The organism is Micrococcus sp. CH7, from assembly GCF_001595485.1.
In the GTDB taxonomy this organism is placed as follows: domain Bacteria; phylum Actinomycetota; class Actinomycetes; order Actinomycetales; family Micrococcaceae; genus Micrococcus; species Micrococcus luteus.
In genome coordinates this window covers 110,437-165,094 of the sequence record NZ_LOSQ01000046.1, presented here as the reverse complement: position 1 = coordinate 165,094, position 54,658 = coordinate 110,437, and the positions used below count along the sequence as shown (strand labels likewise).

The 54,658-nt window shown below is 73.8% G+C and carries 41 protein-coding genes, 5 tRNA genes and 1 pseudogene (1 of these 47 cut by a window edge); 22 read left to right on the top strand and 25 right to left on the bottom strand.

Going from position 1 to position 54,658, the window contains the following annotated elements:
* Nucleotides 1-643 precede the first annotated feature (643 nt).
* From glgB to AUV08_RS11625, 9 genes are all read right to left on the bottom strand, one after another.
* Nucleotides 644-2,974: a 1,4-alpha-glucan branching protein GlgB gene (glgB, locus tag AUV08_RS11665; protein WP_061873265.1), complete on the bottom strand. Its 2,331-nt coding sequence runs from the start codon at nt 2,972-2,974 to the stop codon at nt 644-646.
* Between the two features lie 40 nt (nt 2,975-3,014).
* Entirely contained in the window at nt 3,015-5,114 is a 2,100-nt protein-coding gene (locus AUV08_RS11660; protein ID WP_061866980.1) for an alpha-1,4-glucan--maltose-1-phosphate maltosyltransferase, read from the bottom strand.
* A gap of 103 nt (nt 5,115-5,217) precedes the next feature.
* The gene (locus AUV08_RS11655; RefSeq protein ID WP_061866981.1) at nt 5,218-6,009 is read right to left on the bottom strand and encodes an ABC transporter ATP-binding protein; all 792 of its coding nucleotides are present in this window, start codon (nt 6,007-6,009) and stop codon (nt 5,218-5,220) included.
* Nucleotides 6,002-6,991, bottom strand: coding sequence for an ABC transporter permease (locus AUV08_RS11650; protein ID WP_036341456.1), 990 nt, complete (start codon nt 6,989-6,991; stop codon nt 6,002-6,004). Before AUV08_RS11650 ends, AUV08_RS11655 begins: the two co-directional genes overlap by 8 nt.
* A 130-nt stretch (nt 6,992-7,121) precedes the next feature.
* Nucleotides 7,122-8,132 carry an ABC transporter substrate-binding protein gene (locus AUV08_RS11645; protein ID WP_044658572.1) on the bottom strand — a complete coding sequence of 337 codons (1,011 nt, stop codon included), beginning with the start codon at nt 8,130-8,132 and terminating at the stop codon, nt 7,122-7,124.
* A 232-nt stretch (nt 8,133-8,364) separates the two neighbouring features.
* Nucleotides 8,365-9,354 carry a 23S rRNA (guanosine(2251)-2'-O)-methyltransferase RlmB gene (rlmB, locus tag AUV08_RS11640; RefSeq protein WP_036382443.1) on the bottom strand — a complete coding sequence of 330 codons (990 nt, stop codon included), beginning with the start codon at nt 9,352-9,354 and terminating at the stop codon, nt 8,365-8,367.
* A gap of 74 nt (nt 9,355-9,428) precedes the next feature.
* Nucleotides 9,429-10,886 (bottom strand): cysteine--tRNA ligase, encoded by a 1,458-nt coding sequence (gene cysS, locus AUV08_RS11635; RefSeq protein WP_041104726.1) that lies wholly within the window; start codon nt 10,884-10,886, stop codon nt 9,429-9,431.
* Nucleotides 10,887-10,959: 73 nt separating this feature from the next.
* Complete coding sequence (gene ispF, locus AUV08_RS11630) at nt 10,960-12,261, bottom strand: 2-C-methyl-D-erythritol 2,4-cyclodiphosphate synthase (RefSeq protein WP_061873264.1); 1,302 nt, start codon at nt 12,259-12,261, stop codon at nt 10,960-10,962.
* Nucleotides 12,262-12,385: 124 nt separating this feature from the next.
* On the bottom strand, nt 12,386-12,868 hold the full coding sequence (locus AUV08_RS11625; RefSeq protein ID WP_002858073.1) for a CarD family transcriptional regulator: 483 nt from the start codon (nt 12,866-12,868) through the stop codon (nt 12,386-12,388).
* A 201-nt stretch (nt 12,869-13,069) separates the two neighbouring features.
* On the opposite strand from AUV08_RS11625, the gene AUV08_RS11620 reads away from it, so the two are divergent.
* Entirely contained in the window at nt 13,070-13,621 is a 552-nt protein-coding gene (locus AUV08_RS11620; protein ID WP_036384688.1) for a hypothetical protein, read from the top strand.
* 91 nt (nt 13,622-13,712) lie between these two features.
* Here the strand turns inward: AUV08_RS11620 and AUV08_RS11615 are convergent, their stop codons facing one another.
* Both AUV08_RS11615 and AUV08_RS11610 read right to left on the bottom strand, forming a co-directional pair.
* On the bottom strand, nt 13,713-14,393 hold the full coding sequence (locus tag AUV08_RS11615) for a response regulator transcription factor (RefSeq protein ID WP_002858071.1): 681 nt from the start codon (nt 14,391-14,393) through the stop codon (nt 13,713-13,715).
* A complete protein-coding gene (locus AUV08_RS11610; RefSeq protein WP_061873263.1) occupies nt 14,390-15,619 on the bottom strand; it encodes a cell wall metabolism sensor histidine kinase WalK in 1,230 nt (409 codons plus the stop codon). The genes AUV08_RS11615 and AUV08_RS11610 overlap by 4 nt, the downstream gene beginning before the upstream one ends.
* 163 nt (nt 15,620-15,782) lie before the next feature.
* Here AUV08_RS11610 and phoU point away from each other — a divergent pair, with 163 nt between their 5' ends.
* Entirely contained in the window at nt 15,783-16,451 is a 669-nt protein-coding gene (gene phoU, locus AUV08_RS11605) for a phosphate signaling complex protein PhoU (RefSeq protein ID WP_036316039.1), read from the top strand.
* Between the two features lie 61 nt (nt 16,452-16,512).
* Here the strand turns inward: phoU and AUV08_RS11600 are convergent, their stop codons facing one another.
* Nucleotides 16,513-17,271, bottom strand: a complete 759-nt coding sequence (locus AUV08_RS11600; RefSeq protein ID WP_036384685.1) for a phosphoglyceromutase — start codon at nt 17,269-17,271, stop codon at nt 16,513-16,515.
* A 49-nt stretch (nt 17,272-17,320) separates the two neighbouring features.
* Between AUV08_RS11600 and AUV08_RS11595 the strand changes: the two genes are divergently transcribed.
* A complete protein-coding gene (locus AUV08_RS11595; RefSeq protein ID WP_060974309.1) occupies nt 17,321-18,163 on the top strand; it encodes a hypothetical protein in 843 nt (280 codons plus the stop codon).
* A 25-nt stretch (nt 18,164-18,188) separates the two neighbouring features.
* Here the strand turns inward: AUV08_RS11595 and AUV08_RS11590 are convergent, their stop codons facing one another.
* Nucleotides 18,189-18,485: a DUF2516 family protein gene (locus AUV08_RS11590; RefSeq protein WP_036384680.1), complete on the bottom strand. Its 297-nt coding sequence runs from the start codon at nt 18,483-18,485 to the stop codon at nt 18,189-18,191.
* A gap of 81 nt (nt 18,486-18,566) precedes the next feature.
* Between AUV08_RS11590 and tmk the strand changes: the two genes are divergently transcribed.
* Nucleotides 18,567-19,226, top strand: coding sequence for a dTMP kinase (tmk, locus tag AUV08_RS11585; RefSeq protein ID WP_036316043.1), 660 nt, complete (start codon nt 18,567-18,569; stop codon nt 19,224-19,226).
* Nucleotides 19,223-20,413, top strand: coding sequence for a DNA polymerase III subunit delta' (locus AUV08_RS11580; RefSeq protein ID WP_036384674.1), 1,191 nt, complete (start codon nt 19,223-19,225; stop codon nt 20,411-20,413). Before tmk ends, AUV08_RS11580 begins: the two co-directional genes overlap by 4 nt.
* A gap of 29 nt (nt 20,414-20,442) precedes the next feature.
* Here the strand turns inward: AUV08_RS11580 and AUV08_RS11575 are convergent, their stop codons facing one another.
* Nucleotides 20,443-21,177, bottom strand: a complete 735-nt coding sequence (locus tag AUV08_RS11575; RefSeq protein WP_061873262.1) for an HAD family hydrolase — start codon at nt 21,175-21,177, stop codon at nt 20,443-20,445.
* Between the two features lie 182 nt (nt 21,178-21,359).
* Between AUV08_RS11575 and AUV08_RS11570 the strand changes: the two genes are divergently transcribed.
* Nucleotides 21,360-21,433, top strand: a tRNA-Thr gene (locus tag AUV08_RS11570).
* Between the two features lie 74 nt (nt 21,434-21,507).
* On the opposite strand, the gene AUV08_RS11565 is transcribed toward AUV08_RS11570, so the two are convergent.
* Nucleotides 21,508-21,957, bottom strand: a complete 450-nt coding sequence (locus AUV08_RS11565; protein WP_002858061.1) for a hypothetical protein — start codon at nt 21,955-21,957, stop codon at nt 21,508-21,510.
* The gene (locus AUV08_RS11560; protein WP_081097720.1) at nt 21,954-23,015 is read right to left on the bottom strand and encodes an NAD(P)H-quinone oxidoreductase; all 1,062 of its coding nucleotides are present in this window, start codon (nt 23,013-23,015) and stop codon (nt 21,954-21,956) included. Before AUV08_RS11560 ends, AUV08_RS11565 begins: the two co-directional genes overlap by 4 nt.
* Before the next feature lie 137 nt (nt 23,016-23,152).
* Between AUV08_RS11560 and AUV08_RS11555 the strand changes: the two genes are divergently transcribed.
* From AUV08_RS11555 to AUV08_RS11545, 3 genes are all read left to right on the top strand, one after another.
* Nucleotides 23,153-23,240: transfer RNA gene (locus tag AUV08_RS11555), tRNA-Ser, on the top strand.
* A gap of 142 nt (nt 23,241-23,382) precedes the next feature.
* Entirely contained in the window at nt 23,383-25,647 is a 2,265-nt protein-coding gene (locus tag AUV08_RS11550; RefSeq protein ID WP_061867509.1) for a bifunctional UDP-sugar hydrolase/5'-nucleotidase, read from the top strand.
* Between the two features lie 27 nt (nt 25,648-25,674).
* Nucleotides 25,675-28,419: an ExeM/NucH family extracellular endonuclease gene (locus tag AUV08_RS11545; protein WP_197459310.1), complete on the top strand. Its 2,745-nt coding sequence runs from the start codon at nt 25,675-25,677 to the stop codon at nt 28,417-28,419.
* 84 nt (nt 28,420-28,503) lie between these two features.
* Here AUV08_RS11545 and AUV08_RS11540 read toward each other — a convergent pair whose 3' ends face one another.
* On the bottom strand, nt 28,504-30,459 hold the full coding sequence (locus AUV08_RS11540) for an FAD/NAD(P)-binding domain-containing protein (protein ID WP_061873261.1): 1,956 nt from the start codon (nt 30,457-30,459) through the stop codon (nt 28,504-28,506).
* Nucleotides 30,460-30,750: 291 nt separating this feature from the next.
* On the opposite strand from AUV08_RS11540, the gene AUV08_RS11535 reads away from it, so the two are divergent.
* Both AUV08_RS11535 and AUV08_RS11530 read left to right on the top strand, forming a co-directional pair.
* Nucleotides 30,751-31,629, top strand: coding sequence for a PRC and DUF2382 domain-containing protein (locus AUV08_RS11535; protein ID WP_061867511.1), 879 nt, complete (start codon nt 30,751-30,753; stop codon nt 31,627-31,629).
* A 196-nt stretch (nt 31,630-31,825) separates the two neighbouring features.
* Nucleotides 31,826-31,914 (top strand) — tRNA-Ser (locus tag AUV08_RS11530).
* 79 nt (nt 31,915-31,993) lie between these two features.
* Here the strand turns inward: AUV08_RS11530 and AUV08_RS11525 are convergent.
* Complete coding sequence (locus AUV08_RS11525; RefSeq protein ID WP_061867512.1) at nt 31,994-32,830, bottom strand: hypothetical protein; 837 nt, start codon at nt 32,828-32,830, stop codon at nt 31,994-31,996.
* Between the two features lie 196 nt (nt 32,831-33,026).
* Between AUV08_RS11525 and AUV08_RS11520 the strand changes: the two genes are divergently transcribed.
* Nucleotides 33,027-34,364, top strand: a complete 1,338-nt coding sequence (locus AUV08_RS11520) for a hypothetical protein (RefSeq protein WP_061873260.1) — start codon at nt 33,027-33,029, stop codon at nt 34,362-34,364.
* 30 nt (nt 34,365-34,394) lie between these two features.
* Here AUV08_RS11520 and AUV08_RS11890 read toward each other — a convergent pair.
* Nucleotides 34,395-35,510, bottom strand: a pseudogene (locus tag AUV08_RS11890) (MFS transporter); the annotation flags it as partial.
* A gap of 141 nt (nt 35,511-35,651) precedes the next feature.
* Between AUV08_RS11890 and AUV08_RS11500 the strand changes: the two are divergent.
* Nucleotides 35,652-37,127, top strand: coding sequence for a phosphomannomutase/phosphoglucomutase (locus AUV08_RS11500; RefSeq protein ID WP_061873256.1), 1,476 nt, complete (start codon nt 35,652-35,654; stop codon nt 37,125-37,127).
* A 10-nt stretch (nt 37,128-37,137) separates the two neighbouring features.
* Here the strand turns inward: AUV08_RS11500 and AUV08_RS11495 are convergent, their stop codons facing one another.
* Nucleotides 37,138-39,333: a RecQ family ATP-dependent DNA helicase gene (locus tag AUV08_RS11495; protein WP_061873255.1), complete on the bottom strand. Its 2,196-nt coding sequence runs from the start codon at nt 39,331-39,333 to the stop codon at nt 37,138-37,140.
* A gap of 71 nt (nt 39,334-39,404) precedes the next feature.
* Between AUV08_RS11495 and AUV08_RS11490 the strand changes: the two genes are divergently transcribed.
* Together AUV08_RS11490 and AUV08_RS11485 are read left to right on the top strand one after the other, a co-directional pair.
* On the top strand, nt 39,405-39,863 hold the full coding sequence (locus AUV08_RS11490; protein WP_002858036.1) for an Rrf2 family transcriptional regulator: 459 nt from the start codon (nt 39,405-39,407) through the stop codon (nt 39,861-39,863).
* A 94-nt stretch (nt 39,864-39,957) separates the two neighbouring features.
* Nucleotides 39,958-41,148 (top strand): globin domain-containing protein, encoded by a 1,191-nt coding sequence (locus AUV08_RS11485; protein ID WP_061867517.1) that lies wholly within the window; start codon nt 39,958-39,960, stop codon nt 41,146-41,148.
* Between the two features lie 68 nt (nt 41,149-41,216).
* Here AUV08_RS11485 and AUV08_RS11480 read toward each other — a convergent pair whose 3' ends face one another.
* On the bottom strand, nt 41,217-43,061 hold the full coding sequence (locus tag AUV08_RS11480) for a phosphoenolpyruvate carboxykinase (GTP) (protein WP_049147908.1): 1,845 nt from the start codon (nt 43,059-43,061) through the stop codon (nt 41,217-41,219).
* A 244-nt stretch (nt 43,062-43,305) separates the two neighbouring features.
* On the opposite strand from AUV08_RS11480, the gene AUV08_RS11475 reads away from it, so the two are divergent.
* A tRNA-Arg gene (locus AUV08_RS11475) sits at nt 43,306-43,379 on the top strand.
* A gap of 79 nt (nt 43,380-43,458) precedes the next feature.
* Here the strand turns inward: AUV08_RS11475 and AUV08_RS11470 are convergent.
* The 3 genes from AUV08_RS11470 to upp all read right to left on the bottom strand — a co-directional run bounded on the left by AUV08_RS11470 (nt 43,459) and on the right by upp (nt 45,924).
* Entirely contained in the window at nt 43,459-43,983 is a 525-nt protein-coding gene (locus tag AUV08_RS11470; protein ID WP_002854135.1) for a histidine phosphatase family protein, read from the bottom strand.
* A gap of 70 nt (nt 43,984-44,053) precedes the next feature.
* Complete coding sequence (locus tag AUV08_RS11465; protein WP_061867518.1) at nt 44,054-44,842, bottom strand: winged helix-turn-helix domain-containing protein; 789 nt, start codon at nt 44,840-44,842, stop codon at nt 44,054-44,056.
* 446 nt (nt 44,843-45,288) lie between these two features.
* Nucleotides 45,289-45,924: a uracil phosphoribosyltransferase gene (gene upp, locus AUV08_RS11460; protein WP_010079486.1), complete on the bottom strand. Its 636-nt coding sequence runs from the start codon at nt 45,922-45,924 to the stop codon at nt 45,289-45,291.
* An 83-nt stretch (nt 45,925-46,007) separates the two neighbouring features.
* Here upp and AUV08_RS11455 point away from each other — a divergent pair, with 83 nt between their 5' ends.
* Nucleotides 46,008-46,514, top strand: coding sequence for a nucleoside deaminase (locus AUV08_RS11455; protein ID WP_061867519.1), 507 nt, complete (start codon nt 46,008-46,010; stop codon nt 46,512-46,514).
* A 74-nt stretch (nt 46,515-46,588) separates the two neighbouring features.
* Nucleotides 46,589-46,679: transfer RNA gene (locus AUV08_RS11450), tRNA-Ser, on the top strand.
* A gap of 65 nt (nt 46,680-46,744) precedes the next feature.
* Here AUV08_RS11450 and AUV08_RS11445 read toward each other — a convergent pair.
* On the bottom strand, nt 46,745-47,833 hold the full coding sequence (locus AUV08_RS11445; protein ID WP_061867520.1) for an alpha/beta hydrolase: 1,089 nt from the start codon (nt 47,831-47,833) through the stop codon (nt 46,745-46,747).
* Nucleotides 47,834-47,938: 105 nt separating this feature from the next.
* Between AUV08_RS11445 and AUV08_RS11440 the strand changes: the two genes are divergently transcribed.
* The 4 genes from AUV08_RS11440 to AUV08_RS11425 all read left to right on the top strand — a co-directional run.
* The gene (locus tag AUV08_RS11440; protein WP_197459311.1) at nt 47,939-48,397 is read left to right on the top strand and encodes a 23S rRNA (pseudouridine(1915)-N(3))-methyltransferase RlmH; all 459 of its coding nucleotides are present in this window, start codon (nt 47,939-47,941) and stop codon (nt 48,395-48,397) included.
* Nucleotides 48,394-53,454: an ATP-dependent helicase gene (locus AUV08_RS11435; protein ID WP_061873254.1), complete on the top strand. Its 5,061-nt coding sequence runs from the start codon at nt 48,394-48,396 to the stop codon at nt 53,452-53,454. Before AUV08_RS11440 ends, AUV08_RS11435 begins: the two co-directional genes overlap by 4 nt.
* 137 nt (nt 53,455-53,591) lie before the next feature.
* Nucleotides 53,592-54,104, top strand: a complete 513-nt coding sequence (locus AUV08_RS11430; RefSeq protein WP_061867523.1) for a VOC family protein — start codon at nt 53,592-53,594, stop codon at nt 54,102-54,104.
* 14 nt (nt 54,105-54,118) lie between these two features.
* A protein-coding gene (locus AUV08_RS11425) for a DNA-formamidopyrimidine glycosylase family protein (protein ID WP_041102847.1) crosses the window boundary here: on the top strand, nt 54,119-54,658 show its 5' portion. 402 nt of this gene lie beyond the right edge of the window; the window shows 540 of its 942 coding nt (coding positions 1-540); it begins with the start codon at nt 54,119-54,121; its stop codon lies beyond the right edge, outside the window.

The following is a 54,658-nucleotide window of genomic DNA, read 5'->3' as shown; positions in this document are numbered from 1 at the left end:
TCAACCAATATGTGTTAAAACAATTGGCATCAACAAACTTGGCACACTATTGAGTTCTCAAACAACAGGCGCTTCCAGCTTCAGCGACCCACTCCGCGGGCCGTTTCGCTCTGGAGCAACTTCTCCATCCTAGACCATCCGATTCGACCGTGTCAACTCCGTGTCCGAAGCCTTCACCGTCCGTTCACGTGGCCGGGCTAGAAAACCTTACCACGCGATCCGACCATGTTAACTCCGCTCACCGCGGGGCCGGACACTCACCGGACCATCCACGTGGAAGGCCTCAAAAACCTTACCACACGATCCCCGGCTGTCAAACCAGATCATCGTCTTCAGGAATCCCGACCCGCATCACTGCCGGCCGCGCACCCGGTGAGCACCACCCGCCCTGGACCTGCCATTCTCGGCATGAATCCGCGGATTCTGTGTTCTTCACCCCGCCCCCCGGTCACCCGGTCGGCGTCTTGAGCACGAGATGGAAGTCTACACCCGAATCCCACCGAACACAAAAACAGGGGTGACACCCCGCGTCCGGGCACGGGTGGACGGTCGGCTTCCGCCTGTTCTCGCGGATTTCTTCGGCCTGGCCGGCCCCGTTCGACGCTTCCGCGCCGAGACCGCCGACCGTGACGTGCACCACGCCTCAGGGCGTGCCCGTCGTGTCCGGGTTCGGCTGCAGCCACAGGGTGGTCAGCGCCGGCACGTTCACCGTGACGTGGGCCGGCTGGCCCTGCCACTGGCCCTCATGGGCAGTGACCACCTCGGACTGGCCGGTCTGCTCCCGCCAGCCGTCACCGTGGAAGTCGGTCGCGTCGGTGTCCAGCACCACCGTCCACTCCCCCGCGGACGGCACCCCCGCGCGCAACCCCTGGCGCGGCGACCCCGAGAGGTTCGTGATGCACAGCAGCGGGGCACCGCCCGGCTCGGCGGCCGGGACCGCGGCGCCGTCGTCGTCGATCCGCGTCTCCGGCACCACCCGCGCAGCGGGCAGGCGGAGGAACACGAGCGTGTTGCCGTCGGCGTCGCCGCCGTCCACCCACGCGAATCCCTCCGGGCTGTGGTCCAGCGACCACAGCGCCGGCTTGCTGCGGTAGAGCGCGTTGAGCTCCCGGATCGTCAACTGGACCCCGCGGTGCGCCTCGTCCCACGAGACGGGCCAGTCCAGGCCCTCGCCCTCGGACCACTCGCTCGGCTGCGCGTACTCCCCGCCCATGAACAGCAGCTGCTTGCCGGGGTGGGCCCACATGTAGCCGTAGTAGGCACGCAGGGTGGCCAGCTGCTGCCGACGGTCGCCCGGGATGCGGCCCAGCAGGGAGCCCTTGCCGTGGACGACCTCGTCGTGGGACAGCGGCAGCACGTAGTTCTCCGAGTAGGCGTACACCATGGAGAACGTCCACTGCCCGTGGTGCCACCGGCGGTTGACCGGGTCCTGGGACAGGTAGGCCAGGGTGTCGTGCATCCAGCCCATGTTCCACTTCTTGCCGAAGCCGAGACCGCCCGCGTCCACGGGAGCGCTCACCCCGGAGAAGGCCGTGGACTCCTCCGCGATCATGTGGACGCCGGGGTGCAGGCGGTACACGGTCGCGTTGACCTCGCGCAGGAAGTCGATGGCCTCGAGGTTGTGGTTGCCGCCGTGCACGTTGGGCTCCCACTGCCCGTCCTCGCGCGAGTAGTCCAGGTAGAGCATCGAGGCGACGGCGTCCACGCGCAGCCCGTCGATGTGGAACTCGCCGAGCCAGTAGAGCGCGTTGGCCACGAGGAAGTTGCGGACCTCGGTGCGGCCGAAGTCGAACACGAGGGTGCCCCAGTCGGGATGTTCGCCCCGCCGCGGGTCCGGGTGCTCGTACAGGGCGGTCCCGTCGAAGCGCGCGAGCGCCCACTCGTCCTTGGGGAAGTGCGCGGGCACCCAGTCCACGATGACGCCGATCCCCGCCCGGTGGAGCGCATCCACCAGGTGCTTGAACTCGTCCGGGGAGCCGAACCGGGAGGTGGGGGCGTAGTAGCCGGTCACCTGGTAGCCCCAGGACCCGCCGAACGGATGCTCCGCGACCGGCAGGAACTCCACGTGCGTGAACCCCAGCCACTGCACGTACTCCACGAGCTGCTCGGCCAGCTCCCGGTAGTCGAGCCCGGGCCGCCACGAGCCCAGGTGCACCTCGTAGATGCTCAGCGGGCGCTCATGCGGGTCCGTGACGCGGCGGCGCTCCATCCAGACGCTGTCCCCGAAGTCGTAGTCGGACTCCAGCACCCGCGAGGCCGTGGCCGGCGGGACCTCCGTCCAGCGGGCCATCGGGTCCGCCTTCTGCCGCCAGAGCCCGTCCCGACCGAGGATCTCGAACTTGTAGCGGTCGCCGTGACCGACGCCGGGCGCCAGCAGCTCCCACACGCCGGAGGAGCCGAGGGACCGCATGGCGTGGGTCCGGCCGTCCCAGCCGTTGTGGTCGCCCACCACGCGCACCGCCCGCGCATTCGGCGCCCAGACCGCGAAGGCCGTGCCGACGGCCTCGTCGGCGGAGGTGCGGACCACGCGGGCGCCGAGCACCTCCCACAGCCGTTCGTGCCGGCCCTCCCCGATCAGGTGCAGGTCCAGCTCGCCGAGCGTGGGCAGGTGCCGGTACGCGTCGTCCTGCTCCTGGACGGGGCCGGTCGTGCCGTCCTCGGTCTCGTATGCCACCTCGACGCGGTAGTCGCCCGCGGCGGCCCCGGCCACACGGGGCGTCGGGGCCACGCCCGCGAACACGCCGTCGTGCTCGTGCGTCAGCTCCACGCGCTGCCCGTCGCCGGCGCGGACCACCGTGACCGTGCGCGCCAGCGGGCGCAGCACGCGGTAGGTGACCGCGGCGCCGTCGGGATGCGGGTGGGCGCCCAGCACGGTGTGCGGATCGTGGTGCCGGCCCTGCGCGACGGCGGCCAGCACCTCCGGGTCCACGGCGAGCGGGGCGACGGCGGGGCGGGGGGCGGCGGACGGGGTCATGGCGGTTCCTGTTCTGGGGACGGCGGGCGTCGGGAGCGGCTCAGCCGTTCCGGACGATCCGCAGGACGTGGGCGGGCTCGACGTTGGGGTCCAGGCGGACGTACGGGGTGCGGCCCCACTGCCAGCGCTGGCCGGTGAGCAGGTCCTCCACCTCGACGGCCCCGGACGCGTCGCGGTCCTCGGGGCGCAGACGCAGCGCCTCGAGGTCCAGGTCCAGGGTCGCCTCGACGACGTCGTGCGGGTTCGTGGTGACGACGACGATCAGGGTGTCCTCCGCGGGACCGGCGTCGGTGACCGCCTCGGCGTCCCGGTGCGCGCCCTCGGGCCGGGCCGAGCGCGTCTTCGAGAACACGAGCAGGTCCGGGTGCGTCGAGGAGTGCAGGGTCAGGTTCTGCAGGTCGCCCAGCGCCGGGTGCGCCGCGCGGATCTCATTGAGCCGGGTGAGGTACGGGGCGAGCGAGGCGCCCGCGGCCTCCGCGCCCTCCCAGTCCCGGGGACGGTACTCGTACTTCTCGTTGTCGATGTACTCCTCCGCGCCGGGCCGGGCCACGTGCTCGAACAGCTCGAACCCGGCGTAGACGCCCCACAGCGGGCTGGCCGTGGCCGCGACGACGGCGCGGATCCGGAACGCGCCCGGGCCGCCGTGCTGCAGGTACTCCGTGAGGATGTCCGGCGTGTTGACGAAGAGGTTGGGGCGGTAGAACGCCGGCGTCTCGTGCGAGATCTCCTGGAGGTACTCCGCGAGCTCCTCGGCGGTGTTCCGCCAGGTGAAGTACCCGTAGGACTGCTGGAACCCGACCCTGCCCAGGGCGTGCATCATCGCGGGACGGGTGAAGGCCTCGGCGAGGAACACGACGCGCGGCTCCTCGGCACGGACCTTCGCGATCAGCCACTCCCAGAACCACAGGGGCTTGGTGTGCGGGTTGTCCACGCGGAAGATGTGCACGCCGCGGGCCACCCAGCCCCGCACCACGTCCAGCACCGCCTGGGCGAGGCCGTCCGGGTCGTTGTCGAAGTTCAGCGGGTAGATGTCCTGGTACTTCTTCGGCGGGTTCTCCGCGTACGCGATGGTGCCGTCCACGCGGGTGGTGAACCACTCCGGGTGCGCGGTGACCCACGGGTGGTCCGGGGAGCACTGCAGGGCCAGGTCCAGGGCCACTTCGAGGCCCTCGTCCGCGGCCGCGGCCACGAACGCCTCGAAGTCCTCGACGGTGCCCAGGTCCGGGTGCACGGCGTCGTGCCCGCCCTCGGGCCCGCCGATCGCCCACGGCGAGCCCGGGTCCTGCGGCCCGGCAGTCAGCGTGTTGTTCGGACCCTTGCGGTGCGTGGTGCCGATCGGGTGGATCGGCGGCAGGTAGGCCACCTGGAAGCCCATCCGGGCGACCGCCGGGAGCCGGTCGGCCGCCGTCGCGAAGGTGCCGGAGGACCACGTGCCGGAGGCCTCGTCGAAGCGGGCGCCCTCGGAGCGGGGGAAGAACTCGTACCAGGCGCCGCGGCCGGCGAGCTCGCGCTGCACGTCCAGCGGGTAGAGCTCGGAGCTCGTGAGGTGCTCCCGCACGGGGCGGGCGTGGAGGACGGCGGACACCTCCGCCGACTCGGCGGAGGCCAGGCGCTGGGCCGGGATGAGCGACTCGTCCTCGAGGCCGCGAACGACCTCCTCGAACACGGCGCGGTCCTCGGCCGAGCGCTCCGCGTCCTCGGCGGCCCGGCGGAACAGGGCGGCGCCCTCGGCGAGCATCAGCTCCACGTCGACGCCGGCGGCGATCTTGACGGTGGCCGCGTGCTTCCACGTGCCCACCGGATCGTCCCAGCCCTCGACCACGAACTGGTGCAGGCCCGGCTCGGCGGGCCGCAGCGTGGCCACGACCTCGTCCAGGCCGGGCCGGCCCGGACGCATCTGCACGCGCTGCACCTCGGCGCCGGCCGGGTCGAACAGGCGGACGGTGGCGCGCACGGAGTCGTGGCCCTCGCGGAACACGGTCGCGCGGACGGGGATGTCCTCGCCGACCACGGCCTTCGCCGGGAACCGGCCGTCCAGCACCACGGGCTGCACGTCCGTCACCGGGATACGCCCCGTGACGGTCTGGAGGCGGACATCGGCTGCGGTGGCGCTCTGGGTGTCGGGCTTCACGGTGCTCACGCCACGACGCTACCCCGCGGCCGCGCCGGTGAGAACGGCCGGCCCGCCCGCCCGCCGTGGGGGGCGGAGGGGCGGGCCGGGGACGGGGCGCCGGACGGGACGCTCAGGACAGCATGGTCTTGTCGTCCACGACGGCGCCCTTGATCTTGCCGAACTCGGCCAGCAGGTCCGCCGGGGTGCGCCCGGCCTTCTCCTGCTCGTCCAGCTCGAGGATGATCCGGCCGTCGTGCATCATGATCAGCCGGTTGCCGACCTCGAGGGCCTGGGACATGTTGTGCGTGACCATCAGCGTGGTGAGCCGGTGCTCGGCCACCACCTGCCGGGTCAGGCGGGTCACCAGCTCCGCCCGGGACGGGTCCAGGGCGGCGGTGTGCTCGTCCAGCAGCAGGATCTTCGGTCCGGAGAACGTGGCCATGAGCAGGCTGAGCGCCTGACGCTGGCCACCGGAGAGCAGCCCGACCTTGGCGGTGAGGCGGTTCTCCAGGCCGAGTTCGAGCTTCGTGAGCTCGTCGCGGAACATCGCGCGCCGGGCGCGGGAGACGCCCCGCGAGAGCCCGCGGGCGTGCCCGCGTCGCCAGGCCAGGGCCATGTTCTCCTCGATCGTGAGGTTCGGTGCCGTGCCCGCCGTCGGGTCCTGGAACACCCGGCCGATCGAGGCCGCGCGGCGGTGGTCCGGCATGCGGGTGACGTCCTTGCCGCTTACGGCCACGGTGCCGGTGTCCGGGAGCAGCTTGCCGGCGATCGTGTTCAGGATCGTGGACTTGCCGGCGCCGTTGGAGCCGATCACGGTGACGAAGTCGCCCTCGGCCAGGTGCAGGTCGATGCCCTGCAGGGCGCGCCGCTCGTTGACGGTGTTCGGGAAGAAGGTCTTGGAGACCTGCGAGATCTCAAGCACGGGGGGCCTCCTCGGGGACGGATGCGGCGGGGGCGGCGCCGCCCGGCTCGCCGGTCAGGGGCATGCCGGCGGTGGCCGGTGCGGCGGCGGCCGGCCCCGGGGTCGCGGCCGTGCCCCGAGTGCGCAGGCTCAGGCGCTTGGCGAAGCCGAAGCGCGGCAGCAGCAGGGCCACGACGACGAGAGCCGCGGAGATCAGCTTCATGTCGTTCGGGCTCAGGCCCGCGTTGAGGGCGAACTGGATGATCAGGCGGTAGAGCACGGCGCCGACGATCACGGCGAGCGTCGCCCAGAAGACCGTGCGCTGGCCGAACACGGCCTGGCCCACGATCACGGACGCCAGGCCCACGAGGATGAGGCCGATGCCCATGGAGATGTCCGCGAAGCCCTGGTACATGGCCAGCAGGGAGCCGCCGAGGGCCACGAGGCCGTTGGAGATCATCAGGCCGAGGATCTTCATCCGGTCCGTGGAGACGCCGTACGAGCGGATCATCTCCTCGTTGTCACCGGTCGCCTGCAGGGCGAGGCCCAGGTCCGTGTGCAGGAACCAGTCGAGGATCAGCTTCACCACGAACACGCCGAGGAAGAGCACGAGGATCGAGCCCCAGTTCCGGGCCAGGCCCAGGTCGTCGAGCCACGTGAACAGGGTGTCCTGGCCGAGCAGGGGGATGTTGGCCTTGCCCATGATCCGCAGGTTGATCGAGTAGAGCGCGATCATCGTGAGGATGCCGGCGAGCAGGCCGTCGATCCGGCCCTTGGTGTGCAGCAGGCCGGTGACGAGGCCCGCGAGCGCGCCCGCCACGAACGCGGCGAGCATGGCCAGTGGCACCGGCGTGCCGCCCGTGATGAGCACGGCGGCCGTGGCGGCGCCGGTGGTGAACGAGCCGTCCACCGTGAGGTCGGGGAAGTCGAGGATGCGGAAGGTCAGGTACACGCCGAGCGCGACGACGGCGTAGATCAGACCCAGTTCCACTGCGGTCAGCATGGGGTGGGTGCCTTTCGGGCGGTGCGAGGGGGACGGACGACGGCGGGCGGGGTGGGCCGGCCGTCGACGTGCTCCGCGGCGGCCCGGACCCTGTGGTCCGGGCCGCCGCGGAGGCGGGTCAGGCGCGGGATCAGCCCTCGACGAGCTGGTCGGCCCTGTCCGTGAGCTCGGCGGGGATCTCGACGCCGTAGGCCTCGGCGGCCTTCGGGTTCAGCACGAGCTGCAGGTTGGCCGGGTCGGCGTAGCCCACGGGCAGCTCGGCCGGCTTCGCGCCGTCCTTGAGGATCTTCACGGCCATCTCGCCGGCCTGCTTGCCGTGCGCCTCGTAGTCGATGCCGTACGTGCCCAGGGCACCGCGCTCCACGGAGTCGATGTCCGCCGAGATGACGGGGATGCGCTGCTCCTCGCCGTAGCCCACCACGGTCTCCAGCGCCGAGACGACGGCGTTGTCCGTGGGCACGTAGATGCCGTCCACGCCGGACAGGGACTGCACGCCCTGCTGGACCTCGGACGAGTTGGTGATGGTGGCCTCCTTGACCTCGAGGCCCAGCTCCTTGCCGGCCTCCTTGGCCTGGTCCACCTGGACCTTGGAGTTGGCCTCGCCGGAGTTGTAGACGATGCCGACGGTCGTGGCGTCCGGCTTCACGTCCTTGAGCAGCTGCAGCTGCTCCTTGACCGGGTTGCGGTCCGAGACGCCGGTGACGTTGCCGCCCGGGGCCTCGTCCGAGGCCACGAGCTCAGCGCCCTTCGGATCGGTGACCGCCATGAACACGACCGGCTTGTCCTTCACGGCCGAGGCGGTGCCCTGCGCGGCGGGGGTCGCGATCGCGGCCACGAGGTCGACGTCCGCGTCGTTGGCGAAGGTGGAGGCGATGGAGGTGACGGTGGCCTGCTCGCCCTGGGCGTTCTGCTCCTCGAACGTCACGTCCAGGCCGGCGTCCTCGAACGCCTCCTTGAAGCCCTCGGCCGCGCCGTCGAGCGCCGGGTGGGAGACGAGCTGGTTGATGCCCACGGTGTAGGAGCCCTCGCCGCCGGCGGCGGAGGACGAGCCGGAGCCGCCGGAGCCGGAGTCGCCGCACGCCGTGAGCCCGAGGGCGACGACGGCGAGGGCGGCGGTGAGGGGGAGGGAGCGGTGCTTCATGAGACGGACCTCGTTCTGATGGTGCGGTGCGGGATGCGCTCGCCGACGGGGGCCCGTCGGACACAGTGCAGACACTGTGCGCGGTGACGCGCGTCACGGGCAAGACGTGGGCGTGTCCACGCGACATCCTGCCATGTGATGGGCATCACGGTGGACACTCTGCCCCGCTGGGCTTCGTGTGCGACCCCCGCGTCCCCGCCCGGCCGTCATCCCGGGCGGGACGCCGTGGAGGTCAGCGCCCGCCGGCGCGCTGCACCGAGATCTCGTACAGGGAGATGCCCACCGCCATCGAGGCGTTGAGGGACTCCATCGTCGAGTCGATCGGGATGGACACGATCTGCTGGCAGTGCTCCCGCACCATGCGGGACAGACCCTTGCCCTCGGCCCCCACCACGAGCACGAGCGGCTCCGTGGCCAGGGCGAGCCCGGGCAGGGAGACGTCCCCGCCGCCGTCGAGGCCCAGCACGAAGTAGCCGGCCTTGTGCAGGTCGACGAGGGTGGTGTTCAGGTTGCCGGCCTGGGCCACGGGCACCCGCGCGGCCGCGCCGGCCGAGGTGCGCCAGGCGGTGGCGGTCACGCCGACGGAGCGCCGCTCGGGCACGATCACGCCGTCCGCGTCGAACGCGGAGCCGGCCCGGATGATGGCGCCGAGGTTGCGGGGGTCGGTGATGCCGTCGAGCGCGATCAGCAGCGGCGGGGTCCGCAGGTGCCCCTTCTCGTGCTTCGCGAGCGCGTCGAGGGCCAGGGCCGTGGCGTCCGCGTACTCATAGGGCGGGATCTGCAGCACGATGCCCTGGTGCACGGCCTCGCCGGAGAGGCGGTCCAGCTCCGGCTTGGTGTTCTCCAGGACCGGCACGCCCTGTTCGAGGCAGAGGCGCAGGGCCTCCTTGACGCGGTCGTCCATCTCGATGCGCACGGCCACGTGCAGCGCCTTGGCCGGGATGCCCGCGCGCAGCGCCTCGAGCACGGGGTTGCGACCGGAGACCGTCTCGTCCGTGAGCTTCACGCGGCCGCGGACCTGGTCCTTCACGGGGCCGCGCTTGGCGGCCGAGCGCTCGGCCAGCTGCTTGGCGCGGTGCGCCTTGTGGTAGACCCGGTCCTCGGCCTTGGGGGTGGGTCCGCGGCCCTCGAGCGCCTTGCGGCCGTGGCCGCCGGTGCCCTTCATGGGGCCCTTCTTGCCCTTGGGCTTGCGGGATCCGCCGGAGCGGGGGGCGGTGGACATGGCGGGACTCCTGCGGGCCGGGGACGGGGGCGGCGGCACGCGGGGCGCCGCCGGATCGCCCTCCAGTCTAGGTGTCAGTCCGCCAGGCGCCATGTGGCGCCGTCGGCGCCGTCCTCCACCACGACGCCGGCCGCGGCCAGCGCATCGCGGATGCGGTCCGCGGTGGCCCAGTCCTTGTCCGCGCGGGCCTGTGCCCGCGCCTCGATCTGCGACCGGACGAGCGAGTCGAGGGCGTCCGACACCGGGCCGGCCGCGGCGTCGTCGCCCTCGGGCACGTCGTCCAGGCCCAGCACCGCGGTCATGGCCTCCACCTCGGCCAGGCGGGCGGCCGCGGCGTCGAGGTCCTGCCCGGCCAGCGCCGAGTTGCCGGCGCGCACGGCCTCGTGCAGGGCCGCGAGCGCCTGGGGCACGTTGAGGTCGTCCTCCATGGCGGTGCGGAAGGCGGCGGGCACGCGGTCCGCGAGCGCCCCGTCGGGGGCGGGCGGGACGGCGCCGGCGGCGCGGGCGCGGGCCGTGAAGCCCTCGATGCGCTCGACGGCGGCCTCGGCCTCGTCGAGGGCGCCGGGCCGGTAGTCGAGCTGGGAGCGGTAGTGGGCCTGCCCCAGGAAATAGCGCACCGCCGTCGGGCGGGCCATGCCGAGCATCTCCTCGGGGGAGATCGTGTTGCCCACGGACTTGGACATCTTCTCGCCGCCGTAGGTGACGAGCCCGTTGTGCAGCCAGAAGCGGGCGAAGCCGTCACCGGCGGCCGCCGACTGGGCCAGCTCGTTCTCGTGGTGCGGGAACCGCAGGTCCAGGCCGCCGCCGTGGATGTCGAACTCGGCGCCGAGGTACTTCGTGGACATGGCCGAGCACTCCAGGTGCCATCCGGGGCGGCCGGCGCCCCAGGGCGACTCCCACACGGCGGTGGCGGGCTCGCCGGGCTTGGCGCCCTTCCACAGGGCGAAGTCGCGGGGGTCGCGCTTGCCGCGCGGGTCGGCGTCGGGGGCGTCCTGCATGTCCTCGACGCGCTGGCGGGTGAGCTCGCCGTAGCGCTCCCAGGACCGGACGTCGAAGTAGACGTCGCCCGAGCCGTCCTGCGCGGGGTAGGCGTGGCCGCGCTCCATCAGGCGCTCGATGAGCGCGAACATCTCGGGCACGTGGCCGGTGGCGCGCGGCTCATAGGTGGGACGGCGGACGCCGAGGGCGAGGTAGGCGGCGTCGAACGCCTTCTCGAACCGGTAGGCCAGGGCCCACCACGGCTCGCGGGCCGGGTAGAGGTCCGAGGCCTCGAAGCCGGCCTCGTGGGAGGCGGCCGAGCGGTCGAGGATCTTGTCGTCGATGTCCGTCACGTTCCGCACCGAGGTGACGCGCAGCCCGGTGGCCTCGAGCCAGCGGATGAGGATGTCGAACACGATCGCGCTGCGCACGTGGCCCACGTGCGGCATGCCCTGCACCGTGGCCCCGCAGTAGTACACCGACGCCTCGCCGGGCACGAGGGGCTCGAAGTCCCGGATCTGCGCGGTGCGGGTGTCGTAGAAGCGCTGGGCCATGGGGGCGCGGTCCTTCCGGAGGGGCGGGGTCCTGACGGGGCTCTGCCAGCCTAGTCGGTGCGCCGACGCGGGCTCAGGCCGCGGGGACGACGAGCGCGGTCGCGATCCCCACCAGCCCCTCCCTGCGCCCGATGAAGCCCAGCCGGTCCGTCGTGGCGGCGGAGACGGACACGGGGGCCCCGCCGAGGGCGGCGGACAGGGCGGCCTCCATCTCCGCGCGGCGCGTGCCCACCTTGGGCCGGGGTGCGACCACCTGGACCGCCACGTTCCCGACGGCGACGCCCGCCTCCGTCAGCAGGCGCAGCACCTCGCGGAGCATGTCCGCGCCGGAGGCGTCCGCCATCTCGGGCCGGTCGACGCCGAACACGGCGCCGAGGTCGCCGAGGCCGGCGGCGGAGAGCAGGGCGTTGCACGCCGCGTGGGCGGCCACATCCCCGTCCGAGGTCGCGGCCACGCCCCGCTCGCCGGGCCAGTGGATGCCGCCGAGCCACAGGGGCCGGGGGGCGTCCTCGGGTGCCCACGCGTGCACGTCGGTGCCGATCCCCACGCGCGGCAGGGGGGCGGCCGCAGCGGCGGGGCGGGCGGGCTGGTCCATGGGGGCCTCCTCCTGGGGGGCGCGGCGGGCGAGTTCGAGGCGGGCGAGGTCGAGGTCGGCGGGGGCGGTGACCTTGAACGCGGCCGGGTCGCCGGGCACCACCACGACCTCGTGCCCCGCGGCCTCCATGACCATCGCGTCGTCGGTGAGCGCCGCGGCGTCGAGCGTGGGGTCCGCGCGCACGGCCTCGTGGGCCGCCAGCAGGGTGTCCAGGTCGAAGCCCTGCGGCGTCTGGATCGCGCGCAGTGCGGCGCGGGCCGGCGTGGCCGCGACGACGTCGACTCCGCCCCGGCCGGGGGTGACCTGCTTGACGGTGTCCGTCAGCGGCAGGCCCGGGACCGCGGCGACCGCGCCGGTCTCGAGCGCCGCCGTGACGGCCGCGAACACGCTCGACGGGGTCAGCGCGCGGGCCGCGTCGTGGACGAGGACGCGGCGGGGCGCCCCCGCCGGGGCGAGGTCGGCCAGAGCGCGGGAGGCCGCGGCGAGTCCGGCGCGGACCGAGTCCGCGCGCTCGGCGCCGCCGGGCACGCAGTGCACGGGCACGTCCAGGCGCGGGCCGGCGTCGACCTCGGCGGCCACGCGGCCGGCATCGGCCCCCGCCGGCGGGGTGAGCACCACGACGGCGTCCAGGTCGAGCCCGGCGGTGCGCGCGGCGGCGACGGACTCCAGGCAGTGGCGCAGGAGGGTGCGGCCGTCCGCGAGGGGGGCGAGGGCCTTGGGCAGCCCGGCGCCGAGGCGGGTGCCGGCGCCGGCTGCGGCGATCACGAGGGCGGTGGGCATGGCCTCATCCTAGGGAGCACGCCAGGGGTCCGTGGCCCGCCCCTGTGGCGACCGCGGCCGGGGACGAGACAGGGGAGGGGCCCGCGTCGTGGACGCGGGCCCCTCCCCTGCCGTGTGCTGCTCGTCAGCCCTCGAGCACCTTGTCCAGGCGGCCCTCGGCCTCCTCCTCGGTGACCTTCTTGGCCAGCGCCAGCTCGGACACGAGCACCTGGCGGGCCTTCGAGAGCATGCGCTTCTCGCCGGCGGACAGGCCGCGGTCCTGGTCGCGGCGCCACAGGTCGCGGACGACCTCGGCCACCTTGTTGACGTCGCCGCTGGCGAGCTTCTCCAGGTTGGCCTTGTAGCGGCGGGACCAGTTGGTCGGCTCCTCCACGTGCTCGGCGCGCAGGACCTCCATGACGTGCTCGAGCCCCTCCGCATCCACGACGTCACGCACGCCGACGAGGTCGACGTTCTCCGCAGGGACCTCGATGGTCAGGTCTCCCTGGGCCACCTTGAGCTTGAGGTACATCTTCTCCTCCCCCTTGATGGTGCGCATCTTGATCTCCTCGATCCGCGCAGCACCGTGGTGGGGGTAGACGACGGTCTCTCCGACCTCAAAAACCATGTTGTTGTGCCCCTTTCAGTCGTCTCATTCTATCATGCGGCCTCGTCGTGCCGCGCGTGCCGTCACATCTTCGGCCTCCGGATGTGATAGTGGACGACCCCGCACCACAGGCCTGCCGGCGTCCCGGGATGCGGTAGCCTGACCTGGCAGGGCCCCTGCCTCGGGGCTCCTGAGCACGTCATCGCACCTGAGGAGACCTCTGTGAAGAACGCATCCCGGCCCGCCCGGCGCCACCTCGCCGCAGGTGCGCTGGCCGCGGTCGCCCTGCTGGGCGCCACCGGCTGCTCCGCCGTGAGCCCGATCGCCACCGCCATCCAGTACTCCCCCTCGGACGGCATCAACGGCCAGGAGCAGGACTTCCTGAGCTACCGCAACCTCGCCCTCGTCGGCGACGGCGAGTCGGGCCCCGCCCGCCTGATCGGCACCGTGGAGAACACCTCCGGCCAGGATCAGACCTACACCTTCCAGGCCGAGGGCGGCGGCTCCGCGACCCTGAAGGTCCCCGCCGGCGAGAGCCGCAAGCTCGAGGACGAGGCGAACACAACCGTCCTGGAGCGCGAGGGCGTGTGGGTCGGCGAGAACCTGCCCGTGACCGTCTCCGGCAACGGCGGCACCGCCGACCTGGCCGTCCCGCTGCTGAGCGCCACCCAGGAGCAGTACCGTGACCTGCTCCCCGAGGGAGTCGAGCCCTCGGAGGAGGATCTCGTCGGGCACCTCCACGAGGAGACCCACCACTACGGCGAGGAGCACTGACCTCCGCCGGGCCTGCGCCCGGCACGCCACGGCCCCGGCCCCACCGTGAGGTGGAGCCGGGGCCGTCGTCGTCCCGGGCGGAGCGCCCCGGTCAGGCCTCGAACTTGTAGCCCAGGCCGCGCACCGTGACGAGGTAGCGGGGACTCGAGGGATCGGGCTCGATCTTGGAGCGCAGGCGCTTCACGTGCACGTCGAGGGTCTTGGTGTCCCCCACGTAGTCGGAGCCCCACACGCGGTCGATCAGCTGGCCGCGGGTGAGCACGCGCCCGGCGTTGCGCAGCAGCATCTCCAGCAGCTCGAACTCCTTGAGCGGCAGGGACACCTGCTCGCCGTCCACGGAGACGACGTGCCGCTCGACGTCCATCCGCACGGGGCCGGCGCTGATGGTCGCCGACATCGGCTCCTCCTGCTCCCCCTGACGGCGCAGCACGGCGCGGACGCGGGCCACCAGCTCACGCGAGGAGTACGGCTTGGTCACGTAGTCGTCCGCCCCGAGCTCGAGGCCGACGACCTTGTCGATCTCCGAGTCCTTCGCGGTCAACATGATCACGGGGACGTTGGAGCGCTGGCGCACCTGACGACACACCTCGGTGCCGGACATCCCCGGGAGCATCAGGTCCAGGAGGATCAGGTCCGCGCTGTCGCGCTCGAAGACGCTCAGCGCCTCGTTGCCGTCGGCGGCGACGGTGACCTCGAACCCCTCCTTCTCCAGGAGGTAGGACAGGGGGTCGCTGAACGACTCCTCGTCCTCCACGATCAGAATGCGGCTCATGCGCTCGTCTCCTTCCGGGTCGGGGGTGCGGCCGAGGCGGTCACCCGGTGACCGCGCCGCTCGGTGACGTGGGCGGCACCCGGCGCGCCGTCGACGGCGACACCGTCCCCCCACTCGGGCAGGCGGATGGTGAAGGTCGACCCGCGGCCCGGCTGGGACCAGAGGGTGACCTCCCCTCCGTGGTTGATGACGACGTGCTTGACGATGCTCAGCCCCAGGCCCGTGCCGCCCGTCTGACGCGACCGCGCCGCGTCCACGCGGTATAAGCGTTCGAAGACCCGCTCCTGCTCCTCCGGGCTGATGCCGATGCCCTGGTCCGTGACGGTGACCTGGGCGAGCCCGTCCACGGAGCTCAGGCCGATGCCCACCGTGGTGCCCTCCGGGGAGTAGCGCACCGCGTTGTCCACCAGGTTGCGCACCGCGGTCATCAGCTGGTCCTGGTCCCCGTGCACCACCGCGTCCACGCGGCCGCCCACGCGCAGCGCGATGCCGCGGTCCTCGGCGGTCAGGCGCAGGCGGTCCACGGCGTCGGCGACGACGGCGTTGAGGTCCACGGGCCCCCCGTCCTGGACCACGTCCTTGGCCTGCAGCCGGGAGAACTCGATGATGTCCTGCACGAGGGCCGAGAGCCGGCGGGACTCGACGCCCAGGCGTGCGGCGAAGCGACGCACCGCCTCCTCGTCCTCCGCGGCGTCGCCGATGGCCTCGGAGAGCAGGGAGATGGCGCCCACCGGCGTCTTGAGCTCGTGCGAGACGTTGACGACGAAGTCGTGGCGCATGGCCTCGGTGCGGGTCACGTCCGTGCGGTCGTCGGCGAGGATCAGGATGTACTCCTCGTCCAGCGGGGCCACGCGCAGCTCGACGACGAGGCTCGACTGCCCGAGGGGTCCTCGGGGCAGCTCCATGCGGCGCTCGACGATGACGCCGTCGGTCCGCACGGTCCGCGTGAGCTCGCGCAGCTGGTCCTGGACGAGCGAGTGCCCCCGCACGAGGCCCAGGGCGTAGGCCGCGGGGTTCGCGCGCACCACGCCGTCGACGTCGTCCACCACCGCGTACGCGCGGCCGACCACGGAGAGGACCTCGGCGGCGCCCGGGGCGAGGGTGGGCTCGCCGACCGTCAGGTCCACCGTCCGCGAGCGCTCGGACGCCCGGAAGGCCAGCATGGAGGCCACTCCGGTGAACAGTCCGACCGCTCCGCACAGCAGGCCGATGATGACGGGATCCACGGCACCAGACTAGCCTCTGGCGGCCCGGAGACGGGCTGCCCCGGCCCCGCCAGACGCCGGACGATCGGCGTTCATGGGCCGTTCATCTTGCCCTGCCAGGGTGGACCGTTGCCCCGGGGAGTCGGGGTCGGCGGCGCACGGGCGTCGCCGGGGAGAGGAGACCATGCGCGAGCTCTACCGAGCCGACCTCGAACGGCTGGGCCGCGACCTGACCGAGATCGCCCGCCTCGTGCACCGCGCCATGATGGACGCGCAGGCCGCCCTCGAGGCGGCCGACGTGCACGGCGCCGAACGGGTCATCTCGGAGGACGCGCGGATCGACCAGCTGCAGGAGTCCCTCGACGAGCAGGCCGTGCGCATCCTGGCGCTGCAGGCGCCCGTGGCCACGGACCTGCGCACCGTCGTCGCCACGCTGCGGATGAGCTCCTCGCTCGAGCGCATGGGCGACCTCGCCCGCCACGTGGCCCAGCTGACCCGGCTGCGCTACCCCGAGCACGTCATCCCGGAACAGGTCCGGACCGTGATCACCGCGATGTGCGACGCCGCCGTGGAGGTGGCCGAGGAGGTCGTCCTGCTGCTCGAGACCCAGGACCTGGCGCACGGGGACCGGATCGACGCCCTCAACGAGGACGTCAACGCGTTGCACCTGTCCGTCTTCCGCGCGATCGCCGCCCCGGACTGGAGCGCGACGCCGGCCACCACCACGGACGTCACGCTGGCCTCGCGCTACCTCGAGCGGTTCACGGACCACGGCCTGTCCGTGGCCGCCAAGGTGCGCTACCTCGTCACGGGCGAGTGGGCGACCCACCGCCCGGACGCCACCGGCTCCTGACCGTCCCCGACGCCACGGGCCGGGCCCCCGGCGGGGTCCCGGCCCGTCGTCGTCGGACGCGTCAGTGCGCGGAGCCCTGGGCGGCCACGGCGGCGGCGCCGGCGGCGGCGGCCTCCGGGTCGAGGTAGCGGCCGTTCGCGGTGATCGGCTTGCAGTTCTGGTCCAGCTCGTAGACCAGCGGGATGCCCGTCGGGATGTTCAGGCCCGCGATGTCCTCGTCCGAGATGCCGTCCAGGTGCTTGACCAGGGCGCGCAGCGAGTTGCCGTGCGCGGCGATCAGCACGGTCTTGCCGGCCTTGAGGTCGGGCAGGATCTGCTCCTCCCAGTAGGGCAGCAGGCGGTCGATGACCTGCTTGAGGGCCTCGGTGCGGGGGGCGTCCTTGCCCAGGTCCGCGTAGCGCTCGTCGCCGATCTGGGAGAACTCGGAGTCGTCGTCCAGGGCGGGCGGCGGGGTGTCGAAGGACCGGCGCCAGACCATGAACTGCTCCTCGCCGAACTCCTCCTTCACCTGGGCCTTGTCCTTGCCCTGCAGGGCGCCGTAGTGGCGCTCGTTCAGGCGCCAGCTGCGCTTGACCGGGATCCACTGGCGGTCCGCGGCCTCGAGGGCCAGGTTGGCCGTGGTGATGGCGCGCTTGAGCAGGGACGTGTGGACCACGTCCGGGCGGATGCCCTCCGCCTCCAGCAGCTCACCGCCGCGGGCGGCCTCGGCGCGCCCCTTCTCGGTCAGCGGGACGTCCACCCAGCCGGTGAACAGGTTCTTCTCGTTCCATTCGCTCTGACCGTGCCGCAGCAGGACCAGCGTGTACGTGGTGTTCGCCATGTCACCATCCTAGGCGGACCCGTCCCGCCGCTCCCCTACGCTGGAGCCCATGGTGGAGAAGGCCCGGCGGCTGCGCGCGCGCACGACGCCCGGCCCAGTCCCGGCACGGGGCCCGCAGGGCCACATCACCCGCGGCACGACGGCGGCGCAGCGGATGCGCCGGGTGGACCGCTGGCTCACGGACGTGCACGGCCCCCTGCTGCGGCGCACTCCCCGCCCGCTGGCCGTGGACCTGGGCTTCGGCGCGGAGCCGGTGACCGCCGTCGAGATGGCCCAGCGGCTGCGCGTGCAGAACCCGGCCCTCGAGCTGGTGGGCCTCGAGATCGACCCCGCTCGGGTGGCCCGGGCGCGGGAGCGGGCCGGCGGCCTGCCGGGGGTCACCTGGGCGGTCGGCGGCTTCGAGCTGCCCGTGCCGCGGCCGCCCACCGTGGTGCGCGCGTTCAACGTGCTGCGCCAGTACCGGGAGGAGGACGTGCCCGCGATCTGGTCCCTGCTGTGCGCGGGGCTCGCCGACGACGGCGTCCTCGTGGAGGGCACCTGCTCCGAGGACGGCCGGCGGGCGGCCTGGGTGGACCTGCGTCGGGACGGGCCCGCGAGCCTGACCGTGGCCCTCCGGCTGGGGTCCTTCGCCCGCCCCTCGGACGTGGCGGCGCGCCTGCCGAAGGTCCTCATCCACCGGCACGTGCCCGGCGAGCCCGTCCATCGGCTCCTGGCGGAGGCCGACGCCGCGTGGGCCGCGCACGCCCCGCTCGCGGCCTACGGGACGCGGCAGCGGTGGCTGGCGACGGTCGGCACGCTCCGCGCGGCGGGCTGGCCCGTGCTGGGCGGCCCGCACCAGTGGCGGCGCGGGGAGCTGAGCGTGCGCTGGGCGGCGGTGGCGCCGTCGTCATGAGGGCGGCGCCGACGGCGCGGGACCCTCAGCGGCGCAGGGCCGGGCCCATGTCCTGGCGGGGGCCGGCGAGGTAGACGCACGCCACGCACGCGGCCACGAGGCCGAACATGCCCATCCCGCCGCCGGCGAGCACGCCGAGGAGCCCGACGACGGCGGCGACGCCGGTGAGGATCAGCCAGAAGCTCCTGTCCCGGCCCCCGATGCGGGCGAAGTCGTCGGGGCGGCGCCGGACGACGTCCACCAGCGCCCAGACCTCGAGCCCGAGCGCGGCGATCGCCAGGACGCGGAACAGCCAGTGGTCGACGAGCAGGGCGAAGTGCATGGGGGCGCTCATGCCGGTCAGTCTAGGCGGTCGGCCCGGCCGGGTTCCCTCCCCGTCCGGGGCGGCGTCTAGGCTCGAGGCGTGAGCACCCAGACCGAGCATCGCGGCCTGTTCGTCGCCGTCGAGGGACCGGACGGATCCGGCAAGTCCACCCAGGCCCGCGCCCTGACGGAGGCCCTGCGCGCCGCGGGCCACGAGGTGGTGCTCACGCGCGAGCCCGGCGGCTCGGACCTGGGCGAGACGCTGCGAGAGCTGCTGCTGGACCCCGGGCACGCCCCCGTGGACCCCCGCACCGAGGCGCTGCTGTTCGCCGCGGCCCGGTCCGCCCACGCCGTCCGCACGCTGCGCCCCGCGCTGGCCCGGGGCGCCGTCGTCGTCACGGACCGGTATGTGGACTCGTCCGTGGCCTACCAGGGCGCGGCGCGCGGGCTGGGCGAGGCGCGGATCGCCGCCCTGAACGAGTGGGCCACGGACGGCCTCGTCCCCGATCTGACGGTGCTGATCGACGTGGACGCGGCCACCGCCGCGGACCGGCGTGACCGGCGCGCGGCGGAGGGCGAGGGCACCCCCGACCGCATGGAGCGGGAGACGGCGGACCGGCACGAGGCCCTGCGCGCCGCCTTCCTCGCGCGCGCGGCGGCCGCGCCCGAGCGGTACCTCGTGCTCGACGGCGCGCTGCCGCCGCAGGAGCTCACCGCCCGCGCGCTGGCCCGCGTCACCGCCCAGGCGGCCGACCGATGACGGCCCCCGCCCCCGCCGTGTTCGCGGACCTCGCGGGCCAGGAGGCCGCGGTGGCCCAGCTGCGCCGCGCCGCGGCCGAGGACCGTCCCACCCACGCCTGGATGTTCACGGGCCCGCCCGGCTCCGGCCGGTCGACGGCGGCGCGTGCGTTCGCCGCGGCCCTGCAGTGCGAGGTCGCGGACCCGGCGGCGCGCGGCTGCGGCGAGTGCCACGCGTGCCGCACCGTCCTCGGCGGCACCCACCCGGACGTGACCGTGCTGGCCACCGAGGCGGTGAGCTATCGGATCGAGGACGTCCGCGCCCTCGTGGAGGCCGGCCAGTCCACCCCCGCCACCGGGCGCTGGCGGATCTTCCTCATGGAGGACGCGGACCGCATGACGGAGCGCGCCACGAACGTGCTCCTCAAGGCCATCGAGGAGCCGCCGGCCCGCACGATCTGGATGCTGTGCACCCCGTCCCCCGCGGACGTGCTCCCCACCGTCCGCTCCCGCTGCCGGCTGATCACGCTGAGCATCCCCGCCGTGGAGCAGGTGGCGGAGCTGCTGCACCGCCGCGACGGGCTGGACCGCGAGACGGCGCTCACCACCGCCCGGATCTCCCAGTCGCACGTGGGCATGGCCCGCCGCCTCGCGCGGGACCCGGAGGCCCTCGAACGCCGCGAGCGCATCCTCTCCCTGCCGCTCCAGGCCACCGCCGTCTCCGACGCGATGGCCCTGGCCGCCACGTTGGCCGAGGTGTCCAAGGCCGAGGCCGAGTCCGCCGCCGAAGCCCGGGACGCCGAGGAGCTCGAGGCACTGCGCCGCTCCCTGGGCCTCGAGCCCGGCGAGCCCGTCCCGCCCAAGCTCCGCCACCACGTCAAACGGCTCGAGGAGGACCAGACCCGCCGGCGGCGCCGCGCCGTCCGAGACTCGCTGGACCGGGCCATGATCGACGTCATGGGCCTGTTCCGGGACGTGCTGCGCGTGCAGCTGGGGGCCGACGGCGAGCTCATCAACGAGCACCGTCGGGACGAGATCGAGGCGTACGCCCGCGGCACCGCCGGCGACTCGGCCGAGGTGCTCGCCCGGATCGACGCCGTCACCACGGCCCGCGAGCGCATCGCCGCCAACGTGCCGGAGCAGCTGGCCCTCGAAGCCATGATGCTGGCCCTGCTGCCCCGCCGGGTGCGCACCCCGCGACGTCGCTGAGCGGCCGCGCCGGGTGGACCGGCGCCGGCTCAGCGGGTGCGGACCACCAGGTCCGGCACGTCGGCCAGGCCCGGCACCACCCGGTCCGCGCCCGCCGCCAGCAGGACGTCGTCCGCGTCGCGACCCGTGCGCACGCCGACCACGAGTCCGGCCCCCGCGCGGCGCCCGGCCGTCATGTCCTCCGCGGTGTCCCCGACCACCAGGACGCTGCGGACGTCGTCGAGGTCGAGACCGAGCAGGGCGGTGAGGATCATGTCCGGGTAGGGGACGCCGCGGCCGGCGTCGTCCGGGGAGAGGCTCAGATCCGCCAGGCCCATCCACCCCAGCGACTCGAGGATCATGTTCTGGGTGTGGCGGGCGTAGCCGGTGCAGAGGCACACGTGGAGGCCGAGGGCGCGCAGGCGGACGAGCGCCTCCTCCGCGCCCGGGACGGCCTGGACGCCGTGCTCGGCCAGCAGCGCGTCGAAGGCCGCCTCGAACGTGCGGGTCGCCGCCGCGGCCACCGCCCGGTCGGCGAACACGCGGGGGAACACGGCCGTGCGCGAGGTGGGCCGGAGCGCGCGGAACCGCCGAGCGGCGTCGTCGTGATCCGGCGTGCCCGCCGGGACGCCGTGCTGGTCCAACGTGCGGGCGAACGCCGTGTCCTGGAGCCCGTGCTCCACGATGGACGTGCCGGACATGTCCACCACGGCCAGGCGGAGGGGCGCGGCTGACGAGGCCGCGGCGGGGGGTGCCGGGGTGCGAGGGGCGTGGGGCAGGCTCATGCGTCTCCCGTCGACGGTGTGTGCCCACCAGGGAACCGTCCTCGTCTGGCCGCGGCATGGCCTGGGGGTGAACACCCGCGGAAGGGGCGGGCCACACCCGGTGGCCCGCGCACCCGGCCGCGCGGTGGAATCGGGGCCGCGAAACCGGTATGCTCGTCAGCCGTGGCCGTTCACGGTCACGTGCCTCCTTAGCTCAGCTGGCCAGAGCAGCTCCCTCGTAAAGAGCAGGTCGCCGGTTCGAATCCGGCAGGGGGCTCCCCCGGGCCCCGCCGCGTGATCACGCGGCGGGGTCCTCTCGTCTCCGGGCCGGCCCTCCGGGGCGCGCCGCCGTCAGAGCCCGGCTCCCAGCTCCTCCGCCCGGTCCAGGTGGCCGAGGGTGCGTTCGGCGTGCCGGCCGACCGACTCCGCCGAACCCTGACCGAGCCGGTACAGGGCGAGGGCCTGGGCGGTGGCGGCCAGCTCGTGCGCGGCGCGGGAGAGCTCACGGTGGACGTCGGCGGCCTCGGCCGGGATGTGCTCGCCGTCGCCCTCGTGGTCCCGGTGCAGGCGGACGCACAGGGCACGGACCGCGGGGAGCCGTTCCGTGAGGACGTTGCCGGCGTGGACCACGCCGTTGCGCTCCTCGGGGCTCAGCACGTCCGTGCCCCGCTGGCCCTCCAGCACCTGCCAGTAGCGGTCCAGGGCCCGGCCGAGTCGGTCGTGGGCACGGCGCCACAGCCCCGTGCCGAGCTCGCGGTCGTCGGCACGCTCCTGACGGAAGCGTGCGAAGGGCCCCCTCATGCGCGGTCGCCGGACGGCCGGCGCGCGTCGGCGGGGTCGGTGACGAGCACGACCTTGCCCGTGCGGGTGGCGGAGTCGAACCAGTCGAACGCCTCGGCGGCCTCGGCGAGCGGGAAGCACGCCCCGACGCTCGCGTCGATGCGGCCCGCCGCCACCAGGGGCCACACGGCACGTTCGGCCGCGGCCACGATCCCGGCCTTGTCCACGACCGAGCGGGAGCGGAGCGTCGCCCCCGTGAGCCAGCCGCGCTTGACCACCAGCTTCATGATGTTGAAGTCCTCCGGGACGGCGCCGCCCTGGACCGCGAGCGTCACGATGCGTCCCTCGGGGGCGAGCGCGGACACGTTGGGCGCCAGGTACGGGGCGCCGACGACGTCGAGGATGACGTCCGCGCCGTGGCCGTCCGTGACCTCCTTGACCCACGGGGCGAAGGCACCGGACTCGGCGGCGCGGTGGTCGAACATGTGCTCGGCGCCCAGCCGCCGACCGAGCGCCACCTTCTCCGGGCCGCCGGCGGTGCCCAGCACCCGTGCACCGAGCGCGGCGAGGAACTGGACGGCGAAGGAGCCGATGCCGCCGGTGGCGCCGTGCACGAGCACCCGGTCCCCGGCCTGCACGCCCGCACGGCCCACGAGCGCCGAGTGCACCGTGCAGGCGACCTCCGGCAGGGCCGCCGCCTCGACGAGGCCGACGCCGTCGGGGACGGCCATGAGCTGGCCCGCCGGCACGGCGACGTACTCGGCGAAGCCCCCGCCGGCCAGGAGCGCGCACACCCGGTCACCGACGGCGAAGCGCCCCTCACCCGGCATCCCGGCCTCGGGTCCCAGCGCCGCCACGGTGCCGGAGACCTCGAGCCCGGGGATCTCGGAGGCGCCGCGCGGCGGCGGATAGCGGCCCTCGCGCTGCGCGATGTCCGCGCGGTTGAGACCCGCGGCGGCCACGTGCACCAGCACCTCGCCCGGGCCGGGGTCCGGCACGGGCTCGTGGCCCACGCGGACGACGCCGTTGTCGCCGGCGCCGGTGAATCGCACGGCGCGCATCTGTGCGGGGACGTCCATGGGGGTCTCCTCCTCTGGTCGGGGGTCGAGGGTCCATCCTCGCGCGCGGGGGGCCGGACTCGCCACCGGCCGCCCGCCGGGCCACGGGCTAGAGTGGGTCCTCGACGCGGCGGCCCACGCCGTCGCGGTCAGGCCCGGGATGGTTGTCCGAGCGGCCGAAGGAGCCGGTCTTGAAAACCGGTGTGCGGTGACCCCGTGCCGAGGGTTCGAATCCCTCACCATCCGCGTGCACACGACGAGAGGCGGCGGGCCGGACGGCCCGCCGCCTCTCGTTCACCTGGGGGCCACCTGGATGTGATGGACTCCGCGCGTCACCCCGCCGTCCACCGGCGGCGCACCTCTGTCATCACGCATCCCGGGGAGAGCCATGCCCAGCCTGTTCCGCCGCCGTGCCGTCACCACGGCCGCCTGCACCGTCCTCGTCCTCGCGCCCGCGAGCGCGGCGCCCGCCCTGGCCGTGGAGACGGCCGCCGCGGACGAGACCACCATCTCGATCCTGTCCTTCAACGACTTCCACGGCGCGCTGTCCGCGGACTACATCGGCACGCAGTTCGCGGACACCGTGGAGGACTACCGCACCGCGTTCGAGGCCGAGCACGGCGCCGGCTCCACGCTGCTGACCAGCGCCGGCGACCTGATCGGTGGCTCGAAGTCCGTGTCCAACGTGCAGCAGGACAACCCGACGATCGACGTGATGAACGCGCTCGGCCTGGACGCGCTCACCGCCGGCAACCACGAGTTCGACAAGGGCCTGGACGACCTGCAGGGCCGTGTGGAGTCCCGGGCCCAGTTCCCGGTGCTCTCCGCCAACCTGGTGGACCCGACGAGCAAGGAGCCCGTCCTCACCTCGCACGCCGTCTTCGACGTCGACGGCGTGCGCGTCGCGGTCATCGGCGCCTCCCCCAACGAGCTGTACGCGACCACCACCGGCGCGGGCCTGAAGGGCAACGAGGTCCTCGACGAGGTCGCCGCCGTGAACGCGGTCGCGGACGAGCTGGAGGCCCAGGACGCCGCCGACGTGATCGTGGCCTCGTACCACGACGGCGCCGCCGGGGCGGGCGAGCTGGCCGCCGAGCGGGCGGCCCGGGCCGAGTTCGACCGCATCGTCGGCGAGACCTCCTCCGCCGTGGACGTCATCTTCAACGCCCACACCCACCAGCTCTACCAGTACGACACCACGGCCGGCGGCGCCCACCGCCCCGTGATCCAGGCGGGCGCCTCCGGCAGCCACCTGGCCGCCGTCGAGCTGACCGTGGGCGCCGACGGCGAGGTCACCGGGCTCACCCCGCGCCTGCTGGCCCGGTCCACGCAGGCCCCCGCCGAGGCCGCCGCGGAATCCCCCGTCACCGCCCAGGTGTACGCGATCGAGCAGGAGGCCGTCGCGGTCTTCGAGGACCTGCAGGGCGAGGTCGTGGCCGACCTGTCCGCCTCCATCACCACCGACTACCAGAAGCTCATCGACGCCGGCGGCTCCTGGAAGGCCGGCGGCACGCGCGCCGCCGAGACCACCCTGGGCACCTGGGTGGGCGACGCCGTCAAGCACGCCGCCGAGCAGGCGAACCCCGAGGTGGACCTCGGCGTGACCAACCCCGGCGGCCTGCGCTCCGAGCTGCTGACGGACCGCTCCACCGACGGCGGCGCGTTCCCGGCCAAGCCGGCCGACCTCGTCGGTCGCCTCACCCTGGGCGAGCTGCTCGACATGGCGCCGTTCGGCAACACCATCACCTACTTCGACATCCCGGGCTCCTCCATCAAGCTGGCCCTCGAGGAGAACTGGCGGAACGACGTGCGCAAGTTCACCCTCGGCTGGTCCGAGGAGCTGACCTGGACCTACGACGAGTCCCGCCCGCAGGGGGACAAGGTGACCGGCGTGTGGATCGACGGCGAGCCGCTCCAGGCGGACCGCATGTACACGGTGGCCAGCCAGTCGTTCCTGGCCGACGACACCTGGACGACGCTCGGGGACCCGACCAAGGCCCCCGACGGCTACACCGCCTTCGCGACCGGCCGCCAGAACTTCGTGAACATGGGCCTGTTGGACTCCCAGGCGATCACGGACTACGCCCGCGCCCAGGACGCGGCCCACGGCGCCGTCGCCCCGGACTTCGGCAAGAACGGCGTGCCGGTCACCGACGCCCCCGCCTCGGTCGAGGCCGGGCAGGCCGTCGGCCTGACCCTCGGGGACCTCGTGGTGGACTCCGACGGCGCCCCCGCGGCGACCGCGGTCGACGTCGCCTTCCGCACGGCCGACGGCACCGAGACCGCCCTGGGCACCGTGGCCGTCCCCGCGGGCTCCGAGACCGTCACGCTCTCCGGGATCACCGCCCCCGCCGCGGCGGGCACGGGCGAGCTCGTGATGACCGTGCGCTACGCCGACGGCAGCACGACCGTGGTGCGCCATGCCCTCGAGGTCACCGCGGCCCCGTCCCCCACCGAGCCGGAGCAGCCCGCCCCGACCCACCCGGGCAAGGGTCATGGCAAGGGCCATGACAAGGGCGCCGACCACCCGGGCAAGGGCCGCGTGAAGGGCGAGGACCACCCGGGCAAGGGCCGCGGCGTGCAGCGCGGCGCCGCCACGCACCCCGTCTTCTCCGCCCATGCCTGGCTGACCGCCGCGGGCCTGCCGCGCTGACCCATCGAGAACGAGACCGAGGACGACATGACCCCCCTGCCCCGCTTCGCCGCGCGCACCGCGGTGACCACCGCCGCCCTGGCCCTGCTCGCCCCCGCCGTGGCCCTGCCCTCCCAGGCCAGCCCGGCCGGCGACTCCCTCGTCATCAACGAGGCATACACCAACGGCGGCTCCGCGAACGCCGTGTACACCCACAAGTTCGTGGAGCTCTACAACCCCACCGACCAGCCGATCAGCCTCGACGGCTGGTCCCTGCAGTACCGCTCCGCCGCCGGCACGGCCGCGACCCAGGGCACGGTCGCGCTGTCCGGCACGGTGCCCGCGAAGGGCCACTTCCTGGTCTCCGGCGGCTCCAACGGCACCGCGGGCGCGGCCCTGCCGCAGGCAGACCTCGTGGCCGGCGGGGCGTTCAACCCCGCGGGCACCAAGGGCACGATCGTGCTCGCGCGCCAGGCGGGCACCGTGACGGACCTGCCGGTCGGCTCCGTGGTGACCGGCCAGGTGCCGGGCGTCGCGGACGTGCTCGGCTACGGAGCCACGAACACCTTCGAAACAGCGGCTGCCGGCGCCCCCTCGGCCAACTCGGACCCGAAGTCCCTCACCCGCACGAACGGCGTGGACACGGACGACAACAGCGCCGACTTCACCGTCACCGACCAGGTCACCCCGACCAACGCCGCCGCCACCGGCGGCGAGCCGACCCCGGAGCCCGAGCCGCAGCCGACCCCGGCCGAGCGGATCACCATCGCCCAGCTCCAGGGCACCGGCACGGCCACCCCGTACGCCGGGCGCCAGGTGACCACCACCGGCGTCGTCACCGCCGTGTACTCCACGGGCGGCTACGACGGCTACTACATCCAGACCGCCGGCACCGGCGGCGACACCCCCGACGCCACCCCGGGCGCCTCCGACGGCGTGTTCGTGTACTCGCCGGACACGGTCGGCTCCGTGACGCTCGGCGACCACGTCCAGGTCACGGGCGAAGCGGCCGAGCACTACGGCCTCACGCAGATCAAGGTCGCCGCCGGCGGCGTGCTGCCGGTCGCCGAGCCCGGCGCCGTGGCCCCCACGCCGGTGGAGTTCCCGCTGGAGGAGGCCGACCGTGAGGCGCTCGAGGGCATGGTCCTCGCCCCGCAGGGCGACTGGACGGTCACGGACAACTACTCCCTCAACCAGTACGGCTCCCTCGGCATCGTCCCCGGCACCACGCCGCTGGACAACCCGACGTCCGTGGCTCGGCCCGGCGCCGAGGCCCAGGCCGTCGCGGCCGCCAACGCGCAGCAGCTGATCGTGCTCGACGACGGGGCCACCGCGAACTTCATGCGCTCGCCGGGCAACCAGAACCCGCTGCCGTACCTGGACGCAGACCAGCCGGTGCGCGTGGGCGCGGGCCTGGAGTTCACCACCGGAGTCATCCTCGACTGGCGCTTCGACGCGTGGTCCTTCCAGCCGCTGGGCCACCTCACCGACGCCACGGCGGCCGCCGTCCAGCCCGTGACGATCGAGGACACCCGCCCGGCCGAGGCCGCCCCCGAGGCGGTCGGCGGCAACGTCACCGTCGGCAGCTTCAACGTGCTCAACTACTTCACGACCCTGGGTCAGGACGTGGCCGGCTGCAGCGCCTACCGCGACCGCGCCGGCACCCCCGTCACCACGAACGGCTGCCTGCCGCGCGGCGCCTACACCTCCGAGGCGTTCGCCCGCCAGCAGGAGAAGATCGCGGCCGCGATCAACGGCCTCGGCACCTCGGTGGTCGCGCTCGAGGAGATCGAGAACTCCGAGAAGTTCGGCCTCGACCGGGACCACGCGCTGGCCCACCTCGTGGAGGCCCTCAACGCGCAGGCCGGCGAGCAGCGCTGGGCCTACGTGGCCTCCCCGGCCACCCGTCCCGCGCTCGCGGACGAGGACGTCATCCGCTCCGCGTTCATCTACCAGCCGGCCGAGGTCACCCCGGTGGGCGAGTCGGTGATCCTGGACGACCAGACGAACTTCGACAACGCCCGCGAGCCGATGGCCCAGCTGTTCCGCGCCGCCGACGGCACGTCCGAGGGGGCGGCCGGCACCGACTTCGTGGCGATCACCAACCACTTCAAGTCCAAGGGCGGCTCGGGTGCGACCGGGGACAACGTGGACGCGGGCGACGGCCAGGGCGCGTACAACGCGGACCGCGTGGGCCAGGCCGAGGCCCTCGTGGCCTTCGCCGAGCGCATGAAGGCCGAGACCGGCACCGACCGCGTCCTGCTGATGGGCGACTTCAACGCCTACGAGAAGGAGGACCCGATCCGCGTGCTCGAGGCGGCCGGGTACCTCTCGCAGGGCGCGCTCACGGGCGAGTACTCGTACGCGTTCGGCGGCGCCGTCGGCAGCCTGGACGGGATCTACGCCTCGCCGTCGGCGGCGACGGCGATCACCGGCCAGGACATCTGGATGATCAACGCGAACGAATCCGTGGCACTGGAGTACTCGCGCCACAACTACGTGGCCGAGGACCTGTACTCCGCGGACCAGTGGCGGTCCTCGGACCACAACCCGATCCTGGTGGGCCTCCAGCTCGACGCGCCCGTGACCGAGCCGACCCCGAAGCCGGAGCCCTCCCCGGGCGAGACCTGCGACGGCGTGACCGATCCGCGCGGCGTGCCGGGCAAGCCCGCGAACTCCGTGCGCGAGTGGCTGCGCTGCGTCGGCGCGACCCCGGGTCACGGCGGCGACCACCCGGGCAAGGGCCACGGCCCGGAGCACCCCGGCAAGGGCCGCGGGCCGGTCCGTCCCTGACGGGACGCGGGGCGCCGCACCCGGCATGACGACGGCGGGGCCGTCCGGGAGCCACCCGGACGGCCCCGCCGTCGTCGTGGGGGCTCAGCCGGCGAGCACGGCCGTCGCGGCGGCGTCGGCGTCGGCGAGGAAGAGGGCACGTCCGGCCGGATCGGCCCCGGCCTCGGCCGCGATCGCGGTGCCCCACTGCACGCCCGAGAGCTGCAGGCCCAGCACGAACACGTCCGCGTGGACCGTGCCGTCCGCGGCCCGCAGCCGGTACGGGCGGGCCGTGACGTCGAAGCCGGTGGCGGGCACGCGCACACCCTCCTCGTCCTCCCACGTCCCGGCCGCGGCGACGCCGTCCGCCAGCATCTGACGGACCAGCGGGGAGGCGGCGGCCTGCACGCGGTTGGGCGGCATCATCGCCTCCACCAGCCAGGCCCCCTCGACGACGGCGGGCCCCAGCGAGTCCTGCGCTCCCACCTGGGGGCTGTGGGCGGTGAATGCGTGTTCCTCGGCCTCGACCACGGGCGCGGGGCCGGCCCAGGTGAGCAGGCCGGCCCGGTGCACCGCGAGCATCTGCTCCACGCGCCACAGGGGCGGGCCGGAGGCGAGGCCCTCGACCAGCGGCTCGAACCAGCCCTGGACGTCCCGGATGCGGGAGGCCTCGGTGATCCGGCCCTCGGCGACCCACGCCTTGATCCGCAGTCGGCCGGCATGAAGCGCGCCGACGGCCATCATGAACGGGGACTCCTCCCCGAGGGCGGCCTCGACGCAGGTCTGCTCCATGAGCTCCGCGACGGCCCGCTGATAGTCCTCATGGGAGGCGAACACGGCGTCCTCGAACGGGGACCCATAGGCCAGGATGTCGAGGAAGCGCCGGCCGGGGGCGTACCGCTGGAGGAGCTCCTCGGCGTGCGCGGAGGTCACGGGGGCGCCGCGGCCGGCCTCCTCGAGCTGGCCGACGAGCTCCCCGAGGAATCGGCGCGCCTCGACGGGGCCGCCGAGGATCTCGGGCTGGGCCCGGACGAGCGTGGCGTAGTAGTGCCGGACCACGTCGCGGTGCAGCAGCGGCCAGAGGTGCTCGGCGAGGTCCAGGGCCCCGTGCCGGGCGGCGAGGGCGTCCACGGCGGCGTCGGAGAGGTAGCTGAGGGTGACGCCGCGGGGCACGAAGGCGTCCACCTCGGCCTTGGGCAGGTACGGGATGCCGCGGCGGGACATCAGGTGCAGGCGCGGCTCGTCCCCCGACGGCTCGTACCGCAGGGCCCGGCCGGGTCCGTCGCCGGTGCGGCGGTACACCCCGCCCCGGCCCTGGGTGAGCTGGGCCAGCAGGTCGAACGCGTTCAGGCCCATGCCCCGCACGAGGACGTCCGCCCCGGCCTCCACGGTCTCCCCGTCCACGTCCGAGGGGATCTGCGGGCCCTGGTAGTGCAGCTCGTCCCTGCCCCGCGCGGCGGCGGCCATCCGGTTCTGGCCGGGGCTGAGCTCCGCCGGCTGATGGCCCAGGCAGAGCACGACGGCGTCCGCGTCGAGCGCGGCGACCGCACCGTCGGCGTCCCGCAGCTCCAGGCGGGCACCGCCGTCGGGCCGGGGGTGCAGGGCGGTGGCCTCGGCGCGGTGCTCGACGACCTCGACGACCTCGGTACGGGCGCGCAGCCCCGCGACGACGTCCTTGTACAGGTGCCGGAGGTAGCGCCCGTAGACCGCCCGCGCCGGGTACTGGTGGCGGCGCACGCCGAGGCTGGCCTCCGGGTGCACGCGACGCCACTGGTCGAAGGTCTGGGCGGCGGTGGAGGGGCGCAGACCGGGGTTGTCGGCGGCGCACGCGGTCGGGAAGAACGCGGGGGTGTTCATGAGGTACAGCTCGGACTGGTCCGTGCGCCACACCCGCCCTGGCCCGGGCGGATAGGGGTCCACGACGTCGATGCGCAGCCGCCGGGGGTGTGCCTCCGGGGCCGCGCCCTCGAGCCGGGCGAGGATCCGCTCCAGCAGCATGACGCCGCGGGGGCCGGCTCCCACCACTGCGAGGCGGCGCTCGGCCACCAGGGGCTCGGACATGGGGCCTCCACTCTCCTCGGGATCGTTTTCACGCCTGCGGCGCGCGTATTCCACACAATATCGGTGGCCGTCAAGGGTCGCGGACCGCATGCGCCACACTCCCACCGATCCCCCAGGATCCACAGCAGGCCCGGACGAAGAATCCGCGGAATCATGCGGATCGCGTCGAGATTCTGGGAGAAGTCTGGGAATTGGGAATCTGGGGGGCCGATGGTTGACGCCACTCGGGCCCATGGGGAATTGTGAATGAGCGTAAGGCAACAAAACACCAATTCAAAAGGAGAATTCCTCATGGACCGCAACGCTCTCGACCAGCTGCAGAACTCCACCGTCTTCGCCACCGACGGCGACAAGATCGGCTCCGTCGGTCAGGTCTACCTCGACGACGTCACCAACGAGCCCACCTTCGTCACGGTGAAGACCGGCCTGTTCGGCGCCCGCGAGACCTTCGTGCCGCTGCAGCAGGCCCAGACCACCGCCGACGGCATCACGGTGCCCTTCGAGAAGTCCTTCGTGAAGGACGCCCCGAACGTGGACGCGGACGGCTCGCTGACCCCCGAGGAGGAGCAGCGCATCTACGAGTACTACTCCATGGAGTACTCCGCCGCGGATCACGACGGCGACGTGCGTCGTGACGACGTGCGCACCGACGCCGGCGCCGCCGGCGTGGCCGGCACCGCGGGCGTGGCCGGCGTGGCCGACCGCCGCGACGAGGCCGTCGTGGACGGCGACCGCCGCGACGTGGCCGACCGTGACCGCCGCGACGTGACCGACGCCGACTCCGTCGTCGTCAAGGACGAGCAGCTGAACGTCGGCACCGAGCGCCGCGCCTCCGGCCGCGTCCGTCTGCGCAAGCAGGCCTACACCACCACCGAGACCGTCGAGGTGCCCGTCACCCGCGAGGAGGTCGTGGTGGAGCGCGAGTCCGTCGACCCCGACTCCGCCGAGGCCCGCACCGCCGGCCGCGACGGCGACGTCGAGGTGACCACCTACGAGGAGACCCCGGTCGTCGACAAGACCGTGGACGCCGAGAAGGTCTCCCTGGGCAAGCGCCAGGTGCAGGACACCGAGACGGTGACCGAGGAGGTCCGCCACGAGGACGTCAAGGTCGACGGCGACGCCACCGATCGCGACCTCGACGGCCGCAACGACCGCAAGGACCGCATCTGATCTGAACGGACGCGTCGGCCTCAGGCCGGACGGCTGACAGATCACCCGGGGCCCCGGATCCATGGATCCGGGGCCCCGCTCGTGCGCGATGGTGATCCGCCCGTGAGCACGGCGTTCCTTTGCCCTGCCCTGGCCTGGCGCGCTAAGCTGGACCGGTCTGACCGCGCGTCGCCCCGTGCGAGGCGCGCCGGACGGAGGAGACGTGCCAGAGCGGCCGAATGGACTTCACTGCTAATGAAGGGCTCGACGAAAGTTGGGCCGGGGGTTCAAATCCCCCCGTCTCCGCGAGAGAGGGCCGGAATCCACGCGATTCCGGCCCTCTTCGCGTCTGCCGCGGGGACCTGACGTGCCGACCGACCGGTGACTAGCCCTCCCCGCGGCGCTCCCGCATGCGGCGCAGCAGCTCGTACGCCTCCGGCACGGAGAGCTCCGAGTGGCTGGACAGCTGGACGGCGGCGGACTCGAGGTTGCCGTCTCGCACCATGGCGGAGAGCTGATCGCGGAGCCACGGCGGCAGGTCCTGCGAGGAGAGGCGGACGGACTCCGTCCCCCGCATCACCTCGACCTCGAAGGGGAGCTCCTCCTCGGCGGGGGCGGCGGTCCACTCGGCGGGGACGGTCAGGGTCGTCAACTCGTCTGCGGGCGGCGCTGCTGAGTCGTGGTCGGCGTCCTGCCGGGCGTCGTCCTCGGCCACGGCGTCAGAGGTCTCGCGATCGGGCGTCTGGGCGTCCGGCTCCCCCCGCCCGCTCGAATCCTGTCCGGGCCGCTTCGGCCCGGGGGTCTCGGCCGGGGCCGCATCGTCCCGGTGGGGCTCCCCATGGTCGTCGGGAACGGGCCCCGCGACTCCGGCGGACGTGGCGTCCGGTTCCTGCACCGGCTCGGAGTAGACCTGCGGATGCACGGCGAGGGACTGCACGTCCATGACGGCGTCCTTCAGGCCGCGTCCCGTGTGGGCGCGGTAGTCGCGCACGGCCTCCATCACACGGCTCTGGGCGATGTGCCCGTACACGCGCCGATGGGCGTCCTCGTCCAGCAGCCCCGCCGCCAGACGCGCCCGCTCCGGTCCGATGTCCAGCCCGCGACCGGACGGCGTGCGCTGATCCGCCGCCTGACGCGCTCGACCAGCCGACATCCACCGGGCGGCGGCGAACGCGAGGGCGCCGATGACGACCACCGCGAGGACAGGGACGAGATATTCCATGCCTCCAGTCTAGGTGTGGCCCGCGAGGGCCATGCCGGCAGCCGCGGCGCCACATCACAACCCGGTCACAGTTCTGCCAGGGCTCCAGAGCCACCGGGGGGCCTCCCCTACGGTGGAACGTGGAGTCCTCCGTGTCTGGTCACGGCGGCCATGGAGGAGACACTCCGCCCGCCACTCGACCGAGCCAGGAGACCGCATGTCCTTCCCCCGCCCGTCCGCCCGCACCGTCGACACCCCCTCGCCCCGGCGACGCCGCTGGTGGGGGACGTCGGTGGCGCTCGCCCTCGTGCTGGCCGGCTGTGCCGCCCCGCAGGGGGACGAGGGGACGGCGGCCGGGTCCTCCGGCGCCACGGACGCGGCCGTCTCGTCGCCCGCATCTGCGGACGGATCGGAGGCCTCGTCGTCGCAGGGACGGTCCTCGGATGCGGCGTCGTCCGGTGAGGGCTCGCCGTCGGCCGCCGCGGACCCCGCGCTCCCCCGGGCCGCCCGCTCCCATGAGGACGTGCCGATGCGGGCCTTCACGGCGGAGGAACGCCCGCCGCAGTTCGTCCTCTTCTCCTTCGACGGTGGCCGTCAGGACGCGCGCTGGAAGACCTTCCTGGACGCGGCGGCGGACTCCGACGCGAAGTTCACGGTGTTCCAGTCCGCGATCAACCTCATCGAGACCGCCAACCGGGAGAACTACACGGCGCCCGGCAACGAGCCCGGCTACGTGGGCACGGAGTTCGGCGGCGACGAGGCCGAGGTGGCGCAGCGCATCGAGAACATCAACACGGCACACGCCGCCGGCCACGAGATCGGCACCCACTACGCGGGTCACCTGGGCGCGCCCACGAGGTACGGCGCAGACCAGTGGTCCACGGCCGAATGGAAGCAGGAGTACGGCTCGTTCACGGACATCCTCTCCGACCCCGGCGCCTACAACCCGGGCAGCTCCCTGCCGGCGCTGGAGGTCACCCCCGACGACGTCAAGGGCGGACGCCTGCCCTGCCTCGACGGGGAGTGGGACCAGCTCGTCCCGATGTGGAAGGACAACGGACTCGAGTACGACACGTCGCGTGCCGCGGCCGCCTCCGGCGTCGCCTGGCCCTACCAGGAGGACGGGATCTGGGAGTTCGAGATGCCGATGACCTGGTCCCCCGTGCTCGCCGAGAAGGACGCGGCCAGCCCGTTCGTGATGGCGATGGACTACAACTTCTGGATCTCCGGCAACGGCGGCAAGGACATCCCGGAGGACGTCTCCCGACTCACCGACTTCCAGTACCGCACCTACCGCTACATGTACGACTCGGCGTTCGCGGGCAACCGCGCCCCGCTGGTCTTCGGCAACCACTTCAACGACTGGGGTCTCAACGCGTTCAACCCGGCTGTGGAGAAGGTCATGCGGGAGGTCTGCGTCGAGGAGGACACCTACTGCGTGACCTACCAGCAGATGATCGCGTGGCTCGAGCTGCAGGACCCGGAGGTCCTCGCCGCCTGGCGCGACCAGGCCCGGTCCGCCACCGGCACGGATGCCGAGGCCCTCGGCTGGTGATCGGCGGGTCGACCCACTGACATCCGCCCCGACGACGGCGCTCACCAGGGCGGTCAGCACCAGGGCCAGGACCATCAGCACCGTCCCCGGCCACCCATGGGATTCGTGGAACACGCCGCCCAGCCAGCCGAAGAGGCTCGAGCCGGCGTAGTACGCGAAGTTGTACAGGGAGGTCGACTGGGCGCGGCCCGTGGGGGCGGCCGTCCCAGACCACGCGGAGGCCACGGCGTGGGCGGCGAAGAACGCGCCCGTCACGAGCACGAGGGCGGGCACCAGCACCGCCGGATGCGGGACCGACGTGAGGGCGACGCCCGCCGCCATGGCCGCCGTCGCGCCGGCCAGGACGGGCAGCCGGCCCACCCGCGCGGCCAGCCGACCCGCGCGCGGCGACGACCACGTGCCCGCGAGATAGGCGAGGAAGACGAGGCCGGCCGCCGTCGGCGTCCAGGAGAACGGCGGGTCGAGCAGGCGGTACCCCACGAAGTTGTACAGCGCCACGAACCCGCCCATCAGCAGCGCCCCCTGCAGGTAGACGGCGACGAGCTCCGGCGAGCGCAGGTGACCGCGCACGATGCGCACGAGCGTCGCCGGGGAGGTGGGCGACGGCGTGAAACGTCGGGCACGCGGCGTGATCGCCAGGAAGCCGACCGTGCACAGCACCCCGACCACGGTGACGGCCAGCATCCCGCCGCGCCACGAGGACGCCTCCGCGACGGGCAGGGCGAGGAGCCGGCCGGAGAGCCCGCCGAGGGTGGTGCCGGCGATGTAGGTGCCGGCGGCCGCCGCGACCGCGTGCGGGACCACCTCCTCCGCCAGCAGCGCCACGGCGAGTCCCGCGACACCCCCGTGCGCCATGCCCTCGAGCAGGCGCAGGCCCAGCATGGCCTCGAACGTGGGTGCGAGGACGCCCGTGAGCGCGCACGCACTGGCGGAGACCATCGAGACCACCATGGCGCGTCGGCGGCCCCACCGGTCCCCGGCCACGGACCACGGCACCACCGACAGGGCGAGGCCGAGTGTGCTGGCGGAGACGAGCAGGGCGGCACGGTCCGCGGGGACGCCCAGGTCGTCGCTGACCAGCGGCAGCAGGCCCTGCGGGGAGTAGAGCTGGGCGAACGTGGCCACCCCCGCCAGGAACAGCCCGATCAGCAGCCTGCGGTACGCGGGCTCCCCGGGAGCGGCCGGCGCGGGTCCCGACGGCGGGACGGCCGGGGGCCCCGCGCTCGGGGGCGGAGTGGTCGGGGGCACGCCCTCACTGTATCCAGGCTGTCCACTACGATCGGTCGGGTGACTACCTCGACCCCCTCCCTCGACCTGCACGACTCCTTCAAGGCGTACGACGTCCGCGGCATCGTGGGCGAGTCCATCACGGCGGAGAGCGTCCGCGCGGTGGGCGCGGCCTTCGTGGACGTGCTGGGCCTGGCCGGTCAGACCGTGCTGGTCGGCGGGGACATGCGCCCCTCCTCGCCCGCGTTCATGACGGCCTTCGCCGAGGGTGCCACGCGCCGCGGCGCCGACGTCGTCACCCTGGGGCTGATCTCCACGGACATGCTCTACTACGCGGCGGGCGTGAAGCAGGCCGCGGGCGTGGTGTTCACCGCCTCGCACAACCCGGCCGAGTACAACGGCATGAAGATGGCCCAGGCCGGCGCCGTGCCGGTCTCCTCGGACACCGGGCTGTTCGAGATCCGCGACGCGGCCCAGGCCTACCTCGACGCCGGTGAGATCCCCGCGGCCGAGACCACCGGCACCGTGACGGAGGAGGACATCCTCCCCGGCTACGCCGCGTACCTGCGCTCGCTCGTGGACCTGACGGGGGTGCGCCGCCTGAAGGTCGTGGTGGACGCGGGCAACGGCATGGCGGGCAAGACCACCCCGGCCGTCCTCGGCGACGCCGAGCTGGCCGCCCTGCCGCTGGAGATCGAGCCGCTCTACTTCGAGCTGGACGGCACCTTCCCGAACCACCCGGCCAACCCGCTGGAACCGGAGAACCTGCGGGACCTGCAGGCCGCCGTCGTGGAGCACGGCGCGGACATCGGCCTGGCCTTCGACGGCGACGCCGACCGCTGCTTCGTGATCGACGAGCAGGGCGCCCCGGTCTCCCCCTCCGCGGTCACCGCCCTGGTGGCCCGCCGCGAGATCGCCCGCGCGAAGGCCGACGGCGAGCAGACCCCCGTGGTCATCCACAACCTGATCACCTCCCGCGCCGTCCCCGAGCTCGTGGCGGCCGACGGGGGCCGGGCCGTGGAGACCCGCGTGGGCCACTCCTTCATCAAGGCGGTCATGGCCGCCGAGTCCGCCGTCTTCGGCGGCGAACACTCCGCGCACTACTACTTCCGCGACTTCTTCAACGCGGACACCGGCATGCTCGCGGCCATGCACGTGCTGGCGGCCCTGGGCGGCCAGGAGCAGCCGCTGTCCGAGCTGGCCGAGGAGTACGAGCCGTACGTGGCCTCCGGAGAGATCAACTCGCAGGTCGCGGACAAGGACGCCGCCGTGGCCGCGGTGGTGGCGCAGTTCGCCCCCGCCGTGGGCGAGGGCGTCGGCGAGGGCCAGGCCGTGCACGAGGACTTCGCCGGGGTGGCCACCACGGTGACCCGCATGGACGGCACCACGGTCGCCGCCCAGGACGGCACGTGGTGGTTCAACCTCCGCCCGTCCAACACGGAGCCGTTCCTGCGCTACAACGGCGAGGCCCGCACGGCCGCCACCATGGAGGCGCTCCGCGACGCCGTGCTGGCGATCGTCCGCGCGGAGCGCTGACCTCGGCGGCTCATCCGGCCTGGGCCAGGACGAGCGGCAGCACCCCCTGGGCGCCGGCCTCGCGCAGCACCCGCGCAGCCTCGGCGAGCGACCACCGCGAGTCGACGAGGTCGTCGACCAGCAGCACGGGGCCGTGGCGGCCGGCGTCCGGGGCGGTGCGCAGCATCTGCGCCATCGCCTCGGGGACGGCGAACCGGCCGTACACGGACCCGAGCCGGTAGGCGCTGTTGCCGCCCGGCCCGGCCGTGGGGCCGCCGCGCGCGTGCTCGAGCGAGCCGAGGAACGGCAGCCGGCCGATCCGGGCGATCCCCTCGGCGAACGACCCCACCAGCTGCGGGCGGGTGCGCGAGGGCATCGCGACGACGGCGATCGGCCGCGTCCGCCACCCCCAGCCGGCCAGGACGTCGACGGCGCCCCGCAGGACCTCCTCCGGCACCGGGGCGTCCTCCCGGTCCAGCAGGTCCCGCAGGACGGTGCCCCACCCGAGGTCCGTCAGGCGGGCGAGCGCGCGACCCTCCTCGGCCTGTGACTCGGGCGCGATGCGCCCCTTCACGGGCACGCCCAGCCGGTCCATGCCCGAGGGCCACATGCGACGGGGCTCGATCGGCACGCCGGTGCGGCGCAGGGCGGCCTCCGCGCGCTCCCCCGCCGCCCCGTCCGATCCCGTCGGGTACCAGGGGCCGGCGCAGACGTCACAGCGGCCGCACGGCGCGGCGGTGGGGTCGTCCAGGGTGCGGGCCAGGAACTCCATGCGGCACCGGTCCGTGGTCTGGTAGTCGAGCATGAGCCGCTCCTCGGCCCGGCGCGCCTCGGCCACGCGGGCGTACCGCTCGGCGTCGTACGTCCACTCCCGCCCGGTGGCGCGCCAGCCGCCGCCCACCCGCTCGACCGCCCCGTCCACGGCGAGGACCTTGAGCAGCAGCTCCAGGGTGGTGCGCTTGATCCGCACGGCCGGCTCGAGCGCCGCCACGGAGAGGGCCCCGCCGTGGTCCGCGAGCGCCCCCAGCACGGCGCGCGCCTGCTCCTCGTCCGGCATGGAGGCGGTGGCGAAGTACTCCCAGATGCGACGGTCCTCGGGCCCGGGCAGCAGGAGCACGTCCGCGTGGTCCGTCCCGCGGCCGGCACGGCCGACCTGCTGGTAGTACGCCACGGGCGAGCCCGGCGCGCCGAAGTGCACCACGAACGTCAGGTCCGGCTTGTCGAAGCCCATGCCGAGCGCCGAGGTGGCCACGACGGCCTTCACCCGGTTGGCCTTGAGGTCCTCCTCGATCTCGGCGCGCCGCTCCGGGTCCGTGCGGCCCGTGTAGGCGACCACCTCGTGCCCCGCCTCGCGCAGGGCGCGCGCCGTGTCCTCGGCGGCGGAGACCGTGAGGGCGTAGACGATCCCGGAGCCCGGCAGGTCCGCGAGGTGGTCGAGGAGCCAGGCCAGGCGCGCGGCCGGGCTGGGCATGCGCAGCACGCCCAGGCGCAGCGAGGCGCGGGCCAGGGGGCCGCGGAGCACGAACACGTCCTGCTCGGAGGCGACGCCGAGCTGCTCCACCACGTCCGCCACCACACGGGCGTTGGCCGTGGCGGTGGTGGCCAGCACGGGCACCGCGCGCGGCCCCTCGGCGGGAAGCAGCCCGATCAGGTCCCGGATGCGGCGGTAGTCCGGCCGGAAGTCGTGGCCCCAGTCGGAGATGCAGTGGGCCTCGTCCACCACGAGCAGGCCCATGCGCGCCACGAGGTCCGGCAGCTGCTCGTCCCGGAACCGGGGGTTCGTGAGGCGCTCGGGCGAGATCAGCAGCACGTCCACCTCGTCCGCCGCGAGCCGGGCCCGGACCTCGGCCCACTCCGTGGCGTTCGCCGAGCTCACGGACACCGCGCGCACGCCCGCCCGGGCGGCGGCCGCGACCTGGTCCCGCATGAGCGCGAGCAGCGGGGAGACGATCAGCGTGGGCCCCGCGCCGCGGGCGCGCAGCAGGAGGGAGGCCACGAAGTACACGGCGGACTTGCCCCAGCCGGTGCGCTGCACCACCAGGGCGCGGCGGCGGTGGGCCACGAGCGCCTCGATCGCCTCGAACTGCCCGTCCTTGAATCGCGCGTCCGGCCGGTCCACGAGCCGACGCAGGACGGCCAGGGCCTCCTCGTGCAGCGCGGCGTCGCCCCCCGGCACGGAGGTCTCGGGGAGGCGGGGGCCGGCGTCGGGGTGCGAGGTGGCGTCCATGGCGTCAGTATGCCAACCGGCCCGGACACCGCAGGCGCGGCGGCGCCGTGCACCGGTGGGATGATGGCGGGATGAAGCTGAGCGCCTACACCGACGTCTGCCTGCGTGTGCTGATGACGCTCGCGGCCGCCGAGGGGGAACGGCTCACCAGCCAGCAGATCGCGGACCGGATCCAGGTGCCCTACAACCACGTGATCAAGGCGGTCGCCGAGCTGCGTCGCCGCGGGACCATCGAGGTGCTGCGCGGTCGGCATGGCGGGGCCATGATCGCCGCGGCCGGTCTGGACCAGCGTGTGGGCGAGCTCGTGCGCTCGCTGAGCAGCCGCGACGAGGTGATCGACTGCGCCGGGCGCGACTCCGGGGTGGCGTGCCCCTACGCCGGCGACTGCCGCCTGCGCGGCGCCCTGCACCGCGCACGCGAGGCCTTCCTCGCCGAACTCGACACCGTGCGGATCCGGGATCTGGTGAGCGCTGGGCCTGTCGGCGGGCCCGTGCTGCTGGGCCTGCCGGAGATCCCCGTGGCGCACTGAGGGAACGAGCCGGGGGCGAGTTCCCGACGGCGACGGCCGGGTGTAATCTGGCAAAATCAGCGCAAGATTCCCCACCGAGGAGACGGAGACCCCCGTGCTGTCCGAGAAGTCCCGCCCCGTCATCGAGGCCACCGCCGCCGTCGTCGCCGAGCACATGCCGGAGATCACGCCCCTGTTCTACGCCCACATGTTCGAGGCCCACCCCGAGCTCCTCGACGGCGTCTTCTCCCGCGCCAACCAGCGCAACGGCGAGCAGGCCCAGGCCCTCGCCGGATCCATCGTGAAGTTCGCGGTGCACCTGCTCGAGAACCCGGGCACCCTGCCCGAGGCCGTCCTGTCCCGCATCGCCCACAAGCACACCGCCCTCGGCATCGTCGAGGAGCAGTACCCGATCGTCTACGAGAACCTCTTCTGGGCCATCGGCGAGGTGCTCGGCGACGCCGTCACCCCCGCGGTGGCCGACGCCTGGACCGAGGTCTACTGGCTCATGGCCGACGCCCTCATCAAGATCGAGAAGGGCCTCTACGCCCAGCAGGCCAACGACAGGATGTGGACGGATTGGAAGGTCGTCGCGAAGGAGCCCACCGGCAACGCGGCCGTCACCTTCCGCTTCGAGCCGGCCGACGACACCCCGCAGACCCGCGGCAAGGCCGGCGGCTACGTGTCCGTACGACTGAAGGTCGAGGACGGCCTGCGCCAGTGCCGCCAGTACTCCCTCTCCGAGAAGGCCGGGTCCGCCACCGAGCGCGTCATCACCGTGAAGCTGGACGAGGGCGGCGAGGTCTCGCCCACGCTCATCCAGAGCGTGGAGGTCGGCGACGTCATCGAGCTGTCCAACCCCTACGGCGACATCACCCTCGAGGACGAGGACTCCACCGCTCCCCTGGTCCTGGCGACCGCCGGCATCGGCATCACCCCGGCCGCGGCGATCCTGGACACCCTCGCCCAGCAGGGCTCGGACCGCCAGGTCCTCTTCTTCCACGGCGACGCGTCCTGGGAGGCGGTGGCCCTGCGCGAACAGGTGACGGAGTCCCTGGCGGCGCTGCCGCACGGTGACGCCCGCCTCTTCCTCGGGGTGCGGCCCGAACAGGACCCCGAGGGCGTCACGACCGTCGAGGGTGTGATGCACTTCGACGACGTCGAACTGCCCCGCGACGGGCACTACATCCTGTGCGGCCCGCTCGCGTTCATGCAGTCCACCCGCTCGAAGCTGATCGACGCCGGCGTGCCCGCGACGTCCATCCGCTACGAGATCTTCGGCCCGGACCTCTGGCTCGCCGCCTGATCCGGCCCCGGAACGCGGAACGGCCCGCACCCCTCACGGGGTGCGGGCCGTTCCGCGTGCGGCGGGGCTCAGGCCTGGGCGAACCGGGCCTTCTGCGCCTCGAAGCGCTCGCGCACGACGGCGGGCAGCGACTCGCCGAACCGGCCGAGCCACTGCTCGATGAGCTCGTTCTCCTCGGCCCACTCCGCGGCGTCGACCTTGAGGGCGTCCTCGAGGTCCTCGGCCGACACCTCGATGCCGGACAGGTCGAGCGAGCCCGCGGCCGGCACGAGACCGATCGGGGTCTCCTCGGCCTCGGCCTTGCCCTCGAGGCGCTCCACGACCCACTTCAGGACGCGCGAGTTCTCGCCGAAGCCGGGCCAGGCGAAGCCGCCGTCGCGGTTGCGGCGGAACCAGTTGACCAGGTAGATGCGCGGCAGCTTCTCCGGGTCGGCCTTGCCGGACTCCCTGACCCAGTGGGCCAGGTAGTCGCCGGCGTCGTAGCCGAGGAACGGCAGCATGGCCATCGGGTCGCGGCGCACGACGCCCACGGCGCCGGCGGCGGCCGCGGTGGTCTCCGAGGAGAGGGTGGCGCCCTTGAGGATGCCATCCTCCCAGTCGAAGGCCTCGGTCACCAGTGGCACGGTGGTCTTGCGGCGGCCGCCGAACAGGATGGCGTCCAGCTTCACGCCCCGCGGGTCGCGGTACTCGTCGGCCAGCATGTCCGTCTGCTCGATGGGCGTGCAGAACCGGGAGTTCGGGTGGGCGGCCGGGGTGCCGGACTCGGGCGTCCAGTCGTTGCCGCGCCAGTCGGTGAGGTGCTCGGGGACCTCGTCCGTCATGCCCTCCCACCACACGCCGCCGTCGTCGGTGAGGGCGACGTTGGTGAAGATGGAGTTGCCCTTGGAGATCGCGCGCATGGCGTTCGGATTGGTGGACCAGCCGGTGCCGGGGGCGACGCCGAAGTAGCCGGTCTCCGGGTTGATCACGCGGAACTCGCCGTCCTTGCCGGCGCGGATCCAGGTGATGTCGTCGCCCAGGGTCTCGGCCTTCCAGCCCTCGATCGTGGGGTCGATGAGGGCGAGGTTGGTCTTGCCGCAGGCCGACGGGAAGGCGCCGGTGATGTGGTAGGACCGGCCCTCGGGGTTGGTCAGCTTGAGGATCAGCATGTGCTCGGCGAGCCAGGCCTCGTCCCGGGCCATCACGGAGGCGATGCGCAGCGCGTAGCACTTCTTGCCGAGCAGGGCGTTGCCGCCGTAGCCGGAGCCGAAGGACCAGATGGAGCGCTCCTCGGGGAAGTGCACGATCCACTTGGTCTCGTTGCACGGCCACGGCACGTCCTGCTCGCCCGGCTCCAGCGGGGCGCCCACGGAGTGCACGGCCGGCACGTAGAAGGCCTGCTCGCGGGACATCTTGTCCAGCACGTCCTGGCCGATGCGGGCCATGATGCGCATCGAGAGGACCACGTAGGCGGAGTCGGTGATCTCCACGCCGTACTTCGGGTCCTCGGCGTCGAGGTGGCCCATCACGAACGGGATCACGTACATGGTGCGGCCACGCATGGCGCCGGTGAACGCGTCGTCGAGGATGCCGTGCATCTTCGCCGGGTCCATCCAGTTGTTGGTGAAGCCGGCGTCCTCCTCCTTCTCGGAGCAGATGAAGGTGCGGTCCTCCACACGGGCGACGTCGGCGGGATCGGAGAACGCGGCGAAGGAGTTGGGGAACTTGTCCTCGGCCAGGCGGGTCAGGGTGCCCGCCGCCACGAGCTCGTCCGCGAGGCGGTCGCGCTCCTCCTCGGAGCCGTCGACCCACTGGACGGAGTCCGGCTGCGTCAGCTCTGCAATCTGAGCGACCCACTCGCGCAGCTGGGCGTAGTCCGTGGGCGCGTCCGCCAGGGCGCGATCCGCGAACGAGGTGGTGGCGTTGTCAGCCATGGTGGAGAGTCCTCCCATTGGGGTCCGGGGCCGTTCCGTCCCGTCCACTCCGATGCGTGCACCGCCGAAGCGCGCACCACATCGTTGTGGCCGCACGGTCCTGCCATGGTACCCGAGCCCGGCTATCATGGCCGCGCCCCCGCCACACCCCCGACACAGACCGCCGCAGACCGTCGATTTGCACTTCGCCGGAGAGGTCCTGTAGTGTTCTACGAGTTCGAGCCGCTCCGGCGGATCGGATGATGCGCCCATAGCTCAGCTGGATAGAGCGTCTGTCTACGGAACAGAAGGTCAGGGGTTCGAATCCCTTTGGGCGCACGATCGGAAGGCCCCGCTCCTGCTGGAGCGGGGCCTTCGTCATGTCGGCGCGCCTCTGCCACGCGCGCCGCCGCGGAGGTCAGCGCCCCGGAACCACGAAGTGCGTCAGGGCGGCGTCGCGGCCGTCGAGCTCGGCCCACGGCTTCTCCACCCGGAACACCTGCATCCCGAGCGTCGGGTAGTGCTCGCTCATGCGCAGCGCCGCGTCCTGGTCCGAGTCCAGGCTCATCAGCCGCATGCCCAGCTCCTGCACCCACGGCATGTGGCCCACCACCAGCAGCCGTCGCGTGGTCTCCTCCGTCTCGTTGACGACGGCCAGGGCCCGCGCCGCGTCGGCGCCGTAGAGCCGCGGGTCCAGGTAGGGCGTGGGTGCCAGCTCGCCCAGGCGCTCGCACACCCACACGCACGTCTGACGGGTGCGCAGCGCATCGGAGCACACGACGGCGTCCGGGACGAGGTCGTGCTCGCGGAGCCAGTCGCCGGCGGCGGGCGCCTGGGCGTGGCCTCGCTCGGCGAGCGGGCGGGCATGGTCGTCGGCCGCGTCGGGCCAGCCGGCCTTGGCGTGCCGGAGGACGATCAGGGTCTTCGCGTCGGCGGTGCTCATGCGGCCAGGCTACGGCGACGGCCCCCGCTCGGGTGAGCGGGGGCCGTCGCCGGACACGGGCGGGCGCAGGTCAGATGCAGTACTCCGGCGCCGCCCACACGACCACCTCGGGGTGGCGGTAGAAGCGGTAGCCCTGGCCGCGCACGGTGCGCACGGTGTTCGCCAGGCGGCCGAGCTTGGCGCGCAGTCGGCGGATGTGCACGTCGATGGTGCGCTCGTTGGGCACCTCGTCGGCGTTGCGCCACAGGGCGTCGAGCAGCTCTTCGCGGCCGACGGTGCGCTCGCCGTTCTCCACGAGGTAGTTCAGGAGCTCGAACTCCTTGAAGGTGAGGTTCAGCGACTCGCCGTCCAGCTGCACCTCGCGCCGGGACAGGTCGATCAGCACACCGGGCTGGCGCGTGGACACGGGGGCCGGCGCCTGCGCCAGGTCGGGACGGGTGCCGCCCTGCACGGTCGGGTCGCCGAGCACCTGCCGCACGACCTCGATGTCGCGGCCCTCGGCCCCGGCGGGGGCCAGGGCGACGGCGGCGTGCGACTCCGCCCCGGGGACGAGGGACTCCACGTAGTGGCGCAGCTCGTTGGCCAGCCGCGTGAGGGAGGTGCCGGCGGCCGAGGCGGCCAGCTCGTCCATGCCCACGTAGATGACGAACCCGCGGGCCTCGTTCTCCCGGGCCACCGCCTGGGGACCCGGGATGCCGTTCGGCGCCAGGACCGGCGTCGGTGCCGTCTGGGAGTCGGGGGCGTCGGTGCCACCTGCCAGCCGCAGGCCTGCGCGGGCCTGGCCTCGGCGGGACATGCCGTCGGCCCGGCGCTGCGCGTTGCGGACGGAGATGTGCACGTATCCGGCGGACTGACCCATGGCCACCACTCCTCTTTCGGCTCATGGCCCCTCCACCGCTCGGTCGATGCGGCGGACGAGGCGTCACATGACAAGAATGTGACTTCACCGAGGGGACTGGCAAGTAACGTTCGCGCTTTTGTCTCACTATTTGAGAAGAAGAGTCCTGAATGTGCTCAACGTCACTATTCGCGGACCGGAATAGCGTCGCGCCGCCACTCGGCTCACCCGCGGGACTCTTTTCATAGTTCGACAGGGGAGAGTGCACCGCAGGACCAGTGCGTATGCGGAATATTTATGCAGGCGACTTCCAGGCATTCCATGTGACGCGATGATGACGGGTCACAGCGGGCCATGACGTCCACTAAATGGACGACACATTCGCGGCTCCGCTTGACGTCCCCGCCGGAGACGCTCCCGTGAGACGACCACGGTCCCCGCCCGGTGGGGGCGGAGGTCCGATCAGGTCATTCCGCCAGGCCGTAGAGCCGGTCGCCGGCGTCACCGAGGCCGGGGACGATGTAGGACCGCTCGTCCAGGCGCTCGTCGACGGCGGCCAGGTACAGGTCCACCTCGACGTCGCCCAGCGAGGCCTCCAACCGCTCGATGCCCTCGGGCGCTCCGAGCAGGCAGAGGCACGTGACCCGCGCCGCGCCGCGCTGGTAGAGGAAGCGGATGGCCTCGATCAGCGTGCCTCCCGTGGCCAGCATGGGGTCCAGGACGAACACGTGACGCCCGGACAGGTCGGCGGGCAGCCGCTCCGCATAGGTGACGATGTCCAGCGTCTCCTCATTGCGGGCCATGCCGAGGAACCCGACCTCGGCGGACGGCGCCATCTTGGTCATCCCCTCCAGCATCCCGAGCCCCGCGCGCAGGATCGGCACGACCAGCGGACGCGGGCGGGCCAGCCGGAAGCCGGTGGTCTCGGTCACCGGGGTCTCGATCCGCACCTCCTCCATGGCCACGTCGCGCGTCGCCTCGTAGGCGAGCAGCATCACAAGCTCCTCCGTGAGCTGCCGGAAGATCATGGACGGGGTCTTCTTGTCCCGCAGGACGCTGAGCTTGTGGGCCACGAGCGGGTGGTCGACGATGTGGACGCGCATGGCGCCCACGGTACCGCCCACGCGCGCCTCTCCGCCCGTCCCCGTGCCCGCGGGGGCGCCGACACCGCCGCTAGGCTGGCCGCGTGTCCGCCCCCGTCCCCTCCCCCGCGCCCACGGCCGAGCAGGAGCACGCGTGGATGGGCCTGGCCCTCCGGGCCGCCCGCGCGGCCGGGGCGGCCGGCGACGTGCCGATCGGTGCCGCCCTCGTGGCCGGCGACGGGACCGTCCTGGCCGTCGTCGGGAACGAGCGCGAGCAGCACCACGACCCCACCGCCCACGCCGAGGTCCTCGCGCTGCGTCGCGGGGCGGAGCTGCGGGCCGCCGCCGGGGCGGGCGACGGCTGGCGCCTGACGGACTGCACCCTCGTGGTGACCCTCGAGCCCTGCCCCATGTGCGCCGGCGCGCTGCTGCTGGCCCGCATCCCGCGCGTCGTGTTCGGGGCGTGGGACCCGAAGGCGGGCGCGTGCGGCTCGGTGCTGGATGTGGTCCGCGACCCCCGCTTCAACCACCGGGTGCAGGTCCGCGCCGGCGTCCGTTCCGAGGAGAGCGCGGCGCTGCTGCGGGAGTTCTTCGCGGCACAGCGCGACTGAACGCGCCCGCGCCCGACGACGGCGGGCGGCCGGTTTGGGTGCGCCGCCGCGGCTCGGGTAGGGTGTCCTGGTCTGGTGACGTGTCCGAGCGGCCGAAGGTGCAGCACTCGAAATGCTGTGTACGGTAACCCCGTACCGTGGGTTCAAATCCCACCGTCACCGCCAGATGTGAAGCCCGGGAGCCTCGTGCTCCCGGGCTTTCCCATGCCGGGGCGGGTCCGGCCGCCGCCTCAGCGCGGCAGGACCGCGTCCAGGAACGAGGCCACCGCGGACCACGAGATGGAGGCGTGCACGGCGCTGGCCGGCACACCGGTGCGGAGCACCTCCGCGCTGCGGGTCTTCGCGGTCATCATGCCCAGGTCGTGGCCGCCCTCGGCCACCGAGTAGAACGCGGTGCGCAGTCCGGCGGCCTCGGCGGCCCGGTACAGCTCGAGGCTCTGTCCCCACGGGACCGTGACGTCCTTGCGCCCGTGGACGACCAGCAGGGGCGGCGAGTCCGGGCGCACGTGCGTGATCGGGGAGGCCAGCCGGGTCAGGCCGCCCGAGGCCAGGACCGGCACCCCCAGCATGTCCGACTTGGTGCTGCGGTCGTCGAGGTGGCAGTGCTTCAGCCGGTTCGCGCGGTTGTAGTCCGCGCACGCGCCCGGGAGCATCTGGCGGTTCATCGTCAGGAAGTCCGTGGGGCCGAAGAAGTCCACGATCGCCTGGACGCGGTCCTCCTCCGGGATCGCGTGGCCGCCGTCGGGCACCTCCCGGCCGGGCGGCGTCACCTGCTCCCGGTCCAGGTCCTGTCCGCCCGTGAGGCCGGCCATGAGGGCGTTCCAACCGCCCGACGACGAGCCGGCCACGGCCACCCGCCCCGCGTCCAGCTGCAGGCCCGGGGCGTTGCGCCGCACCCAGCGGACCGCCGCCGTCGCGTCCTCCACCTGGGCGGGGAACGTGCCCTGCTTGGAGCTGCGCACCGAGAACGCGGCGACGGCGTAGCCGTGCGGGACCAGGCCGCGGGCGACGTCGACACCGTCGCTGTAGCCGCGATCGCTGCGCCAGCCGGAGCCCGCGTTCCACACGAGGACCGGGAACGGGCCCTGGCCCGGCGGCCGGTACACGTCGATGCGTCCGGCGCGCCCGGGCAGGGCCGCGTACGTGTGCCCGGTGGAGCTGCGCATGCCGTACAGGGCCGTCGCGTTGGCGCCCAGCGGCCCGGCGGGCGCGCCGGCCAGGTCGGTGACGACGGCCACCCCGCCCACCGCGAGGGCGCCGACCCCGAGGCCGAGCGCGGCGCGGCGGGACACCCGCGGGGACCGTGCGGTCGACGTCATGGGCCCCCTTCCGGTGCGGAGCCAGGCACCCCGCCCCGGCGAGCGTAACCGAGCGGCGGGGGCCGACCCCCGTACCGTGTCCGCGGCCGGTGCGATCATGGGGCCATGTCTGTTCGGGTGCTGGCCATCGGCAAGAAGCATGAGGCGTGGGTCGTCGACGGGATCGACCGCTACGAGCGGCGCCTCAAGAAGCCCTACGACCCCTCGTGGCGTCTGCTGCCGCACTCCGCGCGGCAGGAGGAGGCGGCGCGCACGGAGGAGTCGGACCGGATCCTGGGCGCGGTCGGCGCGGACGAGCACCTGATCCTGCTGGACGAGCGGGGGACGGCGTTCGACTCGCCGGGTCTGGCGCGGCACCTGCAGAGCCGGTTCGACGTCGGCGCCCCGGTGACGATGGTGATCGGAGGCGCGTACGGGGTGGACGCCCGGGTCCACGCCCGCGCGGACCGCGTCTGGTCCCTGTCCCCGCTCGTCTTTCCGCACCAGCTCGTGCGGCTGATCCTGGCGGAGCAGGTCTACCGAGCCCAGGAGATCTCCGCCGGCCGACCGTACCACCACGCATGAGCGGGCCCGCGGAGACCGCAGCGGGCACGGCCACGCCCGCGGCCGACGTCGTCCTGGGCCGGTTCACCGAGCCCACGCGCGCCTGGTTCACGGGCGCGTTCGAGGCCCCGACGCCGGCCCAGCTCGGCGCGTGGGACGCGATCTCCTCCGGGCGGCACGCACTGGTGATCGCGCCGACCGGCTCAGGCAAGACCCTCTCCTCCTTCCTCTGGGCGCTCGACTCGTTCGTGCGCGAGCCCGCCGCCGAGGGGACGGCGGCCACCCGCGTCCTCTACGTCTCGCCGCTGAAGGCGCTCGGCGTGGACGTGGAGCGGAACCTGCGGGCCCCGCTGGTGGGCATCACACAGACCGCCGCACACCAGGGCAGGCCCGTGCCGCGCGTCCGGGTGGGTGTGCGCTCCGGAGACACCCCGGCGGCCGAGCGACGGCGCCTGCAGCAGGATCCGCCGGACATCCTCATCACCACGCCCGAGTCGCTGTACCTCATGCTCACCTCGCAGGCCCGCGCGGCGCTGGCCGGGGTCCGCACGGTGATCGTGGACGAGGTGCACGCCGTGGCCGGGACCAAACGCGGCGCCCACCTGGCCGTCTCCCTCGAACGCCTGGACACCCTGCTGGACACGCCGGTGCAGCGGATCGGCCTGTCCGCCACGGTCGAGCCGGCCGCCGAGGTGGCCCGGTTCCTCGGCGGCACGCAGCCGGTGACGGTGGTGCGGCCCGCCTCGGCCAAGCGCTGGGACCTGACGGTCACGGTGCCGGTGCCGGACCTGACGGACCTCTCCTCCCCCGCCGCCGCCCACGACCTGGGCCCCGGCTCCTCGACGGGCGGGCTCGGCGACGAGGGCGCGGTGACGGGCGGGTCCATCTGGCCGCACGTCGAGGAGCGGATCGTGGACCTGGTGGCCGAGCGGCGTTCCACGCTCGTGTTCGCCAACTCCCGGCGCCTGGCCGAGCGCCTCACCGGCCGGCTCAACGAGATCTGGGAGGCCCGCGCCGAGGCGGCCGCCGCGGCCGAGCACCCGGACGCCGTCCCCGGCTTCCGCACGCCGGACCCGACCGGCTTCCACGGCCCCGCCCAGGTGGCCGGGCAGACCGGCACCGGATCGGGCACCGTCTCCGACTTCGCCCGCGCCCACCACGGCTCCGTGTCCAAGGAGCAGCGCGCCATCGTCGAGGAGGCGCTGAAGACCGGCCAGATCCGCTGCGTCGTGGCCACGAGCTCGCTCGAGCTGGGCATCGACATGGGCGCGGTGGACCAGGTGATCCAGGTGGAGTCGCCGCCCTCGGTGGCCTCCGGTCTGCAGCGCGTGGGCCGTGCCGGCCACCAGGTGGGCGAGGTCTCCCGGGGCGTGTTCTTCCCCAAGCACCGGGGCGACCTCGTGGACACCGCCGTCGTGGCCGAGCGCATGACGGCCGGGCGCATCGAGTCTCTGCGGATCCCCGCCAACCCGCTGGACATCCTCGCCCAGCAGACCGTGGCCGCCGTCGCCGTCGCGGACCTGGATGCACAGGAGTGGTTCGACCTCGTGCGCCGGTCCGCGCCGTTCGCGACGCTGCCGTTCTCCGCCTACGAGTCCGTGCTCGACCTGCTGGCCGGCCGCTACCCCTCGGACGAGTTCGCCGAGCTGCGCCCGCGCATCCTGTGGGACCGGGAGAACGGCACGCTCGCCGCCCGCCCCGGCGCCCAGCGCCTCGCGGTCACCTCGGGCGGCACCATCCCGGACCGCGGCCTGTTCGGGGTGTTCCTGGCCTCCGACGGCGGCGCGGACGGCACCCCCGGCGGCGCGGCGGCCGGGGACACCGCCGAGTCCGCGGGCGCCGCGTCCGCGGGCTCGGCCCGCTCCGGCGGACGCCGGGTCGGCGAGCTCGACGAGGAGATGGTCTACGAGTCCCGCGTGGGGGACGTCATCCTGCTGGGCGCCACGAGCTGGCGGATCGTGGACATCACCGCGGACCGCGTCCTGGTGCTGCCCGCCTACGGGCAGCCCGGCAAGCTCCCGTTCTGGCGGGGCGACGCCGCGGGCCGGCCGGCGGAGCTGGGCGACGCCGTCGGGCGCTTCCGCCGCGAGCTGGACGCGGACCCCGAGGCAGGCCGCACCCGCCTGGCCGCCGCGGGCCTGGACCCGTGGGCGCAGGACAACCTCCTGGCCTACCTGAAGGACCAGCGCGAGGCCACCGGGGTGCTGCCCACCGAGCAGACGCTCGTGGTGGAGCGGTTCACGGACGAGCTCGGCGACTGGCGCGTGGTGCTGCACTCCCCCTACGGCATGGCGGTGCACGCCCCGTGGGCGCTCGCGGTGGGGGCACGGCTGGCGCAGCGGTACGGGCTGGAGACCGGCTCGGGCGCGGCGATGGCCGCCGACGACGGGATCGTGCTGCGCATCCCGCTGATGGACGCGGAGCCGCCGGGCGCGGAGCTGTTCGAGTTCACCGCCGAGGAGCTGGACGAGATCGTCACGGCCGAGGTCGGCGGGTCTGCGCTGTTCGCGGCCCGGTTCCGGGAGAACGCGGCCCGGTCCCTGCTGCTGCCGCGCCGTGATCCCGGGCGGCGGACCCCCCTGTGGCAGCAGCGGCAGCGGTCCGCGCAGCTGCTGGACGTGGCACGGAAGCACCCGCGGTTCCCCGTGATCCTGGAGACCGTGCGCGAGGTGCTCCAGGACGTCTACGACCTCCCGGCGCTCAAGGAGCTCGCGGGGCGGGTGGCCTCGCGCGCCGTCCGGCTCGTGGAGGTCACGACGACGGCGCCCTCGCCGTTCAGCCAGTCCATCCTGTTCGGCTACATCGCCCAGTTCATCTACGAGGGCGACTCCCCGCTGGCCGAGCGCCGCGCCGCCGCGCTCTCCCTCGACCCGGCACTGCTGTCCGAGCTGCTGGGCACGGAGGAGCTGCGCGAGCTGCTCGACGCCGAGGTCATCGCGGAGGTCGAGGCCCAGCTGCAGCGGCTCGCGCCCGACCGGCGCGCCCGCGGGGGCGAGGGCGTGGCGGACCTGCTGCGCCTGCTGGGCCCGCTGTCCGCGGCGGAGGCCGCGCGGCGCACACGCCCCGAGGGGGAGGCGGAGGCGGAGGAGGCCGCGGACGAGGCCGCCGTCGCCGGGATGCTGACGGAGCTCGAGCGCGCCGGCCGCGCGTTCCGCCTGCGCCAGGACGGGGTCGAGCGGTTCGCCGCCGTCGAGGACGCCGCCCGCCTGCGGGACGCGCTCGGCACGCCGATCCCGCACGGAGTGCCCACCGCGTTCCTCGACCCGGTCGACGACCCGCTCGGGGACCTCGTGGGCCGCTACGCCCGCACCCACGGCCCCTTCACCGCCGCCGAGGCGGGGGCCGCGCTGGGACTGGGGGGCGCCGTCGTGCTGTCGGTGCTGCAGCGCCTGGCCACCGAGCGCCGCGTGAGCACGGGCGCGTTCCGGCCGGAGGGCACCCCCGGAGCCGCCGGCCTGGACGCCGAGTGGTGCGACGCCGAGGTGCTGCGGCGGATCCGCATGCGCTCCCTCGCCGCGCTGCGCGCCGAGGTCGAGCCGGTGGACCAGGCCGCGTACGCCCGGTTCCTCGCCGACTGGCAGCACCTGCGGCCGCGGACGGGGCGCGACGGGGCCTGGCGGCCGCCGGCCACGCTCGAGGGCGTGGACGGGGTGGCCACCGTCCTGGACCAGCTGGCCGGCACGCCCCTGCCCGCGAGCGCGTGGGAGTCCCTCGTGCTGCCCGCCCGCGTGCGGGACTACGCCCCCGCCCTGCTCGACGAGCTGCTGGCCACGGGCGAGTACGTGTGGTCGGGCGTCGGGGAGGCCACCGGCAACGACGGCTGGGTGGCGCTGCACCCCGCCGACGCCGTGGACCTCACGCTGCGCCTGCCCGAGCCCGCCGAGGAGACGCCGGCCGACGCCGCCCTGCGCGCGGCCGTGCTCGAGGTGCTCGCCGGCGGCGGGGCCTGGTTCTTCCCCCAGCTCGTGGAGCGGGTGCGGGCGGTGCAGGCGGCGGCCGGCGACGGCGGCACGGGGGCTGCGGGCGGGGCGGTCGGGCCCGACCCGCACCGCGACCCGGCCGACCTGGCCCGCGGACCCGCGGTGCTGGGCGCGCTGTGGGGCCTGGTGTGGGACGGCCGGGTCGGCAACGACACGTTCGCCCCCGTCCGCGGCCTGCTCTCGCTCGGCAAGACCGCGCACCGCACCGGCCGGCAGACGCCGCGGGCCCGCACCGCGCGGACGGGCGGGGCCGCGGGGGCGGCGGCCGGGCGCGGGCTCGGCGGGCGGCTGGCCGGGGTGCGCGGGCGGGGCCGGTACGCGGGGCTCACCTCGCCCGAGGGCGGCGCCCGGGGCTCGGCCGGCCTCACGGCGGGGACCGTCGGGCTCTCGGCCGCCGAACAGGCCCGCTCGGCCGGCCGCTGGTCCCTGCTGCCCGCCGCCGAGCAGGACCCCACGATCCGCGCCCACGCCACCGCCGAGCTGCTGCTGGACCGGTACGGCGTGATCACGCGCGGCTCCGTGGTGGCCGAGGAGGTCCCCGGCGGGTTCGCGGGGCAGTACCGGCTGCTCACCCGAATGGAGGACGCGGGCCAGGTGCGCCGCGGCCACTTCGTCGACGGGCTGGGCGGCGCGCAGTTCTCCACCGGCGCGGTGGTGGATCGGCTGCGCGGGTTCCAGCGGGACGAGGAGGACGCCGCCGTCGACGCCGCCCCGCTCGCCCTCGCCCTGGCCGCGACGGATCCGGCGAACCCCTACGGCGCCGCGCTGGACTGGCCGTCCGTGCCGGCCGGGCCGGACGGCGTCGTGCCCACGGGCCATCGCCCGGGCCGGAAGGCGGGCGCCGTCGTCGTGCTGATCGCGGGGCGGCTGGCCCTCTACATGGAGCGCGGCGGGCGCACGCTGCTCGCGTTCACGGAGGATCCGGGCGAGCTGCGGGCCGCGGCGGAGGCGCTTGTGTGGGCGCTGCGGCCCGGCCGGACCGAGCGGCTGAGCCTGGAGAAGGTCAACGGCGGGCCCGTGCTCGGCACGCCGCTGGCCGAGGCGCTGCTGGCCGCGGGGTTCTACTCGAGCCCATCGGGCATCCGGTTCCGGAACTGAGAACTCGTGCCCGTCTGTCCGTCCGCAACGCGGGTTGAGTTGTCACGGGTCCCGCCGTCGAACACCCGCGACAACCCAACCCGCGTTGCCCGGGGTGGCCCTGTCGCGGAGGCGGGGCCCGGGGGTAGGTTCGGCCCATGAGCATCGACGCCGCCCCGCCCGAGGACGTGGGCACCGCCCCCACGGGCACGTCCCCCGCCCCCGAGGCCCTCGAGGACTCCCTGCCGCACCCCTCGGACCCCTCCGTCACCCCGTTCCTCCTGTTCGAGGGTGACGCCGGTGCGGCCATGGACGCCTACCTCACCGCGTTCGTGGAGCACCTGCCGGTCACCGAGGTCCGCCGGGACCTCTTCGACGACTCCTCCCCGCGCGGCGCCGAATGGGCGGGCAAGGTCCTGCACGGCGAGCTCGAGATCGCCGGCCAGCGGCTGCGCTTCTTCGACTCCTTCACCCCGCACGGGTTCACATTCACCCCGGCCATCAGCCTGTTCGTCGAGCTGCCGGACGCCACCGCGGTGGACGCGGTCCACGACGCGCTCCTCGCCGGCGGTGGCCGTGACTGCATGCCGCCCGACGACTACGGCTTCTCCCGCCGCTTCGCGTGGGTCGGGGACCGCTTCGGCGTGACCTGGCAGCTCAACGCGGCCTGAGCCGGTGACGGCCCGTGCCTGAAGGCGACTCCCTCGTCCGCGTCGCGCATCGGCTCCGCCCCGTGCTCGAGGGCCGGCCCCTGACGCACGCGGATCTGCGCGTGCCCCGCCACGCCACCGCGGACCTGACCGGCTGGACGGTGGCCGAGGTCCTGCCGCGCGCCAAGTACCTGCTGATGCGGCTGACCCCGCCCGCGGCCCGCCCCGGGGCCCGGCCGCTCACCCTGATCTCGCACCTGAAGATGGAGGGGCGCTGGCTCGTCTCCGCCCTCGACGCGCGGTGGGGTGCCCCCGCCTGGCAGGTGCGGGCGGTGCTGGAGACGGCGGAGCACCGCGTGCTCGGCGCCCAGCTGGGCCTGCTCACCCTCGTGCCCACCGCCGACGAGGCCGCCGTCCTCGGCCACCTCGGCCCCGACCTGCTGGACCCGGCCTGGGACACGCCCGACGACGGCGCCGCGCTGCTCGCCGAGGGCATGCGGCGGCTCACGGCCCGGCCCGAGCGGCCGGTCGGCCTGGCCCTGCTCGACCAGCGGCTCGTCTCCGGGATCGGCAAC

Coding starts and splice junctions, on each gene's coding strand:
- AUV08_RS11480 (WP_049147908.1), bottom strand. CDS start 43,061: ATGGCTGACAACGCCACCACCTCGTTCGCGGATCGCGCCCTGGCGGAC.
- AUV08_RS11490 (WP_002858036.1), top strand. CDS start 39,405: ATGAAGCTGAGCGCCTACACCGACGTCTGCCTGCGTGTGCTGATGACG.
- AUV08_RS11560 (WP_081097720.1), bottom strand. CDS start 23,015: ATGGACGTCCCCGCACAGATGCGCGCCGTGCGATTCACCGGCGCCGGC.
- AUV08_RS11575 (WP_061873262.1), bottom strand. CDS start 21,177: ATGAGCCTGCCCCACGCCCCTCGCACCCCGGCACCCCCCGCCGCGGCC.
- AUV08_RS11465 (WP_061867518.1), bottom strand. CDS start 44,842: ATGGGTCAGTCCGCCGGATACGTGCACATCTCCGTCCGCAACGCGCAG.
- AUV08_RS11565 (WP_002858061.1), bottom strand. CDS start 21,957: ATGAGGGGGCCCTTCGCACGCTTCCGTCAGGAGCGTGCCGACGACCGC.
- AUV08_RS11525 (WP_061867512.1), bottom strand. CDS start 32,830: ATGGAATATCTCGTCCCTGTCCTCGCGGTGGTCGTCATCGGCGCCCTC.
- cysS (WP_041104726.1), bottom strand. CDS start 10,886: ATGGCCCAGCGCTTCTACGACACCCGCACCGCGCAGATCCGGGACTTC.
- glgB (WP_061873265.1), bottom strand. CDS start 2,974: ATGACCCCGTCCGCCGCCCCCCGCCCCGCCGTCGCCCCGCTCGCCGTG.
- AUV08_RS11645 (WP_044658572.1), bottom strand. CDS start 8,132: ATGAAGCACCGCTCCCTCCCCCTCACCGCCGCCCTCGCCGTCGTCGCC.
- AUV08_RS11430 (WP_061867523.1), top strand. CDS start 53,592: ATGAGCATCGACGCCGCCCCGCCCGAGGACGTGGGCACCGCCCCCACG.
- AUV08_RS11495 (WP_061873255.1), bottom strand. CDS start 39,333: ATGGACGCCACCTCGCACCCCGACGCCGGCCCCCGCCTCCCCGAGACC.
- AUV08_RS11590 (WP_036384680.1), bottom strand. CDS start 18,485: ATGCACTTCGCCCTGCTCGTCGACCACTGGCTGTTCCGCGTCCTGGCG.
- AUV08_RS11625 (WP_002858073.1), bottom strand. CDS start 12,868: ATGGTTTTTGAGGTCGGAGAGACCGTCGTCTACCCCCACCACGGTGCT.
- AUV08_RS11440 (WP_197459311.1), top strand. CDS start 47,939: ATGTCTGTTCGGGTGCTGGCCATCGGCAAGAAGCATGAGGCGTGGGTC.
- AUV08_RS11470 (WP_002854135.1), bottom strand. CDS start 43,983: ATGAGCACCGCCGACGCGAAGACCCTGATCGTCCTCCGGCACGCCAAG.
- AUV08_RS11650 (WP_036341456.1), bottom strand. CDS start 6,991: ATGCTGACCGCAGTGGAACTGGGTCTGATCTACGCCGTCGTCGCGCTC.
- upp (WP_010079486.1), bottom strand. CDS start 45,924: ATGCGCGTCCACATCGTCGACCACCCGCTCGTGGCCCACAAGCTCAGC.
- AUV08_RS11535 (WP_061867511.1), top strand. CDS start 30,751: ATGGACCGCAACGCTCTCGACCAGCTGCAGAACTCCACCGTCTTCGCC.
- AUV08_RS11445 (WP_061867520.1), bottom strand. CDS start 47,833: ATGACGTCGACCGCACGGTCCCCGCGGGTGTCCCGCCGCGCCGCGCTC.
- ispF (WP_061873264.1), bottom strand. CDS start 12,261: ATGCCCACCGCCCTCGTGATCGCCGCAGCCGGCGCCGGCACCCGCCTC.
- AUV08_RS11545 (WP_197459310.1), top strand. CDS start 25,675: ATGACCCCCCTGCCCCGCTTCGCCGCGCGCACCGCGGTGACCACCGCC.
- phoU (WP_036316039.1), top strand. CDS start 15,783: ATGCGCGAGCTCTACCGAGCCGACCTCGAACGGCTGGGCCGCGACCTG.
- AUV08_RS11520 (WP_061873260.1), top strand. CDS start 33,027: ATGTCCTTCCCCCGCCCGTCCGCCCGCACCGTCGACACCCCCTCGCCC.
- AUV08_RS11550 (WP_061867509.1), top strand. CDS start 23,383: ATGCCCAGCCTGTTCCGCCGCCGTGCCGTCACCACGGCCGCCTGCACC.
- AUV08_RS11580 (WP_036384674.1), top strand. CDS start 19,223: ATGACGGCCCCCGCCCCCGCCGTGTTCGCGGACCTCGCGGGCCAGGAG.
- AUV08_RS11600 (WP_036384685.1), bottom strand. CDS start 17,271: ATGGCGAACACCACGTACACGCTGGTCCTGCTGCGGCACGGTCAGAGC.
- AUV08_RS11595 (WP_060974309.1), top strand. CDS start 17,321: ATGGTGGAGAAGGCCCGGCGGCTGCGCGCGCGCACGACGCCCGGCCCA.
- AUV08_RS11615 (WP_002858071.1), bottom strand. CDS start 14,393: ATGAGCCGCATTCTGATCGTGGAGGACGAGGAGTCGTTCAGCGACCCC.
- AUV08_RS11435 (WP_061873254.1), top strand. CDS start 48,394: ATGAGCGGGCCCGCGGAGACCGCAGCGGGCACGGCCACGCCCGCGGCC.
- AUV08_RS11540 (WP_061873261.1), bottom strand. CDS start 30,459: ATGTCCGAGCCCCTGGTGGCCGAGCGCCGCCTCGCAGTGGTGGGAGCC.
- rlmB (WP_036382443.1), bottom strand. CDS start 9,354: ATGTCCACCGCCCCCCGCTCCGGCGGATCCCGCAAGCCCAAGGGCAAG.